The following is a 57,671-nucleotide window of genomic DNA, read 5'->3' on the forward strand; positions in this document are numbered from 1 at the left end:
TCATCGGGGCCCTCGTCGGTGCCGTGCTCCTGCTGCACGCCGAACTCGCCCTCACCCTGGGCCTGGCGCTGGTGTTGCTCGCGGTGACCTCCGTGGTCGCCCATCGCCTCTCGGGAGCCGACGCCGTCTGGACCAGGCCGCAGTCGTGAACCCGGCGTCGGCCCCTCACCCGAATCGCGGATGAGGGGCCGACGCCTTCCACCGTCCGCGAGGCCGCGCACCCCGGCCGACGGTGCCCCCGCCACTCGCTGGCCGCTCCTGGCCCGGCGGGCACCACCACGTCACCCTCGTGACCGCCGCCCACGCCTTCCTGACCGAGCAGCGCCTGGCCCCAATAGCGCCCGGGCAGGACTCACCCTCTACCAGATCCTCGACGCGCTCCAGGACATCTTGAGGTGCTGGACCGGCGACTGCACCACCTGCCACCAGCCCCTCCCCAGCAGAACACACACGACACCAAGATCAAGACAGACCCAACGGAGTCCTACCAGGCGCACCCTCCGACAGCGAGGCGCGGTTGCGGACAACCGAGCCCGCGGGCCTCAGCCGCCTGCCCCGTGCTCCGGCCCCAGCCACCCCCGCCCCGCCGCCCGCAGCGCGATCTGGAATCGGGTCTTCGCGCCCAGCGCGTTGCCCGCGTCGGTGACGTGCTTCTGCACGGTGCGGCGGCTCACCTTCAGTACCCGGGCGATGGAGTCGTCCTTCAGGCCGGTGGCCATCAGCCGGAGGATCTCACGTGTCCGCTCGTCGACCCGGGGCACGTCCGGACCGTCTGGGCCACTCGGGCCGCTCGGGCCCTCGGAACCATCCGCGCCACCGGGGCCGTTCCCCCCGCCCGGCACCGGCCAGTCGTCCCGGCTCTCCAACGACACCGGCGTAGCCCCCGCCCACACGCTCTCGAACAGCGCCGCCAGCGCCTCCACCAGCGCGGGGGAGTGGACCACCAGCGACCCCGCCTCCGGCCGGTCGCTGCGCACCGGCAGCAGCGCCGCCGTCCGGTCGAAGACCACCAGCTTCACCGGCAGCCGGGAGGCCAGGCGTAGTTCCCCGCCCTCCGCCGTACCCCGCAGTGCCGTCTCCAGCGAGACCGCGTCGGTGAACCCGTCCGTCTCGTACACCGAACGCAGCCGTACCCCCGCCTCCACGCCCAGTTCGCCCGAGGACACCTCGGCGCCCGTCACGTACGGCGGCTTCGCCAGGTGCAGCACCTCCACCGAACTCTGCTTCAGGAGCTGGGTGTAGCGCGCGGACACCTCCTCCTCGTGCTCCAGCACCTCCATCAGGTGCGCCGCTCGAGGGCCCGACATCACCTCGTACGCCTCCTGGAGCCGCTCCAATATCCCCTCGGCTGCGGCCAGTTCGGCCCGGCGGCGGGCCAGCATCGCGCCGAGCGACGAGCGCGGCGGACTCGCGGCCCAGCGAACTGGCCGCCCGTCGAGCCGTATCACGAGCAGGGCGCCCTCCAGCCGCCGCAGCGCCTCCTCGGCCTCGCGCGGCGAGATCCCGGCGGCCTCCGCGACCGTGGCCGCGTCCGCCGACGGCGCGCCCACCAGGTGCTCAAACACCCGCCCGCTGATCGCGTCCAGACCGGCTGCCGCCCATGGGCTGTCCGGGATGACGTTCATACGGCCTGACACTCCTGTGCGCGGGGCCGGGGCGAGGCCGGTCCGAACCGATGCTGAAGCTCAACGGGCTCTGATGGCAGGTCCGTTGGGGCGACTCAGCACATGTGGGCAATTGCGTGAACACGCGCGCCGGCGGTCTTGTTCCGGCCGCCGCGTCCCGCGAGATTGATCACACAACCTGCACGCCACCCGCACGCCCCACCAGTCCCGAAGACGCGGCTGGACCTCCCCCTTTCTTCCTCCCGCGAGGGACCTCCCTGAAGGGCGTCGCATGTCACCACGCCATCTCAGAGCGCCGGTCGCGGTGCTCGCGGCCCTGCTCATCGCCGTCACGGCGGCCCCTGCCGCCCACGCGGCCGAGTCCGCCCAGCCCGGCTCGCAGGCCGCCGCCTCCTCGTCCGCGACCCACAGCATCACCCTCGCCGACGGCTCGATCGTCCGTTGGAGCGACGACGGCACCGGCACACTTACCGCCAAGGACGGCACCACCCGCCCCTTCCCCGTGCCCGGCAGCACCGGCAGCAGCGGGCTCGGCGAGCAACTCACTCCGTCCGCCGGACTGCTGCAACGAAGAGCCGACGCGGCGAAGTCGACGCCGTATCAGGTCGAGTCGGGCGTCGGTTCGGCCTCCTCGGCCGTCCGCCCCCAGACCATGAACACCGGCGCCGTCGAGCTGCCCGAGCAGATCCGCTCCGCCATCGACGACCTCGCCCCTCCGGCGGCGGCCGGCAAACGCTCCACCGCGCCCGGAACCACACCCGTCGCCGGCGCCCTGCCCAGCAACGCGGGCCTGACCACGTCCTTCCAGTCGTACCTCAACGCCGGCGGAGTCAACGCCGTAGGCGCCTTCCAGGACACCGCGACCTACCTGAACGCCCTGCCTGGCGCCGGGCAGATCGTCACCAACGTCTCCCTCGGCGACCTCACCGACCAGTCCATGGCCGACGCGGGCGACGCGTACGTCAAGCAGTACGGGCCTACCACGGTCGTCAAAGACGGCCGGCGCTACCTCGATTACCCGTCCCTGCCGCTGATCCCCACCTACACCAGCGACAACGAGGGCCACCTCGACCCGGCCGGAACCATCGAGGGGCAGGACCCCAACCTCGGCGAGGTCCTCCTCGACTTCTCGATGATGGCCCCGCTGCCGCACGACCGGCAGCGCCCGGAGGCGACCGGCAGCGGCGCCACCGACCTGCTCGGCATCGCCCCCGGCGCCGACTACCGCCTCGTCATCCCCGAGGAGCCGTCCACCACTGGCATCGCCGCCGCGCTGCGCGCCGCCGCCGCCCAGAAGCCCCGGCCCGACGTGATCACCGCGAGCCTGGGCTTCGGCACCGACGGCTCCATCGGCTTCCCGTCGCGCTGGCTGGAGGACGACGCGGAGATACGCGAGACCCTGCGCGAGATCGTGGACTCGGGCATCGTCGTGGTCGTCTCCTCCAACGACGGCACCCGGCTCGGCCTGCCCGTCTCCGTCGGGCCCGACGGCGGCAGCACCGCCACCGAGCGCACCACCAGCGCCAAGTCCGAGACCGGCATCGACGACGTCGCAGCCACCACCGTCCCCTCGAAGGTCCGCGACACGGGCGTGATAGCCGCCGGTGGCAGCACCACCGACGACACCCTGACCTCCGGCGACGTCCGTACCTCGGCCTACCCCACCACCCGCTACAACGGCACGGCCGGCTACTCCTCCGGCTTCGGCAGCCGTATCGACCTCGCCGCCCCCGGCGACAACCTGCCCTCGCTCATCCACATCCCCGGCGGCACCGGCGTCGTCCTCAGTGGCGGCACCTCCGCCTCCGCCCCCATGATCGCCGCAGCTGCCGCGAACGTCCTGTCGGCCGCCGAGGCCACCGGGCAGAAGCTCACTCCGCGCCAGGTCCGCGACCTGCTCATCGACACCGGGCGCCCGCTCGCCCAGCCCCCGCAGACCGACCAGGAACTGACCATGGGCCCGCAGCTCGACGTCACCGCCGCCGTCGAGAGGGTCCTGGCCGAGAAGCACGACATCACCCCCGCCGCGGCCCGGCTCTCGGTCGCGGAACGGCAGTTGATGTCCGTCACACCCACCACCAATTTCGTGGAGGCCACCGACCCGGACGCCATCGACCTGGGCGGACCGCGCGACGACGACGGCAACGGCATCGGCCAGAACGCCGTCTCCCCGATCACCCTCGGCCTCGACCTCACCGGCTCCCGCGAGGGCCTCACCTACCGGCTGCGCGTCGACGGCGGCGAGACCATCCCCGCCACCGGCCCCAGCCTGCGCCTCCTGCCCCGAGAACTGTTCGCCGCCGCCGGGCTGCCGCTCGCCTCAAGCGAGTCCCGCAGCCTCAAGGTCACCTTCGAGGCACTCGACCACGGCCGCGTCGTCGCCTCGGCGGGCCGCACACTGACCTTCACCGCTACAGACGGCACCTACAGTCAGCCTCAGGCGCCCACCGCGCCCGGCACCACCCCGCTCGGCAAGTCCGTCACGGTCCACTACGACCTGACCGGCCTGCGCGACACGACCGACCCCGAGTTGGCGCTCTCGTCCGTCGGGCACTGGACGCCGTTCACCACCGCCGACAAGTGGCGCGCCACCTGGCGCACCCCGCTCACCGAGACCAAGGGCACCGTCACCATCCCCGCCACCGCCTTCGAATCGGGCGGCGCGGGCCTCTACGGCGTCGGCATCACCCTGCACGGCGGACAGGTGTACGGCGACTTCCGCGCCCTCACCGTCGGCACCGACGCGGACCAGCGCCCCGAGGCGCCCCTGATCGGCCACGGCACCGCCACCGCGCACTCGTCTCAACTCACGTACAAGGACGGCACACTGACGGTGTCCTGGGACGCCCGCGGGGTGCGGGGCGCGGACGGCGCCGCCATCGAGTTCCTCACCCCCGCGCCCACCCTGTACGGCGCCCTCAACACCACCACCAACCAGAACGGCAGCGGACGCGACGACAACGGCGTCGACCACGCCTCCACCCTGTTCCGCGCCCTGCCGTCCGCGAAGGGCCGCACCACGCTCGACCTCAAGGCCCTCGGCCTGCCGACCGGCCTCCAGTACCCCGTACGGATCATCGCCACCCGGGACGGCAAGCCCGTGGGCCAAGCCTCCCCGACCTCCTTCCTGGAGTACCTCGACGGCGACCTCGTCTCCGGCGTCCTGGAGAACTTCGAGGTCACCGGCGACACGGCGCTGCTCGCCACCGACGTCTTCTCCGAGGACAGCGAGCTCACCGGCGGCGGCGTCACCAGCTACTCGCTGGCCGACGGCAGCCTCGGCTCCGCCGTCGCCACGGATACCGGCACCGGCACGCCGATGATGCGCATGGTGGTCGGCGCCGACCCCACGACCGGCAACACCCTCATCGCACACAGGCCGTACGCGGGAGGCGTCCTTCCGGAGGTCGATCTGCGTGACACGGAGACCGGTGCCGACGTCAGGACCACCACGCTGGACCCGGAGGCGGGCACCAAGTCCGTCTACTACCAGGGCGGCGCCGTCGATCCCGACCGGCACCGTGCCGTGATCGTCACGTACAACGCGGTCTCCGGCATCGATCAGCTGTGGACCGTCGACATGAAGAGCGGCGAGGTCTCCGAGCCCCTGCCCGTCAACCAGTCGAGCCCCGGCCGCGCCTTCAGCAATGTCTCGGTCGACGCGTCCACCGGCACCTTCTTCGTCGCCACCACCGGTACCCAGGGCCCCTGCCTCAACGCTCGCGTCCCCTATGCCGCCGTCAGCTTCGACCCCGAGGCCCGCACGGTGTCCCCGATGGGCACCATGCCGCAGTGCACCGCGGGTCTGCTGCCCGACGGCAAGGGCGACAAGGTCTATGTCGCCGCCGGCTCCGCCACGCCCGACTACAACAGCGGCTCCTTCCCGACCGGCACCTGGCGCGCCGCCGACCAGCACACCCTGGCCACCGGCACCGCTGCCGACCTCGGCACCCGCGGCGTGGTCTGGCCCGCGCTCGACACGCGCAACAACGTGGCCGTCGTCGCCCATCTCTACGAGGAGGCCACCACGGGCGACAACAACGCCCTCAGCGAGATCACCGTCGTCGAACCCGACACCGGAAAGGTCCTCGCCCGGCACCCCCTCGCCAATCTCGTCAACTCCATGGGAGGCCTCACCAACTTCGAGTCGACCTCCCGCCGAGGGCTCCACCTCGACCCCGAGACCCGCACGGTGTACCTCGTCAATCCGTGGGCGAACGGGTTGCAGCGGATGAGGTACTGACAGCACAGCAGGGCACCGCACGAGCACGGACGGCGCCGCACCCCTTGTGGGGGTGCGGCGCCGCCTTGCGCCCGGGCGCGGGATCGGCGCCCGGGCGCGGATCAGGGGCAGAGGATCAGCCGTCCGCTCTCAGCCTGACGTTCTCCGTGATCACCCGGTCGGCCCGCGCCACGACTCCGCGGGTGACCGTGTCGTACCCGGTCGCGCCGACGGTCAGGGTGTGCCGGCCCGGGTCGGCCAGGAAGAGCGTGTAGAACCCGTCACCGACGGCCGGGTCGTCCGGGGTGGTCGCGGTGAGGGCTCCGGTGTCCGGCGCGGAGGCGTCCGCGACGGTGGCACCCACCACGCCCTTGCCGGTGCCCGCATCGCGCACCGTGCCGACGGCGAGTCCGCCGGGGACCGGCAGCATCGTCCGGGCCTGGACGTTCACGTCGTCGATGGCCCAGTAGTAGCCCCAGTTCGCGACGAAGTGGAAGCGCAGCTTCACGGAGGACTCGCCGGCGTACTTCCGCAGCGGGACCCGCACGGTCAGCTTCTGCTCACCTCCGCTGACCTTCGGTCCGGCCCAGACGTTCTCCCAGGTGTCGCCATTGTCCGTGCTGGCGTCCACGGTCATGTGCTGGTTGTTGATGTTGGCCAGGTAGGCGGTCTCGAAGGTGAGCTCGGCGGACTGAGCGTCCGACAGGTCGTAGGCGGCGGTGGTCAGATAGCTGTCCTGGTGCGGACCGAAGGGTCCGTTGTCGCTCTCGACCACGGCGAAGGCGCCGCTGCCGCCCGTGTAGTTGCCGCGCTGGATCGGGTCGTCGAACTGCCAGCCGTTGCTGGTGCCCTCGGCGTTCGTCACCGTCCATCCCGTCGGGGCGGCGGTGGTGGAGTCGAAGGGCTCGGTGTGGTCGGTGACCTGCTGGGTGTAGCCGACGGCGGTGGCGGCGTCCGGGTCGGCGGTCAGGGAGACGTCGGCGGTCACGGCGCGGCCGCCCACCGTCACCTCGCGGTTCACGGCCTCGTAGCCGGGCAGCGCGGCGGTGATGTCCAGGGAGTAGTCCGCGTTCTTCGGCAGCAGGATGTCGTACTCACCGGTCGCCGGGTCGGTCCATGCCGGGGCCTCGGGCGAACCCTCGACCGAGAGCCGCGCGTAGAGCGGCCAGCCGTGTCCCGAACCGTCCTTGACCGTCCCCCGGACGTGGACGCGGGGGAGCGGCTGGAGGGTGAAGTCGTGGGTCAGGGTCTGGTCCTCGGCGATCTCCACGGTGATCGGTTCGGTGGTCGTGTAGCCGAACATCTTGACCGTGAGCCCGTCGACCGTGCCGGCCGGCAGGTTGAGGGAGTAGGTGCCGTCCGCGAGGGTCGTCGCGACGTCGGCACCGGATCCGACGGTGGCCCCGGCGACGGGCTTCCCGGTCTTCGCGTCGGTCACGACGCCGGACAGGGTGCCGCTGGGCCCGCTGCGGAAGGCGGCCAGACCGGACGGGGTGCCGAGACCGGTGGGACCGTCGTAACCGGCGCCCGCGGTGCACAGATAGGCGGCCTCGCAGGTGCCGTTGGAACCGGTGGTGATGTCGTTCAGGCCCGCGCCCTGGGACCCGTAGGGATAGGCGTTGGGGTACGTGGCGGGGCGCGGGCTGCCGGCCAGGGCGTAGATGGCGGCGATCAGTGGAGTCGAGGCGCTGGTGCCGCCGTAGCGCATCCAGCCGTTGCCCGTCGAGCCGAAGGTGTGGTAGACGGCGAGGTTGTCGGCGACCGCCGAGACGTCGGCCACGCTGCGTCCCGCGCAGCCGGTGTCCTTCTGGAAGTCGGGCTTGGGCTGGTGGGCGGCACATCCGGAGCCCGGCGCGTAGGAGTCCCGCTGCCACACGGTCTCGGACCAGCCACGGGGGCTGTCCGGGTCGGCGACCAGATTCGTGCCGCCCACCGAGGTCACCGTGGAGAGTGTGGAGGGGAAGGCCACCCCGTAGCCGTAGTCACCGCTGGCCGCGACGACAGCGACGCCGGGGTGGTCGTAGTGGCTGCCCCAGGTGGCCGCGTCGGTCGCGAAGTCACCGCCTCTGCCGTAGGAGTTGGAGACGTACTTGGCGCCCATCGAGACGGCCAGGTCCACGCCTGCCCCGAGGTTCTCGAGGCCGGCGTTGTCCGTCTCCACGAGCAGGATCTTCGCGTTCGGCGCCGCGGCGGACACCATGTCGAGGTCGAGGGCTATCTCGCCCGCCCAGCCCTCGCTGGTCGTCGGGTAGTTGGTGCCGCCACGCTGGTCGACCTTCTTGAAGCAGCCGTTCTCCGTGGTGCACGGCGGCAGCCCGTACTGGCTGCGGTAGACGGCCAGGTCCGCCTCGGCGTTGGGGTTGTCATAGGCGTCGACGATGGCGATGGTCTGCCCGGAACCGCCGTCCGAGGGCAGGCTGTAGGCGCTCTGGATGTCCTGCGGGCCGAGCCCGTCCGGTGTCTGCGCCGCGCTCAGCCGCATCACGGGCGTTTCGTCGGTGGCGCGCATCGCGTAGCAGCGGGCATGGCCCTTGGCGGGGGTGCCGCAGACGGGTTCGAGGTCGGCCGCCGGTTCGTCGGCCGCGGGTTCGGCGGTGGTGCCGGGCTCCGTGTCCAGCTGCGTCGGAGCGGTGGTGGCTGTGGCCGTGGTGGTGGGACCGGGGCCGGCCGGGGTCTCGGCCTGGGCGGCGGGCTGGACGCCGAGGAGCACCAGGGCCGTGAGGCCCAGGAGCGCAGCGCCGCGGCTGAGTGCGCGGGGAACGTGGGGTGTGCCCCCGGCGCGCTTGACTATTCTCACGCATCACCTGTCATGACGGGCCTTCAATTCGGGCGGACGAAAAAGAAAATGGATCGTCCACGCATTTGCGTGGACGATCCATTAGCCGTCGGATCCCGATCGGGTGTCAATAATTCCTTTGTTAAGCCTGCATTTCGCGCCGACTCCTCCAACGTCCCTGGTGGCGGCGGCGCTTCTCACTTGTGCAGCCTCACGAATGTCCTGCGGATCTCCCTTGCCGGGGCCGTCCGGTGCGCCGCAGAATGAGAGCGGCGCGGATGTGTCCGGTGTCGGGATGCAATTCCGCCCGGCCGGGCCCAGATATGTTCACGCTTTTCTTTCCCGGTGTTCTGGAAGGCTTTTCGGTGGCGTATTCCGGTTTGGTTTCCGGAGGGTTGAGCCCAAACGGAGTCCTACTAGCCCCGAGCTCTCAGTGGTTGCCGGGAACTTGGCTGCAGTCGCAGTGTGCCGGTGGGGGTGAAGGGAAGCAGTTCGTGGTGCCGTTCCGGCAGGGCGATCACCAGCGCGCTGTCCGGCAGGGCGCGGCGGACACCCGTCAGCATCCGCACCGCCGTATGGTCGTCGAGGCCGGCCGTCGGTTCGTCGAGCAGGAGAACCGAGGGTGCCCGGAGCACCGCTCTCGCGATCACCAGGCGGCGTCGCTGGCCCTGTGAGAGCGCACTGCCCAGCGGGCCCGTCGGGGTGTGGAGGGGAACCTGCTCCAAGGCCGCGGCCGCCAGCGCGGCCCGGAGCGTGTCGTCGTCCGCGCTGGGGGCGGCCTGCCGGAGGTTCTCGGCGACGGTCGCGTCCGCGATCCAGTCTTCCGCCTCGACGAGGGTGAGCGTGTCCGCGATCGCACGGGCGGGCAGGGACTCGACGGGTACGCCGTCGAGCAGCACCGACCCGGGGGCGGCGGGGGTGATTCGTCCCGCCAGAGTCTCCAGCAGGGTGCTTTTGCCGCTGCCGTTGGGCCCGGTGACCAGGATGACGCTGTGTGGCTCGATCACCGCGGACCAGCGGGCGCGGTGGTCGCCGACGCCCACGGGCACCCGGCGGACCACCAGGGCCATTTTCGGCCCAGCGAGCGGCGGCGTCGTAGGGGATGCGGTCCCCGGCCTCTCCGGGAGCGCGCGGTTCGCCAGATTCGTCAGCCGCCCAGCGGCGTCGGCGGCCAGGCCGTGGTCGCGGAGTACCTGGGGAAGCGTCTCTATGAGCTCGTAGGCAGCCGCGATCAGCAGCACCTCGCCGATGGCATCGGCGGCTGGCTGGGCGAACATTGGACCGGACAGCGCCAGGAGCAGCACCGCCGTCTGGCCGGCCACAGCCAGCAGCCGCAGCAGCAGCCGGGCCCGGCGCATCGCCGACGCGGCCGCGGTCTCGGCCCGTCGGGCTCTGCCGACTGCCTGCGCGACCTGGTCGCGGACCAGGTCGACCGCGTCCAGGCAGCGCAGTTCGGGCAGCGCGGAGCGGGCGCTGAGCAGCGCGGTGCGTGCGGCGGCGCGGGCCTCTGCGGCCGCCTGCTGGTGGCTGCGGGCCCGCCGCTCGGCGGCCACCGCTGAGGCCGCCGAGATCGCGAGCAACAGCAGTTCGGCCGTGCCTGCCGGCGGACTCGCCATCAGGAGCAGAGCGACGATGACGGAGGCGGTGAGGCCGATCCCGGCCAGCGGCGGGACGACCTGGCCGGCGATACCGCCTACGGCGCTGACGTCGCTGGTGAGCCGGGTCATCAGGGCGCCGTCACGTTGGTTCCGCAGTTCGCGTGCCGGCATGGTGGTCGCGGCGCGGACCAGCCGTGAGCGCAACGAGACCGTCGCGCCGAGCAGGGCGCCATGGCTGACCAGGCGCTCCCAGTAGCGCAGACCGGTGCGGCCCAGGGCGAGAGCGCGGACCGTCCCCGAGGGGTACATCCACGACCAGGCGGTGTTCGCCTGTGCAGTGACCACCGCGCAGGAGGTCAGGAACCAACCCGACACCCCCAGCAGACCGGCGGCGCAGAGCTCGGCGGTCGCGGCGAGCACCGCTGCGAACAGCAGGTCGCGGCGTGCCCGTTGGTCCGCCGCCATCCACAGCAGCCTGAATGCAGTCACAGTCTCTCCCTGATCCGGGACACCCGGCCTTGAATCAACTGCACGACGTCGTCGGCGATTTCGATCAGTGCCGGGCTGTGTGTCGTGAGCAGCACGGTGCGGCTGCGCGCGAGTGTCCGAATGGCGCCGATGACGCGGGCCTCGCCGTCGGGGTCGAGATGGGCGGTGGGTTCGTCCAGGCACAGCAGCGGCGTGTCGCGGAGCAGTGCCCGGACCAGTACCAGTTGCTGCGTCTGCCCGGAGGACAGCCCCCAGCCGCGTTCCCCGACCCGGGTCGCCAGGCCCTGGGGGAGTGCTGCCAGCAGATCCTCGAAGCCAAGTGCCGTGACCGCGGCGGTCAGTTGCCTGTCGTCGGCGTCGCGCCGGGCCAGCAGCAGGTTGTCGCGCAGTGTGCCCGGGAGGAGGTAGGAGGGCTGGCCGCCCCACGCCGTCATGGCAGGCGAGGCGGCGCGGGTCGCGGAACCGGTGGTGTGCAGGCACCACCCGCGGTCCGGGTCGCGCAGGCCTGCTGCCACGGAGAGAAGGGTGGTCTTGCCGGCGCCACTGGGCCCGCTGATGGCCACGATCGAACCTGGCCGCACGGTCATGCAGACGTCGTACAGAGCCGCGTCGTCGCGACCCGGGTACTGGACCCCCACCTTCTCCAGGATCACACCGGCCGGGCTCGGCCGGCTCGCACGGCACATGGCGGACATTCGCGCCCGGGGACGGCCCGCCGGTGTGACGGGAGCCGTGTCGATGATCTCCGAGATCAGCTCGGCCGCCGCGGCGGCCTCGGCACGGGCGTGATAGCCGCGGGCGAGTTCCCGGGCGGGGGCGAAATACACCGGGGTCAGGACGAGCACGAACAGCGCGGTGCCCAGACTCATGGTGGACGGGACCACCGGCAGGTCGAGATAGCCGAGCAGGGCGAGCCCGCAATACGTGGCGACCACAGCCATGGCCACAGTGATGAGGAGCTCGATCCAGGCGGTCGAAAGGAAGGCCACCCGCAGCACGGTGCGGGTGCGCTCGGCAAGTTCCCTGTCGGCTGCCTCGGTTGCGCGCACAGCTTCCTCACCGGCCCCGAGGCCGACGAGCGTGGGCAGTCCGCGCAGCTGATCCAACAGATGGGTGCTCAGCCTCCGGGTGGCGGTGAGCTGGGCGTGCACTGCGGCACGGGTACCCATGCCGATCACCTTCAGATTGAACGGCAGCAGCGGGGTCGCCAGCACCAGCATCAGCGCGACGGCCCAACTGCCCACCAGCACCGCGGCCAGCACGACGCCGCTTCCCAGCAGCATCGCCCGCCGCGCGGGGACGTACGTCGTCAGCCACTTGGTCAGTCGGCCCACCTCGCTGTCGAGCGCCTCGGCAAGAGCGGCATCGGACGCCTTCTCGAAGGGCCTGCCCGGCGTCGGGAGTGCGGCCAGGAGCAGGCGGGCGCGCAGGTGGTCCTGGACGGCGGCGGCCCCGTCGTCGGCGACCCGATCGGCGGCCGCGAGCAGGACCGCGCGCAGCAGCAGCCCGGCGGCGACGAGAGCCGCACCGGAGAGCACCGGAGCCAGGGCCACACCTCCGTACGGGGAGCGCAGTGCGGCCTGGGCCGCCCGTCCCAGCCCCATGGCCCACAGGACATGGCCCACGACCGCCAGTCCCCGCAGAGTGCCGGCTTGCCGGAACGCTGGTTCGCCGACCGCCGCCCATGCGGTGAGGAGCCCGGCGGTCCGCTGCTGCCCTTCGTCGTCCCGGCCGAGACGGGCGAGCTGGTCGGGGATGTCGTTCACTTTTCGGCTGCCCAGAGGTCGAATTCGCCGGCGGCCGCGGAACGGCGGTCGGTCCGGATCCACACGGCGAGTGCGGTCACGCAGCACACCGCGACCCCAGCCGGGCCGATCCACACCCGCACGCCACCGAAGACGTCCTGCGAGAGGGCGGCTACCGCGAGGGCCAGGAGCGTCAGGAGCACGCGCCGGGTGACAACGGCCGCCCACGGACCGTCACCCGCGGTCCGCGAAACCGCCGCGGGCCGCTTGGCGGCAGCCGTCGTGTCGGACGGGTCGGCCGCGCCGGTGTGGGCCGGTGTCTGGGCGAACTTCCCGCGGAACACCCACCACGCGTAGATGTTGTAGGCCAGGACGACCGGCATGCACCCGCCCACCCCGATCAGCAGGAACAGCTGCGACCCGTGCGGGCTGGCCGCGGCGTGCACGGTCAGGTCGGGAGGGACGACGACAGGCGCCGTGGCAGCGACGAGCGCGAGAAGGCCCGCGGCCTCCGCACCGGCAACGGCGGCGAATGGACGCCAGTCCGGTCGGCGGCCGAAGCCGTACCAGGCAATCGCCCCGCAGACCACGGCCACCGCCACTGCGAGGCCGAACAGGGCCGCGCGGAGCGGCGGGTCGAAACGCAGGTGCTGCGGGTCGGCGAGCGGGAGCCCGAATCCCAGGACGACGGAGGCCGTCGCGACCCCCAGGAGCAGCGGTCGGCCCAGTCGGCCCGCCCGGTCGTGGGCTGTACCCGCGGTCTTGTCCTGCAGCCATGCGGCACCTGCCAGCAGGTGGACGGCCGCGAGTCCCAGGGCGCACAGCACGCTGTAGGGCGTCAGCCAGTCCCAGGTGCCCCCGGTGAACGCCCCGTCGCGGTGGGCCAGTCCGGACAGGACGCCCCCGGCCACGAGCCCCTGGCACAAAGTGGCCACCAGTGATGAGATCCCGAACACGAGGCCCCAACCGCGCCGGTAGCCGGGGGCGGCGCTTTGCAGCTCGATGGCCGTGCCGCGCAGCACGATGGCGAGCAGCATGACTATGAGCGGCAGGTAGACGCCGGGCAGCACGGTGGCGTAGACCCCGGGCAGGCCCGCCCACAGTGCCACGCCCGCCAGGATGATCCAGCTCTCGTTGGCGTCCCAGGCGGTTGCGATCAGCTCGTTGTACTCCTTGCGCCGCTGGTCGCTGCGGTCGAACAGGCTCAGGATGCCGATGCCGAGGTCGTAGCCGTCGAGCAGCAGATAGGCACCGAGTGCGAGCAGGACCAAAGCGTATGACGCGTACTCAAGCATGGCTGGCCTCCGGGGGGTGAACGGTGGCGCCGTTGTCGGTCACCAGGTGCTCGGGGCCGGTCCGCACCGTGCGGACGATGTAGCGGATCCACAACCCGAGCAGCAGCGCGTAGACGGCGACGAACCCGGTGAGGCTGGTGATCGCCGCGCCGAGGGAGAGGTGGGAGACGGCGTCACTGGTGCGGATCAGCCCGTAGACGACCCAGGGCTGCCGACCGGTCTCCGCGGTGATCCAGCCGCCGCTGATGGCCACGACACCGGCGGGGGCCATCCAGACCATCAGCCGGAGAAACCTCCGGGCTGTGTACAACCTGCCGCGCAGCCGCAACACCAGTCCGGCGAAGGCCATGCCGAACATCACCAGAGCGGTGAAGTACATCGCCCGGAAGCCGTAGAAGGCGGACCACATGTTGGGGCGCTCGTCCTCGGGCGTCTGCAGCAGCCCGGGGACGTTCGCCTTTCCGGACAGGTCCTTGCCGATGACGGCGCCCAGGTGCGGTATCTCGACGTGGAACTCGTTCTTACCCTTGTCCGTGTCGGGCACGACGAGCAGGTTGTAGCCGTTGTTGTCGGTCTTCCAGTTGCCCTCGAAGGCCTGCAGCTTGGCCGGCTGGTGTGCACCCATGAATACGGCGGTGGCGTCCCCCACGTACAGCTGCACGGGCATCAGGACGGCCAGCACGCCCAGGGCGATGGACAGGGTGCGGCGCGCGAAGGGCAGTGCACGCTGCTTGACCAGGTACCAGGCGGCGATCCCGCCGATGAACCAACTGGCGCTGATCAGCACCGCGAGCAGGATGTGCGGGTACCGGTAGGAGAACGCCGGGTTGAGCAGCACGTGCCACCAGTCGTTCGCCCGGAACTGGCCGTCGACCTCGGTGAACCCCACGGGGTCCTGCATCCAGCTGTTGGCGGACAGGATCCAGGTCGTGGACAGCAGGGTGCCGACGACGAGCATCCAGCAGGCGAACGCCATGGTCCGGGGACGCACCCGGCCCTCGCCGTACAGCATGATGCCGATGAACCCGGCCTCCAGGAAGAAGGCCGTAATGACCTCCATTCCGATCGTGACACCGAGGATCGGACCGACTGCATGGGCGTATCTTCCCCAGTTGAGACCGAACTCGAATGTCATGACGGTTCCGGCGACCACGCCCAGACCGAATCCGACCGCGAATATCTTCTTCCAGAAGCGGAATATCTGCAGGTACAGCGGATTCCCGGTTCTGAGGTAGACCGTGTACATCACGGCCAAGAAGACGGAGAGTCCGACGGTCAGTGCGGGAAAGCTCATATGAAAGATGGCGGTGATGGCGAACTGCCATCGAGAGATCTCCACTACTGCGGGCGAGGCCACGGTGTCTCCTCTCGGTAGATTTCGGTGGGTCCGGCAGCCATGGCGGAAGAGCCCGTGGATGGGCCCCTGGCCTGGCCGCGCGGGGGCCTCTCATCGCTGACGGCCTCGAGGATGAGGTCCGCGACAGCCTCCGGCTGTGACGTCACGACGGTGTGTGAGACCCCTTGGGCGTGGACGACGGCCGCGCTCTTCCGCTTGTAGCGTGCGGCGATGGTCGGGACGCCGGCCGGGCGGAGCTTGACGGAGCTTGTTGGCTACGCCTCGCTCTCATCTCGTAGGACGTCGGGCCGAGACGTCGGCCACGAGTTCCGGGACGGTCTCGGAATCCCCGACTCCCGAGGCCACCGTAGGGCCGGCCGGTTGCATCCCTTGTCTCTGGGCGCATCACTCTTGTCCGCGCAGCGCAATGTGCGGGATGCAGTGTGCGGCCGCAGTTCACTTCCGGACCGAAAGCAGTGCTGGGCAAGAGAGGTCCACGAGGGCGCTTACGTCCTCCCAGGCGGCTGATGGGCCTGGTCCCGGAACACCGTCGTGCACTGCGCTCAGGGGCCACAGGCGGTGCACTCAGGGTCAACCGGCTTCCGCCGGTCGCCCCTACGGCGGTCGTCCGGCCTGCCACTCGCCGGGTGACCTGCCGTAGGCGTGCCAGGCATTCCACCCAGTCGAGTGCGTCTCAGTCCCGCCTGCCTGTGAGCTCGGCGAGGGCACGGTCCATGTCGATGTGAAGGCTCTCCGTTCCCGGGGGCACGAGCGAGTCCGTCCGCCGCAGGAACGCGGCGACCGCTGACCCCGCGATGTCGACCAGCGCCGCGCCGGCGGCGGACCTCAGGACGATGCGCACAGAGTCCGGATGGCAACGGTGCCGAGGGATCACCAGCACGTCTCCGGTACCGGTGGGACGGCGCAGGCCCTCCATGAGCAGCGATCGGGCGAACACCCAGTCCACGGGTCTGGCCCCGGGTGCGCCGATGGAAAGCCGGACGGCGTAGGGGTCGGTCATGTCGTAGTGCAGTTCCGCGGGCAGCGGGACCGGCAGCTCGTCCGGGACGCTGACGTGCACTGTCGCCATGCACATGGCCCAGGGGAGAGGTTGGATCATTTCACCCCTCAACAATGGTTGCAGGAGCGTTCCTTTGAACGCCTCTAGAACCCCGCTGTCGCTGCATTTTGTCGAGGAACGCATGGAATGTGTGCCCGAGAAAGAACTGGGCACCGGTTTCAGGCATCGACGAGCTTCGTTGCTGACGGGGTGTACGGCCTCAAGTCTTGGGTGTTGCGCCATTCACGGGGAGACATCCCGTAGGCGGCCCGGAACACCCGACTGAAATGCGCGGCACTGGTGAAACCGCATCGGTGTGCCACCGCGGCGATCGTGGGGCCATTCGGGCGCGCGAGTTCGCGCCGGCACTCCTCCAGGCGGCGCCGCTGGATCCACCGGCCGACGGTGGCGTCTTCGCTCTCGAACAGCTGGTGCAGATAGCGCAGGGATATGTGGTGGGCCCGGGCGATCGCCTGCGGGGTCAGGTCCGGGTCCGCGAGGTGACGGTCGATGAACGCCTGGATCCGCAGCAGCAGCGTCCGGTTCCCGCCGGTTGTGTCCGCACTCGTCCGGCCGAGCCGCTCGTCGGTCAGCGCGCCGAGCAGGTCCACGACGTTACGGGCCATCAGCTCGCTGGTGCGTGGCGGGTAGGTTCCCGCGTTGTCCACGAGCCCGGCAAGGAAGGGCGACAGCAGCCCACCCAGGGGCGTGTCGGGGCCGAGCGGGGAGGCTGTGATGTGGACCACGTCGGACTCGCTCAGGCCCAGAACGTCTCTCGGCACGCGGAGGGCCTTCGTCCGAAACGACTGGGAAAGGTTCAGCCGGACGGGGCGCGCCAGGTCGTAGATGAAGACGTCCCCCGGCCCGAGGAGCGCTTCACGGCCGTCCTGCTCCAGCAGGGCGGCTCCTCTGTCCAACTGTTTGACGACCACGTACTCGTCTGCGTTGCTCTGCGCGACGAGTCGGCGAGTTCGCAGGGCGGAAAGGCAGTCGCCCTCCACGGTGACGGCCTGGAGTCGGCCGAGCGGTGTCGTACGGATCGTGCCCGAGCACACCTCGTCGGGGACGGTCATGTCCACGGCGCCGAACGTCCGGGCCAGTGCTTCGCGCCAGTGCGCCCGTCTGTGGTGGACGGGCAACGATTCGGTGGTGTAGAGGGTGCCCGGGAGCTGTCCGGGCTCCGGTCTCGAGGAATCCGGCGACATGATCTCGGCCCTTCAGTCGGTGTGCTTTCTGAACACCGTGCCAGCGGGCCTCGGGCGACACATCGCGTGAATCCGCTAGATCAGGGGTGCAGGTCTGAGATAGGGATCGGTTGTTCTTGCTGCCAGGGCGGATGCCAGAACGGCGGCACAGCCACCGCGGCAACAACAGGAGCGACCACGGAACGCCTCCGAGGGGGAAGCTGCGCTGGAAGAACAGGTCCCGCGACAGGGACTTCTGAGTACTTGCGCAGCCCCACGAACCGCTCGGCACCGGTGTTGAACGTCGTGGTCGTGTACTGCTGGAAGCCTCATCGCGCCGTCTTCCTGCCTGATGCTGATCCGGCGGGCCGAGGACAGGTCAGGGGTTGGTCGCGATCTGCTGCGCGCGCTTGAGTGCTTCCTCCGGTGTCTGCTCGCCCGTGAGCGCGGACTGGATCGCGGTGTATATCCCGGTCGCCGCTTTGGGCCACTTCACGCCGAGTTCGCTGGTACGGGCCCGGGCCGCTTCAACGCTCTTGACGAAGGCAGCCATCGATGGGACCTGCTCGGCGTACTGGGAGGCCACCGTGGAGCGGGAGGGCACGGTGAAGTGCTGCTTGGCCAGGGTGAGCATGTTGGTGGAGTCGTTCAGGCAGGCGAGCACCTGGGCGGCCTTTTCCTGCCGGGCCTTGGAAGCGCTCTGCGGGACGGTCCACACCTCGCCGCCGAGCGGTGTGACAGGGGTCTGCCCTGTCTGGGGGACGGGGATGGGGGCCACCCCCCAGTGCAGGTTCTTGTCCTTGTTCAGGGCGGGGATCCGCCAGGGGCCGTTGATCATCATGGCTGCCTTGCCGGCGACGAACTGTTCGTGGATGTCGGCCTGCGTCCAGTTCAGCACCGACTTCGACATGGATCCGCTCTTCACCAGGTCGACCCACAGCTGGAGTGCCTGCGCGGCCTGCGGGGTGTCCAACTGCTTCTCGTTCCCGCCGTTGGACCACAGGAAGGGCAGGAACTGCCAGGTGCCCTCAAAAGTGGGGTTCGCGTCGACGGCCATGCCGTAGCGCCCCTGGCGGGTCAGCTTGGCCGCCGCCGCCTTCAGCTCGTCCCAGGTCCTCGGCACGGCGACACCGGCCTCGGAGAGCATGTCCTTGTTGTAGAAGAGGGCGATCGTGCTGACGTTCGGTGCCAGTCCGTACACCTTCCCCGTGTAGGTGCCCGCCGACAGGATGCCTTTGGCGAAGCCGCTGGAGTCGATGCCGTGCTGGGCCAGCGGGGCCAGCGCGCCGGTCTGTGCGATCTGTTGCAGGTCGGGGTTGTCCAGCATCAACAGGTCGGGAAGGGTCCGCGACGACGCTCGCCGAAGGACCGTGGGCATGAGTGTCGCTCCCGGAACGCTTTTGTGCTCGACCGTTACGCCGGCGCTCTTGCCACAAGCAGTGAGCAGCTCGCCCCACTGGGCGTGTTCAGGTTCGTCGGTGTAGTAGTCGAGTGCGGTGATGGAGGTGACCTTGCCTTCGGCGCGTCCGGCGCCGGTTTCGCCACCGCACCCGGTGGCAGCCAGTACCAGGGCGACGGCTCCGGTCCTCAAGAGGGCGGCGATCCGCCGGGCGGGCGGTCTGGCTGGTGAGATCATGGTGATGCCCTTGCCGAGTGACGTCTGTGGTCGGAGCGTCGGTGTGGGAAGGTGAAGCCGGAATCCAAGACCTTCCGTGGCGACTTGATCATGGTAAGGCTGCGGGCGAAAGGGCCAGGCGTTCGGGAGGGCGCCAACGGGGCCGCCATACCGGCGTCTTCCAATTCAGAACGGATGCAATCGGACCTGGTAGCCACTGGTGTTGAAGCATTCGGAGAGCCGGCCGTCATCTGCTCAGAAGGTGCGCCGAAGCCGGTCACCATCGCCGCGGCCAGTGTGCTGTTCGGCGGCTTCCCGGATCATCGCCACCACGGCACCGGGCTGCGACAGCACGACGGCGTGAGAACCGTCCAGCAAGTATTCGTTGGCCGCCATGCGCTGTGCCATGAAGCGCTGAGCGGTGGGGTTGAGCACCTGGTCGGCGGTCGCGATGGCGTACCAGGACGGCTTGGACGCCCATGCCGGCGGGCCCGATCTACCGGTCAGCGCTCTCCGGGCGATCGGGCGTTGCGAGACGGACAGCACATTGCCGGTGCGGGGCGGCAGGTCGGCGGCGTACACCTGCGGGAAGCGTTCGTTACGGATGTACAGCTCGGTTTCCGGGCCGCCGGTTAACTGGGCGGGGAGGGCGGCGGTGCAGGTCGCATCGGCGAACGGCATCGGGGCAAAGCGGTTTGTGATGTCCAGGACGCATTCGCAGGAGTCGAGGCCGAACGCCGCGACGTAGCACAACGCCATGACGTTGTCGGCGTCGGTGGCGGCATGTGTGATCACCGCGCCACCGTAGCCGTGGCCGACCAGCACGACGGGGGCATCGATGTCGCGCACCACGCTCCTGATGTAGGCGGCGTCCTGCGCCAGGCCGCGTAGCGGGTTCGCCGGGGCGTGCACAGTCAATCCGGCGGCGTGAAGAAGGCTGATGACCCTGGCCCAGGATGAGGCATCGGTGAACGCCCCATGCACAAGCACGATGGTCGGCGGTACGGGGGCGGGTTCGTGCATGTCGGTGACCTCTGACTTTTCGTGGTTGCCCCAGCCAAGCGCGTTCGGATGTGGCGGGGCATCGCGTGAACGTACCAATAGGCGCGAACGACCCATAGCCCGCTCAGTTGTCGGGCAAGGCCATGACCAGGTTCGCAAGCTGAACCCTGGAGTTGACGGACAGTTTGCGGAAGGCGGAGGTCAGGTGAGTGTTGACCGTGTGTGGAGAGACGATGAGCAGGTCGGCGGCCGACCGGTTGGTGTGGCCCGCGGCGATGAGGCGTGCGACCTTCTTCTCCGAGGCCGTGAGGGCGCCCCATCCCTGGACGGGGCGTTGCATGGCCGCCGTCCTGCGGCTGCCGGCACCCGCACCATCCAGATCGTGCTGTACGCGTGCCGCTGCGGCGTGGGCGCCTGACTCGGCGAACGTGCCCTGGGCGCGAGTCAGGGCGGCAACCGCCTCAGGTTTTCGGCCTGCTGACAGGAGCGCCCGTCCGAAATCGGCGTAGGCGGCGGCCCGCACCAGCGGACGAGGGCTTGCCTTGAGCAGTGCCACGGAGCGCTCCAGCATGGCGAGATCGTTGTTCACGAGCCCGAGGGCCTGCGCCGCGATGCCCGTGGCGGTGGGCACGGCCGGATTGCGTTCGGCGTGGGCTTCGGCCTGTGCGGCCAGGTCCCCGGCGAGTTCATGGTCCGCGCCTTGCAGGGCCATGCGTATCGCGGAGTCGACCCAGTCGCGCAACAGCCGCCAGCGCATGAAGCGGCCTGCCTTCTGCACCTGCCGGATCTTGTCGATGGCAAGCCCGACGTCCCCGTCGGCCTCGGCGTGGACCGCTTCCAGGAAGCGCACAGCGGCCGTGTTGCCCGGGTTCGGTTTGGTAGCCAGTCTTTCCTGTGCTGCGGCCAGATGTTGCCTTGCCGCTTCCCGGTCGCCGCGCAGAAGGGCGATCCGGGAGCGGATCACGCGAGCGTTCACCTGCTGGACGGGTACCTGTACGTCGTCCTCCAGGCGCTCCATCGTCACGAAGTCGGCATCGGCGTCGTCGAGTCGGCCGAGCCCTAGATCGTGCTGGCCCTGTGCCCACAGCATCATCGCCTGACGCGTCGGCCCGGCATTGTCTGCCGCCTGCAGGAGCAGTCGTTCGCCGGACTCGAAATCGTCCACGTGCAAATGCGCCACGATCTCTTCGGGAAGGAAAGCAGAGTCGACGGCGCTGAGCGCGGCGAAGCGCTCCAGTGCGACGGCGTTCTCACCCGCGTTGAGCGCGATCTCGCCGAGCCCGGACAAGGCCAGGACGTGCGCCTCGCGGTCACCGATCTCGGTGGCGGCACGCAGCGCGGTCTCGCCTGCCTCACGCGCCGCGACAAGATCATGGTCCCGGGACAGGGCCAGCGCGCGCAGGGCGGCCAGCCTCGCCGCGACCTCCGGGGCAGCGCCCCCGATTGCGAGGGCCGATTCGGCCCGGCGGCGCAACTCGTCGGCGAGATCCATGTTCCACAGCGTCCCGCCGAGAGCAGCGTGCAGCCGGCTGAACACGTTCAGTGGTGGTCGGCGGGCCAGCAGCAGGTCACCGGTAGACAGCGCCTCTCGATTCCTGCCGGCCCGTGTCAAGCAGACGATCGCCTGCTCACCCACTGCGAACCTCAACGGCCGCGCGGACGGCACCATGTCCAGGGCGCGCGTCATCAGGTCGGCCGCGAGTCCAGGTGTGACCGGCAGTACGTCGTCAGCGGCTCGCTGCAGCAGCGCCACCGCTTCCTCGTCTCCGGGCAGGGCTCCTTTGAGGATGTGCGGCACCGCGTCTATCGGCTGGTGGCCCGCGGAGACAAGGTGGTTGGCAGCCTCTCGGTGCAGAACCTTCCGGGCTGACGGCGGGATGTCGACGTAGACCGCCTGGCGCAGCAGATCATGCCGGAAGACCAGATGGTCGCCGTTGTCGTCCAGGAGTCCGGCGCGCACCGCCTCCTCGAGCGCCGCGATCAACGTGGTGGACGGTTGGCCGTAGAGCACGGCGGCGTCGTGGAAGCCGAAGGTCCGTCCAAACACCGCTCCCATCTGAAGGAAGCGCAGAGTGCCGGGTTGCAGGGACCCGAGTCTGCCGCGCACACCCACCACGAGCCCTGGGGGCACAAGCTCGTCCGAGGCCTCGCCGGGCCGCAGTCCCGCGAGCATCTCGACTGCCAGGAACGGGTTCCCGCCGGCTCCGTCGAGCAAGTCCCGGACCCGCTCGTCTACGGCGGCACCCAATGTGTCGCCGGCCAGTTGACCGATGGCCGCGCCGGACAGGGGCCCCAGTGGCACAGTAACCGTCGGGAGGCTGCCCGTTGCGGCTGCGACGACTTCTTCCGCTGGACCAGCGGGCTCCAGCCGCCCGGTCAGCAACCACAGAACCGGCGAAGCCCGCAAGCGTGCCGGAAGCTGTTTCAGGGCGAACCGGCTCAGCGGGTCGGCCCACTGCACATCGTCCAGGGCGATCAGCACCGGCCCACTGCCGGCTCTGGCTTCGATCGCCTCCGCCAGGCGCTCCACCAGCCAGATCCGCTGATCGTGATTGCGCGCAAGATCGACGAAGGCGTCACCGGACAGCAGCGGCTGATCGCCGTGCAGGACGCAGGCCGCCAACGACGAGAGCGGCACGATGTGATGCAGCTCATCGGCCTTGCCGAGGCCGACTGAGAAGGCCGCTGCCCTGGCCCGGGTGACGGCCTCGGCGAGCAGCGTGGTCTTGCCGATGCCCGCTTCCCCCTGGAGCAGGGCCAGCCCGCCGCTTCCGGTGCGGGCCACCGAGTCGATCAGTGCCTGCAGCCCTTCGAGCTCGACCTCTCGGCCGCGCAGACCGCTACGGGACAGCGATCTGTCTGCTCCCGCCACTCACGCGCCTCCCTGTCCGCACTCGTCCTGTCCGCATGGGTCGGCTGAAGCCGGGCTCAGCCCATGCCGACTGGTGGCTCCGCCCCTCGGCCTCGTCTGCCTCTGCCGGACGGTCTCATCGCCGGAAGAGCCGGCGAGCATGTCGGACAGCAGATCGATCGGGGGCTCAAGTCCTGCGTCGGCGTGGCAACGCACGCGGGTGTGTGTGAAGACCAGCAGGTCGCGGCTCTCCGCTGGCACGCCATGCGCGGCCACCTCGCGGCAGATCAAGCCCGCTGTCTGTGAGTGTTTCGTCATGACGGGTATGCGGTTGCGTTCTTTGTGTCTGAAGAGCCGGCTGAAGGAGGCCGGATGCGTGAAGCTCCAACGCCGGGCCACGCCGGAGAGCGTCCTCTCACTGCTGCCGCCCTGGGCGAGATCCCTGGCACACTCCTGCAGCCGACGACGCTGAATCAGGCGGCTGACCGTGATCCCTTCCCCTTCGAAGAGCTTGTGGAGCGAGCGGACGGACATATGGTGAGCAGCCGCGACGGTGTCCGGGCCGAGCCCCGGATCCCCGAGGTGTCCGTCCAGGTAGGTGCGGACTTCCCACGCTGAAGAGGTGCTCACAAAATGGGCGCCCGATCAGCTCGAGGCGTCTGGTGCGTGCGATCGCAAGGCGCCGGAAGACCCTCGTAGCGGAGCTACTAGGGTGTTTCGGCAACGCGGCGAGCGTGCGTGCCAGACGTCTCGAGCCGGGCGCCCATTTTGTGAGCACCTCTAAGTGTATCGGGCACCGAATGTGCCCTCCACGTCACCCTCGCGCCCGCCAGGACTCCGTTCGGCGGGCGAGGGCAGCAAGCGTCAAAGCCGGATCCAGATCGACGGAAAGACCGCGGGCCTCACCGCATACCGTGACCGCGACGACCAGCGCGTCTTCTTCCATACCGAAGTCGACGACGCCTTCGCCGGGCAGGGCCTGGCCTCGATACTCGTACAGCAGGCGCTGACCGACGTACGCGACTCAGGGAAGCGCATCGTGCCGGTCTGCCCCTACGTGGCCAAGTTCCTCAAGAAGCAAGAGGAGTTCGCCGACATCACCGACCCGGTCACTGACGAGATCGTGCAGTGGCTGGAGATCGTGCAGCAGCACTGACCGTCCGAGCCGGGGCCGCGCGAGCGTGACGAGGCTCGGCGGGTACGGACAGCGCTGGGGCGCACCGCGCGGGCCATGCGGACCAGCCCCAAGGCGCCTGGGACTTCGGAGCCGGGCCTCGGCTTCAGCGCCGCCACCGCGGCGGGCGGCCTCGACGGCAACGGACGGAGGACAACAGTCGTCTGCGGAGGATCCGGCCCCTCCCCATGTGCGCATTCTTGGCGTGCGCGCGCGATACGGAAGGGAGGGCTCAGCCGCGGTGCCGGTGCAGGGCGACGTGCACGGTGTCGAGGGCCTGGATGAGGGCGGCGCGGGCGGCGTCCGTGCCGCGCAGGGGATCGAGCACCATGAAGCCGTGGATCGTGCCGTGGTAGCGCATGGACACCACCGGTACCCCGGCCGCCCGGAGCTTCGCAGCGTAGGCCTCGCCTTCGTCGCGCAGGACGTCGGCCTCGCCGGTGACCACCAGTGCCGGGGGGAGCCCGGTCAGTTGTTCCAGCGAGGCCCGTAGCGGTGACGCGGTGGCCTCGCACCGCCGCCGCCCCTCGGGCAGGTACTGGTCCCAGAACCAGCGCATGGTCTCGCGGCCGAGGAAATAGCCCTGGGCGAACTCCCGGTAGGAGGGGGTGTCGAAGTCGGCGTCGGTGACGGGGCAGAACAGCACCTGCTGCACCAGTTGCACCTCTCCCCGCTCCTTGGCGAGCAGGGTGAGTGCCGCCACCAGGTTGCCGCCGGCCGAGTCGCCCACGGCGGCCATCCGGCTTCCGTCCAGGCCGATTTCACCGCCTCGCTCGTAGATCCACTTCGCGACCGCGTAGCACTGCTCGACGGCCACCGGGTACCGCGCCTCCGGGGCACGCTCGTACTCCACGAAGACCACGGCCGCGTCCGTGCCGAGGGCGAACTCGCGTACCAGGCGCTCGTGCGTGGTCGCGTCGCCCAGGACCCAGCCGAGTCCGTGCAGGAACAGCACGACGGGGATCTCGCCGACGCTGTCGGCGGGCTTGACCACCTGCACCCGTACGTGCCCGGTCGGCCCGCCCGGGAGCGCGAACCACTCCGCCGACGTGACCCCGTCGTCGTGAACGCGGTCTTCGCCCTGCAGTTGGGCCAGGGCCAGTCGCGCCCGCTCCAGGTCCGGGCTCGGGTCCTCCGCTGCGGGCGGACAGGCGTGCCTGGCCACGAACACCTGGGAGGGACGGTCCAGGATCGGCTGCTGATCCGACGACGGGACAGTGTCCGTCACACGGCCTCCTGCTGAGAAGGCCATCACGGCCTGAGATGAGTGGGGGTTCTTCCGGTGCACCGCGTACCGCGGCCCGTCAGCGGTCCCGTCGGTACCGCGGCCGTTGGACCGGGGCACCGCTGCCTCGGGCGCATGACCGGCCTCTGACCGTTCCGAGCGGGCACCTTACCCGCTGAACAGCGCGCCGTCAGCCCGCGGTCGGGTACAGCCACAGTGATCGCCGGGTACGCCACAGCGATCAGCCGTAGCCGTTCAAGCAGGGCCGGGCGCGGGCGGCTACTCGTGTTCGGTGGCGGGGAGAGCGACCACCGGCGGGACGTCCGGCTGCGGTGCGTCGGCGCCTTCGACGGAGGTGCGCAGGCTGCGCCATTCGCGAGGCGACAGGCCGTAGGCGGTACGGAAGACCCGGCTGAAATGAGCGGGGCTGACGAAGCCCCATCGCTGGGCAACAGCCGACACGGTGGGGCTCGTCCTGCCGCGGCGGGCCAGTTCGCGTGAGCACTCCTCAAGGCGGCGCTGCTGGATCAGCCGCCCGACCGTGATTCCCTCGCCCTCGAAGATCCGGTGCAGGTAGCGGACGGAGATGTGGTGCGCCTTCGCGATGGCCTCCGGTGACAGAGCCGGATCACCCAGGTTCCGGTCGATGTGGTTGCGGATGCGCAGCACGAGGTGGCTTCGGGCCGTATCCGCATCCGCGGGTACCTGCCGGACCCCCTCGGCCACCAGGGTGGTGAAGAGGTCGATGACGCTGCTGGCCAGCTTGCCTCCGACGGCGGGGGAGTACGAGTGCGCCGAGGTGGCCAGCGTGCTCAGGAAGGGTCGCAGCACCGCTCCCAAGCCGTCCGCGGGGCCGATGACGGTGCCGGAGACCTCAAGGATGTCGGCGTCCGAAACACCCAGCACGCGGTGGGGCAGTTGGAAGACGTGGGCGGAGAACCGCTCCGGGTAGTCGAAGGAGTACGGCCGCGCCGTGTCGTACATCACGAGGTCGCCCTCGCCCACCTCGGCTCGTCGGCCGTCCTGGATCAGGGTCGCCGTGCCCGACACCTGGATGCCGACCGCAACGAGCGCCTCGGACGAGCGCGCGATGAGCTCCGGCGTACGGCTGACCCGTTTCGCGTCGGCCTCCATAGTGGACACCCGGAGGCACCCGAGGCGGTCGGTCGTGATCCGGCCGGAGAACGGACCGTCGCCCCGCGGGGCGACCGTCATCGGCACCAGCGCTTTTCCCACCGCGTCACGCCAGTACGCGACCTTGTCCCGGTCGGGAACCGAAGCGGTCGTCAACACCACACTCAACTGGTTCTCCCCTCCACCCGTGTAGTGCCGGCGGAGCCCTCGGGGCCCGTATACAGCACGGGCCGGGGCAGACAGCCGACACCTCCTGGGAACTGATGGCCAGTGCTCATCACGGCGCGGACGTCCCGTCGCGTGGGCAATGGCACTCTGCTACCGGCTCCGGGCCGCTCGGCGCGGCCGGATCCCCCTCCATGAGCAGCCAAGCAGCCGGCCGTTGCGGGCTCCAGGCAGAACACAGGCAGAAAGAAGGGCGAGGCGGGCGCAGCCCGGTGCCGTGCAGTACCGGAACATTGGGGTGCACTGTGAGAAAAGAAAGAGGCTGCCGGTCAGGGCTGAGAAGCTGTTGTCTTTCCGATCTTGAGCGGTGTCTGGCGAACGGGAGTCTCGATCGGCTGATAGCAGCTGGCTCCGGCCATGAGAACAGGGCCTCTTGGTAGCTCGGTAGCGTCACCCAACCGTTCGGGAACGCCGCCGACAAGCCGATGCGTGAGCGTCGGTACCCGTCGGACATGACGGACGAGGAGTAGGCCCTCGTCCGCCCGCTGCTGCCGGTGCCGGGGGGGCACGGCCGACGGGCCCCGAGTTCTCCGGCGGCAGGCCCGGGAAGTGGGGTGACGAGCGACAGCGTGTGCCGGCTCCCCTTCCCGGCGGCGAGTGGGGAGAGGCTGGTCTGCGCGCGTTCATCGATGACCCCCCCGTTCCGCGGCGAACGGTCCCACCGGATCAAGGGAGCGCTCTCTTGGCTGCTCCCGTCCCACTGGAGCTGTGCCTGCGGAACCAGGCGGTTCTCATGCAAATTGGGGTTCTCTCAGGGGGCTTCGCGGGACGGAGGGTCCGCAGCCTCCGCTTTGGCCCGTATCTCCTCCGCGCGTGGGCTGTCGATCGCACCCATCAGGTCGGCCGCTTGCATCCAACTCGCCCGCGCCTGTGCGCTGTCTCCCTGTTCCAATTGAGCTGTCGCCAGGTGGTCGAGCACCTCTGCCTGGTTGTAACCGTCGAAGGCTTCTCCGTAGAGCTGCAGCGACTTCTGGTACTCAGTGATCGCGGCATCGAGATCGCCCAGGCGTTGCCTGGCATAGCCGATGCTGTCCCAAGCGGCTGCCTCTATACGTAGGTTCCCGCAATTCTGCAAGAGCGGGATCGCCTCTTCGCACATGGCGATCGCCTCCCGGTACCGGCCGAGCAGGGCAAGGTACCAGCCCACGGCGTTGAGCTCGCGGGCCGCGGCTGCGTCGTCCCCCAGCGTGCGGTAGATCTCCAATGACTTCCGGGCGTGATGCAGGGCCTCGGTGTGGCGCTTCTGGCGTCCACGCACCCAGCCGATACTGCGCTCGGTGGCGGCTCGCTGTGCCGGGTCCAGCCGGTGCAGTTGCCGGAGCATCAGGTCTACCTGCTCATCTGCTTCGTCGACCTGACCCGTCTCGGCCAGCGCACGGGCGAGACTTGCGGAGTTCCTCGCGATGGCGGCCGGGTCGTCGAGCATGAGAGCGGCGTCGAGGCCGATACGCTTGGCCTCGATCTCCTCGGTCCAGAGGCCCATGACCGAGTAGTAACTCACCCAGTCGTGAGTGAGGTTCATGCGAAAGCGCAGCAGCCGTGGATCGTCCATGGAGCGCAGAGCGGCCGCGACGGCCGGCTCCTCCTGGCGGAACCACTCCAGTGCCTCCTCGCGGCCGTCAATCGCGACAAGTACCACTCCCGGAGCCGTGGGATGGGTCGGCTCGGACGTGATCCGCGCGAGAAATTGATTGGCCGTGTGGGCGTTGTGGCGCAGGTAGTCCACCAGACGTGCCTCGGCGCCGAAGCGGTCGTCCTGCTCATGCTCGATGAGTTCGGTGCCGTAGGCCCGCACCAGGTCGTGCAGCACATACCGGCCGTCGGCGTCACGCGACAGCAGGCTGGCCGAGGTCAGCTCCCGCAGACACCGCCGGGCCACTGCCATCCTGACACCGGCGAGCGAAGCGGCGGCCTCGGCCGACACGGCCGACCCGGGATGGACTGCCAGATACCGGAAGAACCGCGCCGACTCCGGCGTGAGAGCCCGATACGACCACGAGAACACGGCACGGACATCGACCCGCCGATCACCGGCCGACAGGGCGTCCAGCCGCGGCCGGGTCTCCCGCAGCTCACGCACGCCAAGACGCAACGGAACCTGAGGTGCCGCGCTCAACTGCGCGCCCACGATGGCTACCGCCAGCGGCAGGTAACCGCACAACTCCACCAGCTCGGCAGCGGCCTCCGGATCCGCCCGGCACCGCTCGTCACCGATCCGTGCCGCCAGCGCGTTAAGCGCCTCCTCCGGCGTCCACACATCCAGACTGACCAGGGAGGCCCCCTCGGCCACCGCCAGACCGGACAGCTGACTGCGCGAGGTGATGATGGTCAGGCACCCGGTAGAGGCCGGCAGCAGCGGTCTGACCTGTTCCGCGTCCCGCGCGTTGTCCAGCACGACGATCAGCTGCTTCGACGCCGTCTGCTCCCGAAACAGCGCACTGCGCTTCTCCACTCCGCGTGGTATGTCCCTGCTGGACACCCCGAGCGCGCCGAGAAACCCCCCGAGGGCCTCCCCCGAATCCAGTGGATGCCCCGAGTCGTCGAACCCGCGGAGGTTCACATACAGCTGCCCATCCGGGAAACGCTCCGCCACCTGATGCGCCCAGTGCACCGCCAGCGTCGTCTTGCCCACACCCGCCATACCCCCGATTGCGGAGATGACGACATGCCCTCCCTGTGCGGCCACCCCACGTGTAAGCCCATGGACGGCCGCCAACGCCTCCTCGCGGCCGCGGAACGTCGCAAGGTCGGGCGGCAGCTGCTGTGGAACCTGCCTCGCGCGCCGCGTCGACGCCTCGACGAACCGCCGCCGCTTGTCCTCGTCCAGTTCCAGGGCGTCCATCAGCTCGCTCAGTGTCGCCTGACGCGGAAGGCTGCGCCCCCGCTCCATGTCGCTGATGGCCCGGACACTCACCCCGGAAGCCTCGGCAAGGCTCTCCAGTGTCAACAGCGAATGCTGCCGCGCCTCACGCAACAGTCGACCGAACAACCCCTTGTCCATCCCCCACCCCGCCCAGGCCACACCCCGACCCGCTGCTGCAGAACGCCGTGAACGCACCAGCTCCAGAATGATCATTAAAGCAATTGGTGTGCACGTAAGGGACAGTGGCCCTTCGGCGTCGTCCGGGCTCGGCGAACAGCACCCGTGCGAGCTCCAGCCGCGCCTCGTAGATCACATGATCCTGCGTCGTCGCCGACCAGTACGTGCCGGAATAGTGTTTCTGCCCCTTGTACCAGCGGAACGTCCGCCATGAAGCAGCCGAGCACAGCAGGTCGACCGGGGCCGGGGACCACGGTCGCTCCTTGACCACTTCGGCATCGTTTTGGCGAACACTGACCGTCACGACGGAACCGTCCATGACGTACCCCCAACCCGGGAGATGGCCCGTACCGCCACAGGTGCCCGCTCCTGGAGCGGAGGGTGGGCAAGTCTCGGCAGCCGCCACCCGAAAGAGTGAGTACCTTGAACAGCGAGTCTCAGTGCTGCTGACGTTAAGTCAGCTCTGAGATTGTGAAGCGAAATCTGAGACCCTACAGTGCGGACCACCCGGCGCACCACGGAAATCGCCATGCCCTGCCCTGTCTGGTCAGGCGCCGTCTCATTCGGCTTGGTCACCTCTCTGAACTAGGACTGGCGCGAGCAGTTTCCGAGCCGCGCGATGCGCCGCAGGCATGCACAGCACATGAGAGGCGGCGGGTGAAGGCACCTTGCCTGTCGGTGCACCACCGGTGCCCTGTCCACGCCTCCGAGGACGACGGACGGCTTCGACGGCCTTGTCGTAGCAGCGTGCCGAGACACGTCCCGTTTCCCGGCACTTCCAGGCAATATGCGGTGCGCTCGAGGACAACAGGCGGTGGGTCGTTCGCCCTAGCGTGATGACATCTCGTGCCGCGCATGCCGCGAAGGCCCGGACCTCGTCTGCCGATGGGCCGGCGCCGTCCGTTCGGCGTCCTCCTCTCACCGAGGCGGAGTGTGGCCCTGCGCGCGCCGTCACTTCGGACGAAGGAATGAGCTTTTGTCGTACATCACCGTGGGTCAGGAGAACTCCACCACCATCGACCTCTATTACGAGGATCACGGAACCGGGCAGCCGGTCGTCCTCATTCATGGCTTCCCGCTCGACGGCCACTCCTGGGAGCGGCAGAGCGCCGTGCTGCTCGACGCGGGCTACCGCGTGATCACCTACGACCGCCGCGGCTTCGGGCAGTCAAGCCAGCCGACGACCGGCTACGACTACGACACTTTCGCGGCGGACCTGAACTCCGTGATGGAGACTCTCGACCTGCAGGACGCCGTCCTGGTCGGGTTCTCGATGGGCACCGGTGAGGTCGCCCGGTACGTGTCCACCTACGGCTCCGCCCGGGTCTCCAAGGTCGCTTTCCTGGCCTCGCTGGAGCCCTGCCTGCTCAAGACCGACGACAACCCGGACGGGGTCGCACCGAAGGAGTTCTTCGACGGCGTGGTCGCGGCCGTCAAGGCGGACCGCTACGCGTACTACACCGACTTCTTCAAGGACTTCTACAACCTCGACGAGAACCTCGGTACCAGGATCAGCGAGGAGGCGGTCCGCAACAGCTGGAACGTCGCAGCGGGCGGCGGCTTCTTCGCCGCCGCCGCCGCGCCGTCGACCTGGTACACCGACTTCCGGTCCGACATCCCGGCCATCGACGTGCCGGCCCTGATCCTGCACGGCACGGCCGACCGCATCCTGCCCGCCGAGGGAACCGCGCGACCGTTCCACAAGGCGCTCCCGTCCGCCGACTACGTGGAGGTCCAGGGTGCCCCGCACGGCCTGCTGTGGACACACGCGGAGGAGGTCAACGCGGCGCTCCTCGCCTTCCTGGAGAAGTGACCTCGTACGACGGTGTGTTCCGGGGCAAGGCCTCGTGTGCTGACGGACGCGGTGGCGCGGCGGCACCGGCCTACGGTCGGCGCGCGGCCGCTCCCGTATCGGACATGCGAGCCGACACCGGAGGAGAAGTACGGGCATGAGCGAGCAGACGGACGTGGTCGTGGTCGGCCTGGGGCCGGGCGGGGAGTACCTCGCGGGCACGTTGGTCGAGGCCGGGCTGGACGTGGTCGCGGTGGAAGCGGGACTCGTCGGGGGCGAGCACCCGTACTGGGGGCGGGTCGCCGGGCGGATCCGGGAGGAGGCCACCGACGACTGAAACGACCAGGTGGCTGCCGACCGGCTGACCGGCAAGGGAGGGCGGCTGGTCCGCGGCGTCGGGCGGCTTACCGGGCCGCGCCGGGTGACCGTCGACGGCCGCACCGTCCAGGTCCGGCGAGGTGCGGTCCTGGCCACCGGCGGCCGACCGCGGATCTCCCAGGTCCCGGGACTGGACGGCACCCCGTACTGGACCAACCGGGAGACCATGGAGGCGAAGGAGCTGCCCACATCGTTGACCGTGCTGGGCGAGGGCAGCATCGGCGGAGGTCTGCGTCCCGGTGTGGGCGCAGTCCGCCGGAATGACGCCCTGGCATCCGCACCACATCGTCGAGCGGTACGAGCTGTTCACACTGATCGAGCTCGGCGAGTCCGTCGCCTCCGCCACGGCCGCCGTCTGGGCGGGCCTGGCCGTCAACGCCGACCGGGTCTCCCACCGCGCCGACATCACCCCGCAAGCCGCGGGCGCCATGGTCGCCATATCGGCGGCCGTCTTCCTGGCCACCGTGTGGCTGCTGCACCTGCGACCCCACCACCGGCGAACCGCACAGGGGTGCCCTTCCTCCTTACGGCCGTCCTGATCCTCCTGGCCGCCCTCTCCCCGGCGCGGGCCCTGGCCACCAGGATCCTGCTGGCGCTGCTGGCGGCTGTGGTCACCGCGCGGGGTGGCGGGCGGGGTGTGGTCGGTTGAGCAATGTCGGCGTTTCAGCGGATGTGTCGGGTCGGCCAGGCGTTCCAGGGCAGTTGCTGCTGCCGCCCTGAGGCTGTGGCCTGGAGAAACGCGCCGTATTCTTCCGTCTGTTGGGGGAGGACAGGGGGGGATTGTGGGCGGGGAGAAGTCGTTCGGGGTTGTTCTGCGTGGTCTGCGGCAGCGGGGCCTTTTGACGATGGAGGAGTTGGCTGAGTCCTCGGGTGTGAGTGTCCGGGCGATCGGCGATATGGAGCGGGGGCGTAGTCGGGTTCCGCAGCGGCGTACGGTGATGGCGCTGGCGGAGGGGCTGGGGCTTGCGGATGCGGAGCTGGAGGCGTTGCTGGCTGCGGCGCGGGCGGCGCGGGCGGCGCGGGCGGCGCGTCCGGCGCGTGCGGTGGCGGTGGCGGGGACGATTGTGCCGCCGCGATCGGTGGGGGACTTCACGGGGCGTGGCGCGGAGTTGGCGTGGCTGAGGGAGGCGGCGAAGCGGGCACGTGCCGACGTGTCGGTGTCGGTTGTCTCGGGTCCTCCGGGGTGCGGGAAGACGACGCTGGCGCTGAAGGCGGCAGCGGATCTGGCGGAGGAGTTCCCCGACGGGTGCTTCGTGGTGGACCTGCAAGGGGTGGAAGGCCCCGTGGACACCGACGAGGCGCTGCTGAAGTTGCTGAAGGCCCTTGGGGTGTCGGACCGGCGGCTGTCGCAGGAGGATTCGCAGGGTCGTGCGGGGCTGCTGCGGGCGCTGCTGGGTGAGCGCCGGTGCCTGGTGGTCCTGGACAATGCCCGCGACGAGGGGCAGGTGCGTCCGTTGCTGCCTGCGGGCGGGCGGAGTCTGGTGCTGGTCACCAGTCGGCGGCCGTTGACCGGGCTGGAGGATGTCGACCGGCTGGCGCTGTCGGAGATGGCGCAGGCCGAGGCGGTGGAGCTGCTGCGCCGGATCCTGGGTGCTGAGCGGGCGGATGCGGAAGCTGAGGCAGTGGCGCGGGTGGCGGAGCTGTGCGGGCGTCTGCCGTTGGCTTTGCGGGTGGCGGGGAACTGGCTGACGGTCCGTTCTGGATGGAGCGTTGACCACCTGGTGCGTCGCCTGGCCGACGAGGAGCGCCGTCTGGGCGCGCTTGCTGCCGGTGATGTGCGGGTGGAGGCGGCGTTCGAGCTGTCCTACCGGCAGCTGACCGGCCAGGCCGCGCGGATGCTGCGGCTGCTGAGCCTGGTTCCGGGGCCGGACATGACCGCCGCCTACGGCGCCGCTTTGACCGCGACCGGCGTCTTCGATGCCGAGGACGTGATGGAGGAGCTGGTCGAGGCCGGCCTGCTCCAGGCCACCTTCACCGGCCGGCACCAGCTGCACGACCTGCTGCGGCTGTTCGCCCGTGCCCGGCTGTCCCGCGAGGAGGAGGCCGGCGAGCGGGAAGCGGCCGAGGACCGGTTGCGCACGTGGCTGCTGGAGACGGCTGTGGTCGCCGGCCGCTGGTACAAGCCCAGGTACGGGGCGCCGCCGTCCTCCTGGCAGGGTCCGGTCCCGTTGGAGAGTGCCGAACAGGCCCGGGCATGGCTGGAGAGCGAAGCTCCCGCCTGGCTCGCCGCGCTGCGCAGCGCCGCCCACAGGGGTGAGCACACCCGGGTCGTGGAGACCGCCGATGCCATGGAATGGTTCTGCGACCTGTGGGTCTTCTGGGGGCACTGGCCCGAGGTCTTCCGCTTGTCCAGCGAGGCCGCTGCCGCACTGGACGATCCGTACCTGCAGGCCTTCAACCTCAACATGTACTCCTGGACCCTGAACGCCTGCGAGCGCCGCCACCGGGAGGCCATCGAACGGGCCGACGAAGCGCTGGAATACGCCCGCCGCGCCCAGAACGCTTCCCAGCAAGCCTCGGCACTGGCGCATGCGGCATGGGGCCACACGGAGCTTGGCGAGGTCCAGGAGGCCGCCGACAAGTCGCTCGCCTCCATCGACCTATACGAAGAGGCCGACGACCGCGAGGGCTGGCTGGGTGCCATGTTCACCTATGGATCCTCCCTGCGCCTGCGCGGCCGTGCCGAGGAAGCCCTGATCCAGCACAAGCGCATCATCGCCTTCCTCGATGCCCCCGACTGCCCGGTGAGCGGGCACCTCGCCGACATCTACCGAGCCAACACGACCCGCGCACTTGGTCGCGACCACGCCGTCCTGCGGCGGTGGCGCGAGGCCGCCGACTACTATCGCAACGCTGTTGTCCAGTCCAACCGCATCGGCATTCCCCACATAGAGGGCAGCACGCTTTTGCATCTGGGAGAGGCCCTGATCGAACTGGGAGAAACCAAGGAAGCCCGCTCCTGCCTCCGTCAGGCCCTCGCCTTCGGCGACGCGGCCGACAGCAAAGACCTGAAGACCGCACAAAAGCTCCTGGACTCGCTCCCCGCCGAGTGAGCAACACCCGCCACTGTGATGTGCCCTGGGTTCGGGAGCCGGCGGGGCTGCCGCCGGCCCTGCTGATCACGGCGGAGGCCGACGTGACGTGGGACGAGGGAGAGCAGTATCGAACAGCTGCGCTGGGTCGCGGCCTGTTTCCCGGACCGGTCCATGACTTCGTGTCACTCACGGCCTTACGCGACTGTACGCCGACGCGGGCGGCCGTCCGGGAAGCGGTGCTTTCCTGCGCAGAGCGGACCGGCCGCCGCGCTGAAGCGGTGCCGGGGCGGTCAGATGTGCGCCGATGCCGGCTGGGCGCGCCCCGGCTACGGCTTGGGGTGCCGCCGCTGACGGAACATGAGCGCGATGGCTGTCACCGACAGAAGGATCAGTACCGTCGCGTATCCGTCGGCGGTCCTGTGCAGGCCGAACCGGGTGGAGATCACTCCGGCCGCGATCGCCGGCAGGCTGAAGGCCAGATAGCCGACGACGTACAGGGTGGAGAACACGCCGGCCCGCTCCTCAGCGTCGGCCAGCGGGACGACCGTGCGGAACGAGCCCAGCAGCGCGGCACCCCAGCCGAAGCCGGCGATCGCGGTGCCGAGGAGGTAGGCGGCCGGGATATCGGCCGAGACGCCGATCAGGGTCAGTGTCATGCCGGTGGCGAGCGCCAGCGATCCGATGGTCAGCGCCCGCTGCGGCCCCCGTGGCTGGAGGGCGAGCGAGCCGACGGCTCCCATTCCGGTGAGCAGTCCGATCACCACTCCGGCGATGACATGGTCGTGGACGTGCAGGACGTCGGCGGTCGGTGACGGGCCGAGGGACAGCGAGAAACCTCCGAGCGCCCAGAGCGCCACCAGGCTGGGCGCGATGGCCACGAAGTGCGGTCGGACCCGGCGGGGTACCGACACCCGCGGGCGCAGCGAGGCGAGCGCGCCCGAGCGGCGTGCCGCGGTCTCGGGCATCAGGGCGACACCGACGATGGAGGCCGCGAAGACCGCCCCCAGCAGCACGAAGATAAGTGTGGTCGGAGCCGGGGCGTACTGGACCAGCAGCCTCGACCCCAGTGCTCCCGAGGCCAGGCCCAGGAGCGAGGAGACGCTGTTGACCAACGCCCCCAAGTGGGGGCGGTGCTTGGGCTGGAGGTCGACCAGGCCCGCGCTGATGGCGCCGGTTGCGGCACCGGTGGCCAGACCCTGCAGGGCGCGAGCGAGCAGCAGCGATCCGACTCCGCCGGCGGTGACGAAGATCGCCATGGCGCCCGCTTCCAGGAGCAGCGACACGGCGAGTACCGGGCGGCGGCCGATGTGGTCGGAGAGTGCGCCGACCACCGTCAGGGCGAGCAGCAGGCCGATGGCGTAGAGGGAGAACACCACGGTGACGGCGGTCGCCGAGAAACCCCAGCGGGCCTGGTAGACGGGGTACAGCGGGGAGGGGGCGCTCGCGGCGGCCAGCAGGACCAGCTGGATGGTCCCGAGCAGCCAGAAAGCGGCGGCATGGGGCAGGGAGATGCGGCTGCGGCCGGGGATCGAGCGGGGACTGGGCGTTGCTGATGTCTTATCAGGTCTCACTGTGCTTGGGGCCTCTGGGGCGGTGCCGTTCCGTGGCGGATACGGTGACCTCCGAGGGAGTCGCGGCAGTGTCCGGGGCCTTTGCTGGAAGATCGTCACGCCAGCCGCAAACTGTTTATTTTTCAACTTCATTCCAGCGGTGTCGCCAGCCCGCCCCGGCACGAGGTTTTCGCGGAGCGGTCGTGCAGGTGGTGCGGCGAGGTGGAGACGTCTCGCCGCACCACGGTTGACACAGGCCCGGTTGCTTTTGGTGCCGCCGCGTCACCCGAGATGGGCGGGTCGGGTCAGCCGTTCCAGCCCGTGAGGAAGTCCAGGAGTTCGGTGTTGACGACATCGGGGCGTTCCTCCTGGCAGAGGTGTCCGCACTGGGGAATCGGTACACCTCGGACGTTCCGCGCCAGCCCCTTCCAGACGCCCAGGACGTCGTAGGCCTGTCCGACGGTGCTGAAGTCCTCGCCCCACACGGTCAGCACCGGGCAGTCGATGAGCTGGTCGGCGTCCTCGCGGTCCTGGGCGACGTCCTGGGGCGCCGCACGGTAGTCCATGCACGATCCCCGCACCGCACCCGGCTGTTGGTAGGCGCGTACGTAGACGGCGATCTCCTCAGGGGTGAGCATGTCGGGGTTGTACGACCAGCTCCGGTAGAAGTGCGTGAGTCAGATCTCCTCACGGCCGGCTATCAGCGCCTCAGGAAGGTCGGGCACGCCCAGAAAGGTGAAGAACCAGTAGCCCTGCCGGGCAAGGTTCACGTTGTAGGTGTCGGCGATGACCCGGGTCGGAATGTTGTCCATGGCCACGAACCTGTCGATCCGGCCACGGTGGTCCTTGGCGAACCGGGTGCCGACGCGGGCCCCGCGGTCGTGGCCGATCAAGGCGATGCGTTCATGGCCGAGATGGTCCATCAACGCGATCACATCGTTGGCCATGGTCCGCTTGTCGTAGCCGGAGGCGGGCTTGTCCGTGTCACCGTAGCCGCGAAGATCCGGCGCGATCACGGTGAACCGCTCGGCCAGTACGGGTATCTGCTTCCGCCACCCGTACCAGGTCTCGGGGAAGCCGTGCAGCATGTAGACCGGCGGCCCTTCGCCGGCGCTGACCCAGTGTTGCCTGATCCCGTTCAGTTCGGCGGTGTGGTGGCTGATACCTGGCAGTTCTGTCATGAGTTCTCGCTGGTGGAGTCGAAGGCCGTGGACGGGCCACCGGAAGTGATCCGGGCGGCGAGGAGGTTGGGGTCCTCGTTGGTGAAGTAGGCGCCGTTCGCGATGTACGCCGTGGTGCCCCGCACGGCCAGAGAGGTCGGGTTCTCCAGCCCATCGGCAGCCGTCACTACCGTGCTGTGGGTGCCGTCCGGCCTCACCAGGGCGACCTCGTTGTCCGCGTTGATTGCGGCCAGCAGGGTGTCGCCGGCACCGGTGAAGGCGAAGTCGTCGATGTTCACGAGGCCGGTGGCCCGGGTCTCGACGGGACCGGCGGCGCCCTGACGGGTGATCGGGATGCGCAGCACAGTGCCCTTGTCCAGGTTGGACACCCAGGTCGCACCGTTGTGGATCTTGATGCCGTTGGCTCCCAGGAACCCGGCGGCTTCCAGCTCGGGTGCGGTGGCCCACTTGCTGGGCGTGCCGCCGCTGGTGGGCACCCGCCAGACCGTGCCCAGGACCGAGTCGGCCACGTACAGCAGGCCGCTCCGACTGTCGAGGGCCAGGCCGTTGGGCAGGCTGTCGGCCGGGAGCGCTGCGATGCGCTCCGCCGTGCCACCGGGGCGCAGGCGCCACAGGCCGGTCAGGTCACTGCTGCCGGTGGCGTACAGGAAGTACAGCGTCCCGTCCTGGGCCCGGACGATGCCGCCTAGGAACGGCGAGGCCAGGGCAGGGGTGCTGGCGTCGGCCGGGGGCGGCGGCAGGGCCGCGAGGACGTGCACCCGACCGTCGGGAGTGATGCGGGCGACCTGGCGGCTGAAGGCGAAGGTGACATCGGCGCTGCCGTCGGGTTCCAGGGTGATGTTCTCGGGCCGCTGCCCGTCGGCCATGTTCAGATGCGACACGAAGCGCACGTCCGACACAGGGGCGGTGGTGGCGGCCGCCGGGCCCGCGGCGGTCGTGGCGAGGGCCGCCGCCACGACCGCGGCCAGGAGGCCGGTCCGCTTGCCCTTCATGGTTCCTGCCATTGCTTCTTCCTCTCTCGGTTCTTCTTGGCATCTCCGCGGGATCCTGTGTTTCGCCGCGGTCCTGCGTGGTCAGCCGACGAATCGCTGCCGCAGTTCGCCGATGCCGGCTATGGCACTGACCAGTTCGTCGCCGGGGGCGAGCCAGCGCTGCGGTGAGCGGCCGAGGCCGACACCGGCCGGAGTGCCGGTGAAGATGACGTCTCCTGGCAGCAGCGGGAGCGCCTCGGACAGCCGGGCGATGAGGGTCGGGACGGAGAAGATGAGGTGCCGGGTGCGGCAGCGCTGCACCTCCTCACCGTTGATGGCGCAGGTCAGCTCCAGGTCGTCGGGGTTGTCGAACTCGTCCGGAGTGCGGCGGCGAAGGCCGCGACCTCCTCGTGGCGGACCTGGACCCACTCCAGCGCGTGGTGTCGTCTGACGGCGTCGACAACCGGGTTGAGGTTGTCGCCGACCACGCCGTACATCCGCCGTACACCGGCGCGGGCCAGGAGGCCGACGTACTGCTCGGCAACTGTCTGCTTGGCCATGGTGCTCCTTGGTGGAAGGACTGGTCGGGGTATCGAGCTGCGGCATGGTTCGTCAGCGCACGGAGGGGAGCCCGACCGAGCACCGGTCATCGGTCACCGACCGCCGGCGCCGGTCCCGGCCGCCGGGCGCGCATGGCCTGTCGTTCACCGAAAGCACTTGCGCGCCAAGGCCGTTGCGCAGGGCGAGGAATTCCGCCGCGATCGACAAGCTGCATCGAAACTAACCGCGGTGACGAGAGATGTGTGGCCATGGAAGGCGACGATGCGCTGTCAGGACACGACCGGTGCGCTCTCCGCGCATGCCGGGTGGGCTCGCTCATCTCAGATGGAGATGACTGACATCCCGATCCATCGCCGTCGACAAGGAAGTCCCCGGAGTGGATCGGTGCTTTTGCCTTCGACGAAAGAAGGTGCTCGTGTCCGCCACACCCGAACTCCCGCTGTCTGCGCCCGCCACCTCCACGGCCGCCCCGGGCGTGCCAGGCCGGCTGGTCGCGCTCATGGCTGTCGCCTCCGGCATGACGGTCGCCAATCTCTACTACGCACAACCCCTGCTGTCCTCGCTGAGCGACGTGTTCCAGACCAGCACAACCACCGCCGGAGCCCTGATCACCCTGACCCAGATCGGCTACGTGATCGGCATGCTCTTCCTGGTCCCGCTCGGCGACCGGCTGGAGAAGCGCAATCTGATCACCGCCCTGCTCACGGTCACCACGCTCGCCCTTGTCGCGGCCGGACTGGCCACCAGCTTCCCCATGCTGCTGACCGCCTCGCTGATCAGCGGCGCCACCTCGGTCGTCGCGCAGATCCTGGTGCCCTTCGCCGCGAGCCTCGCCCCCGACCACGCCCGCGGCCGCATCGTCGGCCGGGTGATGAGCGGACTGCTGACCGGGATCCTGCTGTCCCGCACCCTGAGCAGTCTGGTCTCCGACCTCGCCGGCTGGCGTGCCGTCTTCCTCGGCTCGGCCGCACTGATGGCCATACTCGCGGTGGCACTGCGCGCTGCCCTGCCCAAGCACGCTCCGACCACGTCCATTCCGTACCACCACGTCCTGCGCTCCACCGTCGGGCTGGTGCGCACGCACCCCGCGCTGCTGCGCCGCGGCCTGTACCAAGCCGCCATGTTCGGCGCCTTCAGTGCCTTCTGGACCACGGTCTCGTTCCTTCTGACCGGCCCCGGCTTCCACTACTCCACGGTCGGGATCGGCGTCTTCGCCCTCGTCGGTGCGGCGGGAGCGGCCGTCGCGCCGTTCGCGGGCCACTGGGCCGACCGCGGACTCGTCCGTCCCATGACGGCGGCCGCCTTCGTGGTCGCTGCCCTGGCCTTCGCGCTCGCGGGTCTGGGCCGGCACAGCATCGTGCTGATCGCCCTGGCCGCCATCCTGATCGACATGGCCGTACAGACAACGCTCATCCTCGGCCAGCACACCGTCTACCAGCTCGACGCCACCGCCCGTGCCCGGCTGAACAGTGCCTTCATCGCTATGTTCTTCGTCGGCGGCGCGGCGGGATCGCAGCTCGGATCCCTCGTCTTCCACACCGCCGGCTGGACCGGCCTCACCGTCCTGGGCGCGGCCCTTCCTCTGCTGGCGCTCGTCTACTGGACTTCGGAACACCGCCGCCACCAGGGTGAGTCGGGCAAGGCAGGCCGGTAACGCGAGGTCCTCCCCGGCAAGTCACGTGAGGTCACAGCGGAATCCGTGGTCCCCGGACCACTCGCCCGGGGACAACGAACGACCAGGAGCGAATGATGGATCTGCGGCAGATGGAGGTCGTGGTGGCGGTGGCCGACGCGGGCGGTTTCACCGCGGCGGCAAGACGGCTGCATGTGGTCCAGTCCGCTGTGTCCAGCACGGTTCGTGCCCTGGAACGGGAACTGGGCACCCCGCTGTTCGCCCGCACGACTCACCGCGTCACCCTGACCCCGGCCGGCGAGGCGTTCGTGCCCGCCGCCCGTGCGGCGATCCAGGCGGCGGATGCCGCGCGGGAAGCGGTCGACGCGGTGAAAGGCGAGCTGCGCGGCCGGGTGACGGTGGGCATCATGCAGGGGGTCTGGGCGGGACTCCACCACGCCCTGGCCGGGCTGCGGACGCGGCATCCGGGCGTGGTGGTGCACCTGCGGCAGGCTGCGGTGGCCGACATCCGCCAGGCGCTGCGCGACGGCACTGTGGATCTCGCCGTTGTGGCGTTCGACCGGCAGCAGCAACGCGGCCTCACCACCCGGCTGCTGTCCCGCGAGGAGATGGTGCTGGTGGCGGCGCCTGCTCGGGTCGTCTCCGAGGCCGCCACGACCGGACCGGTGGCACTCACGGACGTGGCCCGGTTGCCCTGCGTGGACTTCACCCCCGGCTGGGCCATCCGCTACGCGGTCGACCGGGCCTTCCGGGCAGCGGGCGTCGAGCGCACCACGACCTTCGAGGTGAACGACATCGTCGCGGCGGCCGAACTGGTCCGGGGCGACCTGGGGGTCTGCATCATGCCCCGATCGATCGCCGACCGCTTCCCCGACCTGGTCCAGTACCGATTCGACCAGCACAAACCGAACTGGCGGATCATGGTGGCACGCCCGCCGGGAGACCCCTCGCCCGCGGTCGCCGCGCTGCTGCAGCACATCAGGTGATGGGTGGGACCGTGCGCCGCGCCCCTGCTGAGGCTTGTCGAGCAGCCGACATCCGAACGTGGTGCTTTCGCGGGCAACGCTTCGTACGTTCCTCGGCAAGCTCTGCTCACCGGCGGTTCTAGCGTGATGCGCACAGACGTTGCCCCCTAACAACTTGCCGAACGGGGAAAGACATGACTCAGCCGTTTCCCAGCGCCGCCGAAACCTCGGTCACCCATGAGGTGGTTGCGCACATCGCCGTCGCGGACGAACCGCCGGTGTCACTGCCCGCCGAGTTGCGCTACGACAGGTCGGACCCCTATGCCGTGTGCCTCTCCATCGGGACGACATCGACCGGCACGGTCGACTGGGTGTTCGCGCGCAGCCTCCTGTCGGAGGGAATGAGCCGACCGGTGGGTGTCGGAGACGTCCTGGTGATACCCCGGCACGACAGCCATCGGCACTCGGTAGGGATCGTTTTCAGGTCCCCGGCCGGGGCCGCCGTGCTGGACATCGTCGCTTCAGCGGTCACCGCCTTCCTGGAGCGGACCCACACGCTCGTGCCACCGGGCGCGGAGGGACGGCACATCGACCTGGATCGCGTCGTGACCGAACTCATGGCGGGCAGCGAGTGACGGTCCGGCTTCGAGGGGGCCGACACGTCGGCCCGCTCGCGCACGGAGGATGTCTCCCGGGCGCGACCTTCGGGCACCTGCCCCGGAGCGGAGGAATCAGCCGCCGTGCCAGTGCAGGGCGACGTGCACGGTGTCGAGGGCCTGGATGAGGGCGGCGCGGGCGGCGTCCGTGTCGCGCAGCGGATCGAGCACCATGAAGCCATGGATCGTCCCGTGGTAACGCATGGAGACCACCCGACGCCGGCCGCACGGAGCTTGGCCGCGTAGGCCTCGCCCTCGTCGCGTACCACGTCGGCCTCGCTGGTGACCACCAGCGCCGGGGGCAGTCCGTGAGCTGCTCGAGGGAGGCCTGCAGCGGTGATGCGGTGACCTTGCTGCGCTGCCGTACGTCGGGGAGGTACTGGTCCCAGAACCAGCGCATGGTCTCGCGGCCGAGGAAGTAACCCTGGGCGAAATCCCGATACGAGGGGGTGCCGAAGTCGGCGTCGGTGACCGGGCAGAGCAGCACCTGCTGCAGCAGCCGCACCCCTACTCGCTCCTTGGCGAGCAGGGTCAGCGCCGCCACCAGGTTGCCACCGGCCGAGTCGCCCACGGCGGCCATCCGGCTGCCGTCCAGACCGATCTCATTACCTTGCTCGCAAAGCCACTTCGCGACTGCGTAGCACTGCTCGACGGCGACCGGGTACCGCGCCTCGGGGGCACGCTCGTACTCGACGAAGACCGCGGCCGCGTCCGTACCGAGGGCGAACGCGCGTACCAGGCGCTCATGGGCGCCGGCGTCGCCCAGGACCCAGCCCAGTCCGTGCAGGAACAGCACGACGGGGATCTCGCCGACGCTTTCGGCGGGCCTGACCACCTTCACCCGGACATGACCGGTCGGCCCGCCCGGCAGTGAGAACCACTCCGTGCAGGTGCCCTCCTTGTCGAGGCCTACCGCTCTACCGCCGTGCCCGCTTTAAGACCGACCGGCAAATGGGGGGCGGCGTCGCGGGGCTGGGCACGCACATCTGCCGCGTTGTCTTCAATCACCATGGCTCCGCCATGCCTCAATCCTCCGCCTTGCAGCTGCACGCACCCAGCCCCGCTCCTTCTCCCACCCCGCATTTGCCGGTCGGTCTAAGTCAGGGACTGATATTCGATGGCCGGGCAGCGGTCCATGACCATGTCGAGGCCCGCCGCGCGGGTCCGCTCGTACGCCGCCTCGTCGATCACGTCGAGCTGGAACCAGACCGCCTTCGCGCCCTTCGCCACGGCTTGATCGGCGACGGCGCCGGCGAGCTCGCTGTTCACGAAGACGTCCACGACGTCGACGGGGAACGGAATGGCATCGAGAGACGGATAACCCTTCTCTCCGTGGACCGTCTCGGCCTTCGGGTGCACGGGGACGATCCGCTTGCCGTAGCGCTGAAGGACCGCTGCGACCCCGTACGCGGCGCGCCGCTGATTCGAGGACAGGCCGACGACGGCCCAGGTGTCGCCGTGCTCGGTGAGGATCCTGCGAACGGTCTCCGTGTCGCCGTACATGCTCAGCCTTCCGTGGGTCCGACTCTCGTTTGAGCAGAACGTGTCGATGCCGTGGGTGATTCCCTCCCGCGCCACGCCCCCTGAGGAAGTCGCACCCTGCACCAACGAGCTCTCGGGCGCAGGCATCAGGACGCCGGGGGTCAATTACCGGCCAGGTCATCGATCCGGTCGTGCCGGCATGCCACGATCGGCGGGGTACGGAACCGACCGACAGGAAGGACGCCATGACCGCCTACGCCATAGCTCACCTGCAGGAGTCCGCTCCGCACCCGGAGATCGCCGAGTACATCGAGCGCATCACCGCCACCTTCGAGCCGTTCGGAGGCCGGTTCCTCGTACACGCCACGCAGCACGAGGTGAGGGAGGGCAGCTGGCCCGGGCACGTCGTGGTGATCGGCTTCCCCGGGATCGCCGAGGCGCGGGCGTGGTGGGAGTCACCCGCGTATCAGGAGATCGCACCGCTGCGGTCGCGGCACATCGAGGGCGACATCATCCTGGTCGAGGGCGTTCCCGAGGGCTACGACGCGACTACCACCGCAAAGGCGATGCGGGAGGCCATGGCTGCCGAGTAGCCCGTGCTCCGGAGCCGACGGCGTATCAGCGGCCCAGCAGATCGTCCCGCCCCTGAACGGTGTACTGCACCAACAGGCCCTCCACGTCTGTCGGCGTCAGCCGCTGGTACGCGCTCTGCCCCGGTGGCCGCCACCACACCGGATCCGGGCCGGGGGTCCCCTCTGCCCGAGCGAGGCCGACAGCCTGGGGGAGGAAGGCGGCGCGCCGCAGTCCCACGCGGTGGATCTTGTTCGTCGCGGTGACCGGCAACTGCCGCACCACCCGCACGAAGCGGGGAGCCATCTTCGTGCCCAGGTCGTCCTGCGCCTGCAGGAACGCCGCGAACCCCGCGGGATCGAAGGCGGCTCCCTCGCGCAGTGACAGCGCGGCCATCACCTGGTCCCCGGCCACCGGATCCGGCACCGCGTACACGGCCACGGCGGTGGCGTCCGCGTACCGGGCGAGGATGTTCTCGATCATCGCCGCCGCCAGGTTCTCGCTGTCGACGCGCAGCCGGTCGTCGGTCCGGCCGGCGAAGTAGAGGAAGCCGTCGGCGTCGCGGTAGAAGAGGTCGCCCGTCCAGTACCAGCCCGCCCGCAACCGCTCGGCGTCCGCCGCCGCGTTGCGCCAGTAGCCCTCGAACGGGCTGCGGCCGCGGTTCACCAGCTCCCCTATCGCCAGGCCCCCGTTGAGCAGCCGCCCCCGCTCGTCGAACTCGGCCGGCGGACACTCCTCACCTGTCTCCGGGTCGACCACGGCGAGGTCGCCGCCGGGCGCCGCCCGCCCGATCGCGCCCGGCGGCGTCCCCGGTGTCCGCTGAATCGCGGCGCCGCCCTCCGACGAGCCGTACCCCTCCACGAGCCGCACGCCGAACCGCTCCTCGAAGCGTGCCGCGTCCACCGCACCCGCCTCCGTGCCGAAGCCCAGACGCAGCGGGTTGGCGCGGTCGTCGGGGGACGGCGGCGTCGCCAGGATGTACTGCACCGCCCGGCCCACGTACGTGAAGTACGTGGCACCGTAGCGCCGGACGTCCGCCAGGAACCCGGACGCCGAGAAGCGCCGCCGCAGCGCGACCCCCGCGCGGGCCGCGAGCGCGGGAGCCCAGTCCGCGATGACCGCGTTGCCGTGGAACATCGGCATGCAGACGTAGTGCACGTCCTGCGGCCGGAGGGCGAAGTGGTCCGCCAGCGACTGCCCGGCCGCCGCCAGTCGTCCCTGAGAGCAGATCGCCGCCTTCGGCGCGCCCGTGGAGCCCGAGGTGAAGTACAGCAGCATCCGCGCGTCCGGCCCCGGCTCCACATCGCGAACCCGCACCTCGCCCGGCTTCGCCCCCTCGTAGGCCGCGAGCAGCTCCCCGTACGCCTCCGTGTCGGTCACCAGGATCCGTATGCCGGGCAGATCGAGGCCGTCCAGCAGTGGCAGGTGGACACGCTCGGTGATCAGCACCCGGCAGTCCGTGTGCAGGATGTCGCGGGCCAGCTCGGGGCCGCGCCGGGTCGGGTTGATGCCCGCCACCGCGGCGCCCGCCAGCGCCGCGGCGCTCAGCCACAGCGGATACTCGGGGATGTTGTCGAGGAGTACGCCGACGTGGGGCTCCGCCGGGCGCGGCAGCAGGTCGGCGAGCAGCGCGGCCCGCGCAGCCGCGCCCGCGGCCACCTGGTGGTGGCTGAGCACCTCGTCCTCGAACCACAGGCCGGGACGGGCGTCCCCCCAGCAGGCCTGGACGAGCTCCGCGACGGTACCGGCCTTGGACCCTTGGGACCTCATGGGAGCGCACCATAATTGACGGTTCGTCAGATGGGGAGGGGTGCGCGCATGCTCCGGGTCGGTCACGCCGCGTCCTGGGGCCTCCGGCTTTCCCTTTTGTTGCGATCGGTGTCTCAGAGGGCGAAACCGGTTTCCTTCGCCCGTCCTTTCGCGCAGGATATGGACCGCACTCTCGGGCCGACCGCCCGGACCGCACGTGCGGCCCGGTCACTCGGCCCCCCCGCACACCCGCCCCGGGCGCCGCTCGGAGCATGACAGGAGAGTTCCTCCGTGAAACCCGCTCCCTACCTTGCCGCGGACGACCGCTACTCCGGCATGCAGTTCCAGCGCTGCGGCCGCAGCGGGGTGCTGCTGCCCAAGCTCTCGCTCGGCCTCTGGCACAACTTCGGTGACACCACGCCGCTGGAGACCCAGCGCGCCGTGCTGCGGCGCGCCTTCGACCGCGGCGTCACCCACTTCGACCTCGCCAACAACTACGGCCCGCCGTACGGCAGCGCGGAGGCCAACTTCGGTACGATCTTCGCGCAGGACTTCCGCCCGTACCGCGACGAGCTGTTCATCGCCACCAAGGCGGGCTACGACATGTGGCCCGGTCCTTACGGGGAGTGGGGTTCGCGCAAGTACCTGCTCGCGAGCCTCGACCAGTCGCTGGGGCGCATGGGCCTCGACTACGTCGACGTCTTCTACTCGCACCGCCCGGACCCCGACACCCCCATCGAGGAGACCGTGGGCGCCCTCGACGCCGCGGTGCGCCAGGGCAAGGCGCTCTACGCGGGCCTGTCGAACTACAGCCCGGAGCAGATGGTGCGGGCCGCGGCGCTGCTGAAGGAGCTGGGTACGCCGCTGCTGATCAACCAGCACCCGTACAGCATGCTGGACCGCGGAATCGAGCGGAACGGCCTGATCGCCGCCTCCGCCGAGGCCGGCGCCGGCGTCATCGCCTTCTCGCCGCTCGCCCAGGGCCAGCTGACCGACCGCTATCTCGAGGGTGTACCCGCGGACTCGCGGATGGCCATCGGCCACTTCCTCAAGCGCGACGCCCTCACCGAGGAGAAGCTCGCGCTGCTGCACGGGCTCAACAAGTTCGCGGGCGAGCGCGGGCAGACGCTCGCGCAGCTGGCGCTGGCCTGGGTGCTGCGTGATCCGCGCGTCACGTCCGTGCTCATCGGGGCGAGCAGCGTCGCGCAGCTGGACCAGAACCTGGGCGTGCTGGACGTACCGCCCTTCGAGGAAGACGAAATCGCCCAGCTGGACGAGCTGCTGGGATAGCCGCGGGCCGGTTGGGTTCCCTGCCGAAGGGGCGGGCAGCGCGCGTGCTGCCCGCCCCTTTGTTTGGTGACCGTACTCGTCGGTACCTCCCCGGCTGCACCACGCCCGAGCTGCACTATCGTGAGCGTCCGACGGGGGCGGACCTCAGGGGCGAGGAGAGGCACGTGGAGAGGACAGCCGGGAAAACGGGGGGTATGTCCGGCGGTGAGGCCTCGACTGTGAGGGATGTCGCCAAGCGCGCCGGTGTGTCGCCGTCGACGGTGTCCCGGGTCCTGGGCGGTACGTACCCGGTGGCCACGGCGACCCGCGCCAAGGTCCTCAAGGCCATGCGCGAGCTGGACTACGTGGTCAACGCCCATGCCCGTGCCCTGGGCGGCTCCACGAACAAGACGGTCGCCTTCGTCGTCGACGACGTGACCGGCCCCTTCTACGCCCACATCGCGCGCGGCGTGGAGGAGCAGGCCTCCGCCGAGGGCCGGCTGTGCATGCTCTGCACCACGCACGGCGACCCCCAACGCGTCCTCGCCGTCGTGGAGTTGATGCGCGAGCAGCGGGCCGACTGTGTGATCGTCGTCGGCGGCGCCTGGGAGGACAAGGCCTACCAGGACCGGATGACTCATTTCGCGCACGCCCTGGACCGGGCGGGCTCGCGGCTCGGGCTGGTGGGCCGTCCCCCGCTGGGCGACGGGGTCCCCGCGACGGTCGTCGAGTACGACAACGAGGGCGGCGCCTTCGCCATGACCACGCATCTGCTGAGCCAGGGCCACCGGCGGATCGCCTATCTGGGCCGGGTGCCCCTCCTGTCCACCAGCAGGGAGCGCCTGCAGGGATTCGCCAGTGCCCACGAGATGCTGGGCCTCAGCCCCGACCCCCGGCTGATCAAGGACGGCGTCTTCTCACGCAGCTACGGCTACCAGGCCACCCGGGAACTCCTCGCCTCCAAGGCGGACTTCAGCGCGATCTTCGCCGCCACGGACATGATCGCCGCGGGCGTGCTGCAGGCGCTGCGCGAGGCCGGTGTGCGGGTGCCCGACGACGTCTCGGTGGCCGGATACGACGACATCCCGGTGGCGCTCGACATGTATCCGCAACTCACCACGGTGAACGTGCCGCACGAGGAGCTGGGCCGTACCGCCGTGCGCCTCGCACTGCACCGCGACGAACTGCCCGCGAGCCAGCACCAGGTGCTGGGCACCCACATCGTCGTCAGAGGATCGACCCGGCGCCGCGGGAAGTGAAGCGGCCCGGCGCGACGGCCCCCTCCGGCCGTGCGGCTCCGGTGATTTCGCCGCTGCCGACGGCGGCGGCGAAATTTTCGGTGCGCCACAGAGTGGTGCCTGTTGCCTGAGGTGCCCCCATGATGGACACCGGTTTCCCCCCACGCTTGGATCTCTGGAGCATCACCATGCCGCACCGCCGGCCCGAAGTCCTCGTCTACACCCGCACCACCGCCTACCGGCACGACTCCATCCCTGACGGCATCCGTGCCTTCCAGGAGCTCGGAACAGAGAACGGTTTCGACGTCCGGGCGACGGAGGAGCCGGAGGCGTTCGACGGCGGACTCGACCGGTACGCGGCTGTGGTGTTCCTCTCCACCAGCGGTGACGTCCTCACACCGCGGGGGAGGGAGGAGCTGAAGGGATACTGCGCCTCCGGCGGCGGCTTCATGGGTGTGCACGCGGCCGCCTGCACCGAGTACGACTGGCCGTTCTACGGCGAGCTGCTCGGCGCACGCTTCGCCCGCCACCCCGAGCTGCAGCCAGGCGTCCTCACCATCGAGGACAAGGAGCACCCGGCCACTCGCCACCTGGACGCCACCTGGGCGTTCACGGACGAGTGGTACGACTTCAGGGCCAGTCCGCGCGGTGCCGTGCGCGTCCTGGCCTCCGCCGACGAGTCCTCGTACGAGGGCGGGGGGATGGGTGACGACCATCCGCTCGTCTGGTGTCACGAGTACGGCGGCGCCCGGGTGTTCTACACCGCGCTCGGCCACACCGCCGAGGCCTACGACGATCCGGACTTCCGCGCGCATCTGCTCGGCGGACTCCGCCACGTGGCGCACATGACCTGATCGCCCGCGGCCGCAACGCGCGGCAAGGACCGGGCCGCCCCCGTGTGACTTTGCGCAGTCACGCCGGGGTGGCCCCCACGGCACGCCCGTCTCCGAACGTCCGACCCCCACCAGACAGGAGAGACACGTGAGCCGCACGAACACGCACAAAGCGCAGTCAGACAGCGGTATCAGCCGCCGCGGGGTGCTGAAGGCCGCCGGCGGGCTCGCGCTCGCCGGAGCGGCGGGCGCCACTGCCACCGCCCTCACCGGCGGCACCGCGGGCGCCGCCCCGGCCACCTTCACCCACCCCGGCATGCTGCACATCTGGGGCGACCTCAACCGGGCGAAGGTACGGGTGGCCGCAGGGACCGATCCCTGGCTCTCCGGCTGGAACCGGCTGACCGCCAACTCCCATTCCCAGTCGACCTGGACGCCCAGGCCGCAGGCCACCGTCATCCGCGGCGGCACCGGCGAGAACTACGGGATCCTCTACAACGACATCCACGCGGCCTACCAGAACGCGTTACGTTGGTGGGTCACCGGATCCACCGCGCACGGCGACTGTGCCCGGAACATCCTCAACGCCTGGTCGGCCACGCTGACCACGGTCACCGGGAATGCCGACCGGTTCCTCGCCGCCGGGATCTACGGTTACCAGTTCGCCAACGTGGCCGAGCTGATGCGCGGCTACTCCGGGTTCGACCTGGATCGCTTCAAGCGGATGATGCTCAACGTCTTCTATCCGCTCAACAACCAGTTCCTCACCGGGCACAACGACGCCTGTATCACCAACTACTGGGCGAACTGGGACCTGTGCAACATGAACTCGGTCCTGGCGATCGGGATCCTGTGCGACGACGGCGCCAAGTACGACCAGGCCGTCAACTACTTCAAGAACGGCGCGGGCAACGGCGCCGTCAAGAAGGCCATCCCCTTCGTCTACGACAGCGAGGGGCTCGCCCAGTGGCAGGAGTCGGGCCGCGATCAGGGCCACACCGTCATGGGTATCGGGCAGATGGGCGCGTTCTGCGAGATGGCCTGGAACCAGGGCGAGGACCTGTACGGCTACGACAGCAACCGCTTCATGAAGGCGGCCCAGTACGTCGCCAAGTACAACCTCGGCGAAGACGTGCCGTTCACCAAGTACACCTGGGGCAGCGGCCAGAACTGCGCGTACAACGAGCACACCGTGATCTCCTCCGCGAGCCGCGGGCAGCTCCGGCCGGTGTGGGAGATCCTCCACTTCCACTACACGAGGCGCCGCGGCCTGTCCGTCCCGTACATCTCCGCCATGGCGGCGAAGGTCCGCCCCGAGGGCGGCGGCGGGGACTACGGTTCGACCAGCGGCGGCTTCGACCAGACCGGCTTCGGCACGCTGGCGTACGCGAAGTGACGCCACGGCCCTTGCTCTGACCTGCCGGGCAGGGGCAGGACGAGGCACGCGCGCGTGGCGGCCCCCTCCGTCACGCGCGCGTGCCGTCACGCTCCGTACCGCTGGATCAGCGGTGGTCGTACACCGCATACGCTGGCCCGATGCAGGACGAGTACCGCACGGTGGCCCGCGAGGGCGTGCACGAGATCGAGATCAACCGCTCGCGCTTCCTGTGCGCGCTCGCTCCCGCGGCCACCGAGCAGGAGGCCCAGGAGTTCATCGCCCGCGTCCGCAAGGACCACGCGGACGCCACCCACAACTGCTACGCGTACGTCATCGGCGCCGAAGCGGCCGTGCAGAAGGCGAGCGACGACGGCGAGCCCGGCGGCACCGCGGGCGTCCCCATGCTCCAGATGCTGATGCGCCGCGACATGCGCTACGTCGTCGCCGTCGTCACCCGCTACTACGGCGGGGTCAAGCTCGGCGCGGGCGGACTCATCCGGGCGTACGGCGGAGCGGTCGGCGAGGCGCTCGACACGCTCGGCACCGTCACCCGCAGGCGGTTCCGGCTCGCCACCGTCACCGTCGACCACCAGCGCGCCGGAAAGGTCCAGAACGATCTGCGGTCGACGGGACGCGAGGTCCGCGACGTCCGCTACGGCGAAGCGGTCACCATCGAGATCGGGCTCCCGGACGCCGACGTCGAGGCCTTCCGCGCCTGGCTCGCCGATGTGACGGCGGGCACGGCCGGGTTCGAGCTGGGCGGGGAGGCGTACGGGGACGCCTGAGCCCGCCCGGCTGCGTGGCATCCATCACGACTGCCACCGGGCTGAGCCATCCGCCCGTGGTCACTCGGGGCTCGGTGGCAAACTAAGGTCGGTGATGGACGCGGTGCCGGGCGATGCCGGTGTGGCCGCTGCTGACAGTGGTGCCCATGCCGGACTCGTAGGGTTCTGGGGGCGGAGGAACGGAAAACATGCAGGTCGGAGTGGTGCTGTGAGGATCCTGCACACCTCCGACTGGCATCTCGGCCGGGCGTTCCACCGCGTCAGCATGCTCGATGCCCAGGCCGGGTTCATCAGTCACCTCGTCGACACCGTCCGTGAGCGCGACGTGGACGCCGTCGTCGTCTCGGGAGACGTGTACGACCGGGCGGTGCCGCCGCTTGCCGCCGTCGAGCTGTTCGACGACGCACTGCACCGGCTCGCGGAGCTCGGCGTGCCCACCGTGATGATCTCGGGCAACCACGACTCCGCGCGCCGCCTCGGTGTCGGTGCCGGACTCATCGGCCGCGCCGGCATCCATCTGCGTACTGAACCGTCCGCCGCCGGAACTCCCGTCGTCCTCGCCGACGACCACGGGGACGTGGCGTTCTACGGACTGCCGTACCTCGAACCGGCCCTGGTCAAAGACGAGTTCGGGGTGGAGAAGCCCGGCCACGAGGCGGTGCTGGCGGCGGCCATGGACCGGGTGCGCGCCGACCTCGCCACGCGTGCGGACTCCACCCGGTCCGTCGTCCTCGCGCACGCCTTCGTCACCGGCGGCGAAGCCAGCGACAGCGAACGCGACATCACCGTCGGCGGTGTCGCCTCCGTGCCGTCCGGGGTCTTCGACGGCGTCGACTATGTGGCGCTCGGGCATCTGCACGGCAGCCAGACCATCACCGAGCGCGTCCGCTACTCGGGGTCCCCCCTGCCGTACTCCTTCTCGGAGGCCGACCACCGCAAGAGCATGTGGCTCGTCGATCTCGGACCGGGCGGCGAGCTGGGGGCCGAGCGCGTCGACTGCCCGGTGCCGCGGGCGCTGGCCCGGATCAGGGGGCGGCTCGACGAGCTGCTCGACGATCCGCGGCTCGCGCGCCACGCGGACGCGTGGGTCGAGGCCACCCTCACCGACCCGGTGCGCCCCGCCGAGCCCATGGCGCGGCTCACCGAACGTTTTCCCCACACCCTCAGCCTGGTCTTCGAGCCAGACCGGGCACCCGAGGACCCGGACGTGTCGTACGGGCAGCGCCTCAAGGGGCGCAGCGACCAGCAGATCGCGGAGGACTTCGTGGCCCATGTGCGCGGCGCGGGACCGGACGAGCGGGAGCGCGAGGTGCTGCGGGACGCGTTCGACGCCGTGCGCGCCGACGACGCGGTCCTGCAGGAGGGCCGGCGCGGGGGCACGGACCTGCGTGCGGGCGCGGGCTCGCGCGAGGTGGCTCGGTGAGGCTGCATCGGCTGCGCATGACGGCCTTCGGGCCCTTCGGCACCACCCAGGAGGTCGACTTCGACGACCTGTCGGCGGCCGGGCTGTTCCTGCTGCACGGCCCGACCGGCGCCGGTAAGACGTCCGTTCTGGACGCCGTGTGCTACGGGCTGTACGGCTCGGTACCGGGCGCTCGGCAGGCCGCCGCAGGCCAGGGCACGAACCTGCGCAGCGACCATGCGGCACCCGCCGCCCGCACCGAGGTGTGCCTCGAACTCACCGTCGCCGGGCGTCGCCTCGAGGTCACCCGGCAGCCCCCGTGGGAGCGCCCGAAGAAGCGCGGCACGGGCACCACGACGGAGAAGGCGCAGAGCTGGCTGCGCGAGTACGACACCGCGGCCGGCTCCTGGAAGGACCTCAGCCGCTCCCACCAGGAGATCGGTGAGGAGATCGGCCAGCTCCTCGGCATGAGCAAGGAGCAGTTCTGCCAGGTCGTGCTGTTGCCCCAGGGCGACTTCGCACGCTTCCTGAGGGCCGACGCGGAGGCGCGCGGCAAGCTGCTCGGGCGGCTCTTCGACACCGTCAGGTTCGCCGCCGTCGAGCAGCGCTTGGCCGAGCGGCGGCGCGGCGCCGAGACCGAAGTGCGCGACGGGGACACGCAGTTGCTCGCCGACGCGCACCGTATGCAGCAGGCCGCAGGGGACGCCGTGGAGCTGCCCTTGCCGGAACTGGCGCCCGGTGACCCGGGTCTCGCCGAGGCCGTACTGGCCTGGGCGGCCGTCGCACGCGCCGGCGCCCGTGAGCGGCTCACCATCGCGCATGCCGCCCTGTCCGCCGCCGAGTCGGCGGGGACCGCGGCGCAGGCGCAGCTCAGCGACGCCCGCGAACTGGCCCGGCTGCAGCGCCGGTTCGCCGAGGCGCGAGAGCGGGCCGAGCGGCTCGAGGCGCGTGCCGAGGACCACCGCAGGTACCGGGACCGTATGGAGCGCGGCCGCAAGGCCGAGGCGGTGGCTCCCGCGCTGGACCTGCGTGTGGCCGCCGAGCACGAGCACCGCCGGGCCGCTGCGGAAGAGGCACGCGTGCGTGCCGTACTGCCCGAGCGGTTCGCGGACGCCGGCGCGTCCGGGCTCGCGGCCGCCGCCCGCAAGGCCGCCGAGGAGCTCGGCGGCCTCGAATCGGCCCGCCGAGCCGAGCAGCGGCTGGCCGAACTGGCCACCGAGCGCGCCGAACTGGACCGCCAGGAGCGTGCCGACGACGACATCCGCCAGGACGCGGCGAGCTGGCTCGACGCATGGGACGAGACACGCGCCGCCCTGCAGGGACGCATCGACGCAGCCCAGGAAGCAGCCACGCGCGCCGAGCACTTCGCCGGGCGGCTCGAGCCGGCTCGCGACAGGCTGGCCGCCGCCCGCCGCCGTGATCAGCTGACGGCCGACGCCGCCCAGGCGCACGAGCGGTCCATGACCGCCCGCGAGCATGCCACTGCGGCCCGCGAGCACTGGCTGACGCTCAAGGAACAGCGCCTGCAGAACATCGCCGCCGAGCTCGCCGCGAACCTCATCGGCGGCGAGCCCTGTGCCGTCTGTGGCGCCACCGAACACCCCGCGCCCGCCCCGAAGGCGGCAGGCCACGTCGACCAGCAGGCCGAGGACGCCGCACTGGCCGCACACCGCCGCGCCGACGAGGCACGCTCCGACGCCGAGCAGCGGCTGGGTGTCGTACGCGCACAGCTCGACGCCGCCACGGATGCCGCGGGCGATGCCACCACCGGCCGACTCGGCGAAGAGTACGAGGACGTGCAGCGGCGGCACGCCGAGGCGCGCGGCCTCGCATCCGGGCTGCACCCGGCCCGTGAGGCACTGGACCGGGCCGAGCGTGAGCACGAGCGCAGGCTCGCCGCCCGGCAGGAGGCCGGGCAGCGGGCCGCGTCGCGCGCTTCCCGGCGTGACCTCCTCGATCGGGAAAGGGGCTCGCTGGAGGAGGAGTTGGCGCAGGCGCGAGGTGCTGCGGGCAGCGTCGCGGCCAGGGCCGCCCAGCTGGAACGGCAGGCGGCCCTGCTGACCGAGGCCGCCGATGCCGTCAGGATCGCCGAGGAGACAGCGAAGCGGCGCAAGGACGCCGACGCGCGACTCGCCGACGCGGCCTTCCGCGCCGGGTTCGACACGCCGGAGGCCGCCGCTGCCGCCCTGCTCGACGACGCACAGCACCGCGACCTGCAGCACCGCATCGACGCCTGGCAGCACGAGGAGGCGGCCGTACGGTCCGTCCTCGCGGAACCCGACACGGCCGCGGCAGCACAGCGGCCGCACGCGGACGTCCTGGCCGCCGAGCAGGCCGCCGACGCCGCCGACCGGCGGGTGCGCGACGCGACGTCCGCACGGGACGCGGCCGAGCGGCGGTGCGCCGAACTGGGCAGGCTGTCCACGAGATGCGCGACATCGGTCCGGCGGCTGGCGCCGCTGCGCGACGAGTACGACCGTGTGGCCCGCCTCGCCGGGCTCGCGGCGGGCACCTCAGCGGACAACGAGCGCAAGATGCGCCTGGAGTCCTACGTGCTCGCCGCCCGCCTCGAACAGGTCGCGGCCGCCGCGACCGCCCGGCTGCAGCGCATGTCGTCCGGGCGGTACACCCTGGTGCACTCCGACGGCCGTACGGGACGCGGCCGTTCGGGCCTCGGCCTGCACGTCGTCGACGCCTGGACGGGCCGCGAGCGGGACACCGCCACGCTCTCCGGCGGCGAGACCTTCTTCGCGTCGCTCGCGCTCGCGCTGGGCCTCGCCGACGTCGTGACCGACGAGGCGGGCGGGGTCCGTCTGGACACGCTCTTCATCGACGAGGGCTTCGGCAGCCTCGACGACCAGACGCTCGACGAGGTACTGGACGTCCTCGACTCCCTCCGGGAGCGCGACCGCAGCGTCGGCATCGTGAGCCATGTCGCGGACCTGCGCCGCCGTGTCCACGCGCAGCTTGAGGTCGTCAAGGGCCGGTCCGGGTCGGTGCTGCGGCAGCGCGCGGTGGATGGCTGACCGGGTCAGCCGGAGAGGGCGCGGCGGGGCAGAGGAGAGGAGTAGACGACGCTCGTGGTGACGGACCCCAGGGCTCCGATCTTGCCCGAGACCTCCTCGAGATGCCTCATCGAGCGTGCCGTGACCTTGATCATGAAGCAGTCCTCGCCCGTGACGTGGTGTGCCTCGAGGATCTCGGGCGTGGCGTCGACCAGGTCGTGGAACGGCTTGTAGTTGCCGTTCGGATAGCGCAGCCGGACGAAGGCGAGGATGGGCAGGCCGAGCCGCTCCGGGTCGACCACGGCCGAGTACCCCTGGATGACACCCGCCTCCTCCAGTCTGCGCACCCGCTCGGTGACGGCGCTCGCGGACATGGAGACGGCGCGTGCGAGCTCCGCGTAGCTGGCCCGGCCGTCGCGTTGCAGGGCCTCGAGGATGCGCCAGTCGGTGGCGTCCGGGGAATAACCGGTCATGGCCGAGAGATACCAGGGAAATCCCCGGCTGATCAAGGCGGATGCCGGGGATCGTGCCTTCAGCCTGACGATCATGAACCGTAGATTCTCTGGACACGAGGCCTCTCGCCCCCGAACCCAGACCTTTCGGAGACCGATATGACCGCGACCCGCCCCACCTCCGGCGTAGGCATCGCCGCCAACCCCGTTCTGCGGGTGCCCCCGGCGTCGCCCGCCGCTGCCGCCGCGTACTTCGGCGCGAGCCTCGCCTTCCATGCCGACGTGTCCGACGTGGCCGACGCGCTCTCCGGAGACGGCGACCCCGGCTTCGTCGTCGTCGACTCCCGGTCCACCGAGGCCTGGGACCAGGGCCATGTGCCCGGCGCGGTCCACCTGCCGACCGCACTCGTACCGCAGCAGGCCGAGCAGCTGCTCGACAGGTCCGTGCCCGTCGTCACCTACTGCTGGGGCCCCGGCTGCAACGGCGCGACGCGCGCCGCACTGGCCCTCGCCGAACTCGGCTTCCAGGTCAAGGAGATGCTCGGCGGCTTCGAGTACTGGGTCCGAGAGGGCTTCGCCTACGAGACCTGGCAGGGCCCCGCCCAGCGCCCCGCCGACCCGCTGACGGCGCCGGTGGAGGGGGACGACTGCGGGTGCTGAGGGGCGGGCCCGTACACGCGGAGACCCGGGCGCGTCCGTCTGACGGAAGCGCCCGGGTCTCCGCAAGGCACGGTTCGGCTCAGAGGTTCGACAGCTCGTCCACGAGGTCGTCGAGCCCCAGGGAACCCTGTGACAGGGCCGCCATGTGCCATGCCTTCGCGTCGAAGGCGTCGCCGTGCCGCTCGCGCGCGTTCTCGCGGCCGAGCAGCCAGGCGCGCTCGCCGAGTTTGTAGCCGATGGCCTGGCCCGGGATGGACAGGTACCGGGTCAGTTCGCTCTCGACGAAGTCCGCGGGACGGCTGCTGTGCGCGGCGAAGAACTCCTGCGCGAGCTCCGGGGTCCACCGCTCACCGGGGTGGAACGGCGAGTCCGCCGGAATCTCCAGCTCCAGGTGCATGCCGATGTCGACGATGACGCGCGCGGCGCGCATCATCTGCGCGTCGAGGTAGCCGAGCCGCCGCTCCGCGTCGGTGAGGAAGCCGAGCTCGTCCATGAGCCGCTCCGCGTACAGCGCCCAGCCCTCGACGTTG

43 protein-coding genes and 4 pseudogenes (1 of these 47 running past the window's edge) are annotated in these 57,671 nt (G+C 70.3%); 20 read left to right on the top strand and 27 right to left on the bottom strand.

Going from position 1 to position 57,671, the window contains the following annotated elements; genetic code table 11:
* Positions 1-250 precede the first annotated feature (250 nt).
* Positions 251-394 (top strand): annotated as a pseudogene (locus ACWD4J_RS26195) (IS701 family transposase); the annotation flags it as partial.
* Between the two features lie 148 nt (positions 395-542).
* Here the strand turns inward: ACWD4J_RS26195 and ACWD4J_RS26200 are convergent.
* Complete coding sequence (locus ACWD4J_RS26200) at positions 543-1,625, bottom strand: helix-turn-helix transcriptional regulator (protein WP_451397867.1); 1,083 nt, start codon at positions 1,623-1,625, stop codon at positions 543-545.
* A gap of 271 nt (positions 1,626-1,896) precedes the next feature.
* Between ACWD4J_RS26200 and ACWD4J_RS26205 the strand changes: the two genes are divergently transcribed.
* Complete coding sequence (locus tag ACWD4J_RS26205; protein ID WP_451397868.1) at positions 1,897-5,868, top strand: S8 family serine peptidase; 3,972 nt, start codon at positions 1,897-1,899, stop codon at positions 5,866-5,868.
* 115 nt (positions 5,869-5,983) lie between these two features.
* On the opposite strand, the gene ACWD4J_RS26210 is transcribed toward ACWD4J_RS26205, so the two are convergent.
* From ACWD4J_RS26210 to ACWD4J_RS26260, 11 genes are all read right to left on the bottom strand, one after another.
* Positions 5,984-8,644 carry a carboxypeptidase regulatory-like domain-containing protein gene (locus tag ACWD4J_RS26210; protein WP_451397869.1) on the bottom strand — a complete coding sequence of 887 codons (2,661 nt, stop codon included), beginning with the start codon at positions 8,642-8,644 and terminating at the stop codon, positions 5,984-5,986.
* 395 nt (positions 8,645-9,039) lie between these two features.
* Positions 9,040-10,710 carry an ATP-binding cassette domain-containing protein gene (locus ACWD4J_RS26215; protein WP_451397870.1) on the bottom strand — a complete coding sequence of 557 codons (1,671 nt, stop codon included), beginning with the start codon at positions 10,708-10,710 and terminating at the stop codon, positions 9,040-9,042.
* Complete coding sequence (locus ACWD4J_RS26220; protein ID WP_451397871.1) at positions 10,707-12,476, bottom strand: ABC transporter ATP-binding protein/permease; 1,770 nt, start codon at positions 12,474-12,476, stop codon at positions 10,707-10,709. The genes ACWD4J_RS26215 and ACWD4J_RS26220 overlap by 4 nt, the downstream gene beginning before the upstream one ends.
* Complete coding sequence (locus ACWD4J_RS26225) at positions 12,473-13,750, bottom strand: cytochrome d ubiquinol oxidase subunit II (protein ID WP_451397872.1); 1,278 nt, start codon at positions 13,748-13,750, stop codon at positions 12,473-12,475. Before ACWD4J_RS26225 ends, ACWD4J_RS26220 begins: the two co-directional genes overlap by 4 nt.
* Entirely contained in the window at positions 13,743-15,107 is a 1,365-nt protein-coding gene (locus ACWD4J_RS26230) for a cytochrome ubiquinol oxidase subunit I (protein WP_451397873.1), read from the bottom strand. Before ACWD4J_RS26230 ends, ACWD4J_RS26225 begins: the two co-directional genes overlap by 8 nt.
* 673 nt (positions 15,108-15,780) lie before the next feature.
* On the bottom strand, positions 15,781-16,206 hold the full coding sequence (locus ACWD4J_RS26235) for an SsgA family sporulation/cell division regulator (protein ID WP_451397874.1): 426 nt from the start codon (positions 16,204-16,206) through the stop codon (positions 15,781-15,783).
* A 119-nt stretch (positions 16,207-16,325) separates the two neighbouring features.
* Positions 16,326-17,351, bottom strand: a complete 1,026-nt coding sequence (locus ACWD4J_RS26240) for an AraC-like ligand-binding domain-containing protein (RefSeq protein ID WP_451397875.1) — start codon at positions 17,349-17,351, stop codon at positions 16,326-16,328.
* A 358-nt stretch (positions 17,352-17,709) separates the two neighbouring features.
* Entirely contained in the window at positions 17,710-18,966 is a 1,257-nt protein-coding gene (locus tag ACWD4J_RS26245) for a sugar ABC transporter substrate-binding protein (protein WP_451397876.1), read from the bottom strand.
* Between the two features lie 234 nt (positions 18,967-19,200).
* The gene (locus ACWD4J_RS26250) at positions 19,201-19,968 is read right to left on the bottom strand and encodes an alpha/beta fold hydrolase (protein ID WP_451397877.1); all 768 of its coding nucleotides are present in this window, start codon (positions 19,966-19,968) and stop codon (positions 19,201-19,203) included.
* Between the two features lie 103 nt (positions 19,969-20,071).
* Positions 20,072-22,819 carry a helix-turn-helix transcriptional regulator gene (locus ACWD4J_RS26255; protein WP_451397878.1) on the bottom strand — a complete coding sequence of 916 codons (2,748 nt, stop codon included), beginning with the start codon at positions 22,817-22,819 and terminating at the stop codon, positions 20,072-20,074.
* Positions 22,820-23,428, bottom strand: a complete 609-nt coding sequence (locus tag ACWD4J_RS26260) for a helix-turn-helix domain-containing protein (RefSeq protein ID WP_451397879.1) — start codon at positions 23,426-23,428, stop codon at positions 22,820-22,822.
* A 244-nt stretch (positions 23,429-23,672) separates the two neighbouring features.
* Here ACWD4J_RS26260 and ACWD4J_RS26265 point away from each other — a divergent pair, with 244 nt between their 5' ends.
* Positions 23,673-23,954, top strand: coding sequence for a GNAT family N-acetyltransferase (locus ACWD4J_RS26265; RefSeq protein ID WP_451397960.1), 282 nt, complete (start codon positions 23,673-23,675; stop codon positions 23,952-23,954).
* Positions 23,955-24,204: 250 nt separating this feature from the next.
* Here the strand turns inward: ACWD4J_RS26265 and ACWD4J_RS26270 are convergent, their stop codons facing one another.
* The 3 genes from ACWD4J_RS26270 to ACWD4J_RS26280 form a co-directional block, all read right to left on the bottom strand.
* Positions 24,205-25,200 (bottom strand): alpha/beta hydrolase, encoded by a 996-nt coding sequence (locus ACWD4J_RS26270; protein WP_451397880.1) that lies wholly within the window; start codon positions 25,198-25,200, stop codon positions 24,205-24,207.
* Positions 25,201-25,476: 276 nt separating this feature from the next.
* Positions 25,477-26,499: an AraC-like ligand-binding domain-containing protein gene (locus ACWD4J_RS26275; RefSeq protein WP_451397881.1), complete on the bottom strand. Its 1,023-nt coding sequence runs from the start codon at positions 26,497-26,499 to the stop codon at positions 25,477-25,479.
* 808 nt (positions 26,500-27,307) lie between these two features.
* Complete coding sequence (locus ACWD4J_RS26280) at positions 27,308-29,632, bottom strand: ATP-binding protein (protein WP_451397882.1); 2,325 nt, start codon at positions 29,630-29,632, stop codon at positions 27,308-27,310.
* Positions 29,633-30,572: 940 nt separating this feature from the next.
* On the opposite strand from ACWD4J_RS26280, the gene ACWD4J_RS26285 reads away from it, so the two are divergent.
* The 5 genes from ACWD4J_RS26285 to ACWD4J_RS26305 all read left to right on the top strand — a co-directional run bounded on the left by ACWD4J_RS26285 (position 30,573) and on the right by ACWD4J_RS26305 (position 34,819).
* On the top strand, positions 30,573-31,409 hold the full coding sequence (locus ACWD4J_RS26285) for an alpha/beta fold hydrolase (RefSeq protein WP_451397883.1): 837 nt from the start codon (positions 30,573-30,575) through the stop codon (positions 31,407-31,409).
* A 136-nt stretch (positions 31,410-31,545) separates the two neighbouring features.
* The gene (locus ACWD4J_RS26290) at positions 31,546-31,725 is read left to right on the top strand and encodes a hypothetical protein (protein WP_451397884.1); all 180 of its coding nucleotides are present in this window, start codon (positions 31,546-31,548) and stop codon (positions 31,723-31,725) included.
* Positions 31,726-32,026: 301 nt separating this feature from the next.
* Positions 32,027-32,305 (top strand): low temperature requirement protein A, encoded by a 279-nt coding sequence (locus tag ACWD4J_RS26295; protein WP_451397885.1) that lies wholly within the window; start codon positions 32,027-32,029, stop codon positions 32,303-32,305.
* Positions 32,278-32,415, top strand: coding sequence for a hypothetical protein (locus ACWD4J_RS26300; protein WP_451397886.1), 138 nt, complete (start codon positions 32,278-32,280; stop codon positions 32,413-32,415). The genes ACWD4J_RS26295 and ACWD4J_RS26300 overlap by 28 nt, the downstream gene beginning before the upstream one ends.
* Positions 32,416-32,548: 133 nt before the next feature.
* Positions 32,549-34,819: an NB-ARC domain-containing protein gene (locus ACWD4J_RS26305; RefSeq protein ID WP_451397887.1), complete on the top strand. Its 2,271-nt coding sequence runs from the start codon at positions 32,549-32,551 to the stop codon at positions 34,817-34,819.
* A gap of 308 nt (positions 34,820-35,127) precedes the next feature.
* Here ACWD4J_RS26305 and ACWD4J_RS26310 read toward each other — a convergent pair whose 3' ends face one another.
* The 6 genes and pseudogenes from ACWD4J_RS26310 to ACWD4J_RS26335 all read right to left on the bottom strand — a co-directional run.
* Positions 35,128-36,372 (bottom strand): MFS transporter, encoded by a 1,245-nt coding sequence (locus tag ACWD4J_RS26310; protein WP_451397888.1) that lies wholly within the window; start codon positions 36,370-36,372, stop codon positions 35,128-35,130.
* A gap of 284 nt (positions 36,373-36,656) precedes the next feature.
* Entirely contained in the window at positions 36,657-36,989 is a 333-nt protein-coding gene (locus ACWD4J_RS26315; protein WP_451397889.1) for an alpha/beta fold hydrolase, read from the bottom strand.
* A 39-nt stretch (positions 36,990-37,028) separates the two neighbouring features.
* Complete coding sequence (locus tag ACWD4J_RS26320; protein WP_451397890.1) at positions 37,029-37,532, bottom strand: alpha/beta fold hydrolase; 504 nt, start codon at positions 37,530-37,532, stop codon at positions 37,029-37,031.
* The gene (locus ACWD4J_RS26325; RefSeq protein WP_451397891.1) at positions 37,529-38,536 is read right to left on the bottom strand and encodes a hypothetical protein; all 1,008 of its coding nucleotides are present in this window, start codon (positions 38,534-38,536) and stop codon (positions 37,529-37,531) included. The genes ACWD4J_RS26320 and ACWD4J_RS26325 overlap by 4 nt, the downstream gene beginning before the upstream one ends.
* Before the next feature lie 69 nt (positions 38,537-38,605).
* Positions 38,606-38,887: pseudogene (locus tag ACWD4J_RS26330) on the bottom strand (fumarylacetoacetate hydrolase family protein); the annotation flags it as partial.
* Positions 38,869-39,063 (bottom strand): annotated as a pseudogene (locus ACWD4J_RS26335) (thiamine pyrophosphate-binding protein); the annotation flags it as partial. The pseudogenes ACWD4J_RS26335 and ACWD4J_RS26330, both read right to left, overlap by 19 nt.
* A 476-nt stretch (positions 39,064-39,539) precedes the next feature.
* Between ACWD4J_RS26335 and ACWD4J_RS26340 the strand changes: the two are divergent.
* The 3 genes from ACWD4J_RS26340 to ACWD4J_RS26350 all read left to right on the top strand — a co-directional run bounded on the left by ACWD4J_RS26340 (position 39,540) and on the right by ACWD4J_RS26350 (position 42,297).
* The gene (locus tag ACWD4J_RS26340) at positions 39,540-40,718 is read left to right on the top strand and encodes an MFS transporter (RefSeq protein WP_451397961.1); all 1,179 of its coding nucleotides are present in this window, start codon (positions 39,540-39,542) and stop codon (positions 40,716-40,718) included.
* A gap of 95 nt (positions 40,719-40,813) precedes the next feature.
* A complete protein-coding gene (locus ACWD4J_RS26345) occupies positions 40,814-41,683 on the top strand; it encodes a LysR family transcriptional regulator (RefSeq protein WP_451397892.1) in 870 nt (289 codons plus the stop codon).
* 173 nt (positions 41,684-41,856) lie between these two features.
* A complete protein-coding gene (locus ACWD4J_RS26350; RefSeq protein ID WP_451397893.1) occupies positions 41,857-42,297 on the top strand; it encodes an SsgA family sporulation/cell division regulator in 441 nt (146 codons plus the stop codon).
* A gap of 96 nt (positions 42,298-42,393) precedes the next feature.
* Here the strand turns inward: ACWD4J_RS26350 and ACWD4J_RS26355 are convergent, their stop codons facing one another.
* The 3 genes and pseudogenes from ACWD4J_RS26355 to ACWD4J_RS26365 form a co-directional block, all read right to left on the bottom strand.
* Positions 42,394-42,522 carry a hypothetical protein gene (locus tag ACWD4J_RS26355; RefSeq protein WP_451397894.1) on the bottom strand — a complete coding sequence of 43 codons (129 nt, stop codon included), beginning with the start codon at positions 42,520-42,522 and terminating at the stop codon, positions 42,394-42,396.
* 71 nt (positions 42,523-42,593) lie between these two features.
* Positions 42,594-43,159, bottom strand: a pseudogene (locus tag ACWD4J_RS26360) (alpha/beta hydrolase); the annotation flags it as partial.
* Positions 43,160-43,413: 254 nt separating this feature from the next.
* Positions 43,414-43,821, bottom strand: a complete 408-nt coding sequence (locus tag ACWD4J_RS26365) for a CoA-binding protein (protein ID WP_451397895.1) — start codon at positions 43,819-43,821, stop codon at positions 43,414-43,416.
* Between the two features lie 224 nt (positions 43,822-44,045).
* Between ACWD4J_RS26365 and ACWD4J_RS26370 the strand changes: the two genes are divergently transcribed.
* Complete coding sequence (locus tag ACWD4J_RS26370; RefSeq protein ID WP_451397896.1) at positions 44,046-44,393, top strand: DUF1330 domain-containing protein; 348 nt, start codon at positions 44,046-44,048, stop codon at positions 44,391-44,393.
* A 25-nt stretch (positions 44,394-44,418) separates the two neighbouring features.
* Here the strand turns inward: ACWD4J_RS26370 and ACWD4J_RS26375 are convergent, their stop codons facing one another.
* Positions 44,419-46,140, bottom strand: coding sequence for a long-chain-fatty-acid--CoA ligase (locus ACWD4J_RS26375; protein ID WP_451397897.1), 1,722 nt, complete (start codon positions 46,138-46,140; stop codon positions 44,419-44,421).
* A gap of 315 nt (positions 46,141-46,455) precedes the next feature.
* On the opposite strand from ACWD4J_RS26375, the gene ACWD4J_RS26380 reads away from it, so the two are divergent.
* The 7 genes from ACWD4J_RS26380 to ACWD4J_RS26410 all read left to right on the top strand — a co-directional run bounded on the left by ACWD4J_RS26380 (position 46,456) and on the right by ACWD4J_RS26410 (position 56,050).
* Positions 46,456-47,409: an aldo/keto reductase gene (locus ACWD4J_RS26380; protein ID WP_451397962.1), complete on the top strand. Its 954-nt coding sequence runs from the start codon at positions 46,456-46,458 to the stop codon at positions 47,407-47,409.
* A gap of 194 nt (positions 47,410-47,603) precedes the next feature.
* Complete coding sequence (locus tag ACWD4J_RS26385; RefSeq protein WP_451397963.1) at positions 47,604-48,647, top strand: LacI family DNA-binding transcriptional regulator; 1,044 nt, start codon at positions 47,604-47,606, stop codon at positions 48,645-48,647.
* A 167-nt stretch (positions 48,648-48,814) separates the two neighbouring features.
* Entirely contained in the window at positions 48,815-49,480 is a 666-nt protein-coding gene (locus ACWD4J_RS26390; RefSeq protein ID WP_451397964.1) for a ThuA domain-containing protein, read from the top strand.
* A gap of 127 nt (positions 49,481-49,607) precedes the next feature.
* Positions 49,608-50,855: an alginate lyase family protein gene (locus ACWD4J_RS26395; RefSeq protein ID WP_451397898.1), complete on the top strand. Its 1,248-nt coding sequence runs from the start codon at positions 49,608-49,610 to the stop codon at positions 50,853-50,855.
* 140 nt (positions 50,856-50,995) lie between these two features.
* Positions 50,996-51,622 (top strand): YigZ family protein, encoded by a 627-nt coding sequence (locus ACWD4J_RS26400; protein ID WP_451397899.1) that lies wholly within the window; start codon positions 50,996-50,998, stop codon positions 51,620-51,622.
* A 208-nt stretch (positions 51,623-51,830) separates the two neighbouring features.
* Positions 51,831-53,045: an exonuclease SbcCD subunit D gene (locus ACWD4J_RS26405; RefSeq protein WP_451397900.1), complete on the top strand. Its 1,215-nt coding sequence runs from the start codon at positions 51,831-51,833 to the stop codon at positions 53,043-53,045.
* Positions 53,042-56,050, top strand: coding sequence for an AAA family ATPase (locus ACWD4J_RS26410; protein ID WP_451397901.1), 3,009 nt, complete (start codon positions 53,042-53,044; stop codon positions 56,048-56,050). The genes ACWD4J_RS26405 and ACWD4J_RS26410 overlap by 4 nt, the downstream gene beginning before the upstream one ends.
* Positions 56,051-56,055: 5 nt before the next feature.
* Here the strand turns inward: ACWD4J_RS26410 and ACWD4J_RS26415 are convergent, their stop codons facing one another.
* The gene (locus tag ACWD4J_RS26415) at positions 56,056-56,502 is read right to left on the bottom strand and encodes an Lrp/AsnC family transcriptional regulator (protein ID WP_451397902.1); all 447 of its coding nucleotides are present in this window, start codon (positions 56,500-56,502) and stop codon (positions 56,056-56,058) included.
* 138 nt (positions 56,503-56,640) lie between these two features.
* Here ACWD4J_RS26415 and ACWD4J_RS26420 point away from each other — a divergent pair, with 138 nt between their 5' ends.
* A complete protein-coding gene (locus ACWD4J_RS26420) occupies positions 56,641-57,141 on the top strand; it encodes a rhodanese-like domain-containing protein (protein ID WP_451397903.1) in 501 nt (166 codons plus the stop codon).
* Positions 57,142-57,220: 79 nt separating this feature from the next.
* On the opposite strand, the gene ACWD4J_RS26425 is transcribed toward ACWD4J_RS26420, so the two are convergent.
* Positions 57,221-57,671 carry the end of a DUF885 domain-containing protein gene (locus ACWD4J_RS26425; RefSeq protein WP_451397904.1) on the bottom strand. It continues 1,250 nt past the right edge of the window, so 451 of the gene's 1,701 nt are visible here — the last part of the coding sequence; its start codon lies beyond the right edge, outside the window; the stop codon is at positions 57,221-57,223.

The organism is Streptomyces sp. NPDC002577, from assembly GCF_053594815.1.

Bases quoted from the DNA above. Each gene is read 5' to 3' on its own strand.
- ACWD4J_RS26200 (WP_451397867.1), bottom strand. From the start codon at position 1,625: ATGAACGTCATCCCGGACAGCCCATGGGCGGCAGCCGGTCTGGACGCG.
- ACWD4J_RS26205 (WP_451397868.1), top strand. From the start codon at position 1,897: ATGTCACCACGCCATCTCAGAGCGCCGGTCGCGGTGCTCGCGGCCCTG.
- ACWD4J_RS26225 (WP_451397872.1), bottom strand. From the start codon at position 13,750: ATGCTTGAGTACGCGTCATACGCTTTGGTCCTGCTCGCACTCGGTGCC.
- ACWD4J_RS26235 (WP_451397874.1), bottom strand. From the start codon at position 16,206: ATGATCCAACCTCTCCCCTGGGCCATGTGCATGGCGACAGTGCACGTC.
- ACWD4J_RS26240 (WP_451397875.1), bottom strand. From the start codon at position 17,351: ATGTCGCCGGATTCCTCGAGACCGGAGCCCGGACAGCTCCCGGGCACC.
- ACWD4J_RS26245 (WP_451397876.1), bottom strand. From the start codon at position 18,966: ATGATCTCACCAGCCAGACCGCCCGCCCGGCGGATCGCCGCCCTCTTG.
- ACWD4J_RS26250 (WP_451397877.1), bottom strand. From the start codon at position 19,968: ATGCACGAACCCGCCCCCGTACCGCCGACCATCGTGCTTGTGCATGGG.
- ACWD4J_RS26280 (WP_451397882.1), bottom strand. From the start codon at position 29,632: ATGATCATTCTGGAGCTGGTGCGTTCACGGCGTTCTGCAGCAGCGGGT.
- ACWD4J_RS26290 (WP_451397884.1), top strand. From the start codon at position 31,546: ATGAGCGAGCAGACGGACGTGGTCGTGGTCGGCCTGGGGCCGGGCGGG.
- ACWD4J_RS26295 (WP_451397885.1), top strand. From the start codon at position 32,027: ATGACGCCCTGGCATCCGCACCACATCGTCGAGCGGTACGAGCTGTTC.
- ACWD4J_RS26315 (WP_451397889.1), bottom strand. From the start codon at position 36,989: ATGCTCACCCCTGAGGAGATCGCCGTCTACGTACGCGCCTACCAACAG.
- ACWD4J_RS26320 (WP_451397890.1), bottom strand. From the start codon at position 37,532: ATGACAGAACTGCCAGGTATCAGCCACCACACCGCCGAACTGAACGGG.
- ACWD4J_RS26325 (WP_451397891.1), bottom strand. From the start codon at position 38,536: ATGGCAGGAACCATGAAGGGCAAGCGGACCGGCCTCCTGGCCGCGGTC.
- ACWD4J_RS26345 (WP_451397892.1), top strand. From the start codon at position 40,814: ATGGATCTGCGGCAGATGGAGGTCGTGGTGGCGGTGGCCGACGCGGGC.
- ACWD4J_RS26350 (WP_451397893.1), top strand. From the start codon at position 41,857: ATGACTCAGCCGTTTCCCAGCGCCGCCGAAACCTCGGTCACCCATGAG.
- ACWD4J_RS26355 (WP_451397894.1), bottom strand. From the start codon at position 42,522: ATGCGTTACCACGGGACGATCCATGGCTTCATGGTGCTCGATCCGCTG.
- ACWD4J_RS26365 (WP_451397895.1), bottom strand. From the start codon at position 43,821: ATGTACGGCGACACGGAGACCGTTCGCAGGATCCTCACCGAGCACGGC.
- ACWD4J_RS26370 (WP_451397896.1), top strand. From the start codon at position 44,046: ATGACCGCCTACGCCATAGCTCACCTGCAGGAGTCCGCTCCGCACCCG.
- ACWD4J_RS26375 (WP_451397897.1), bottom strand. From the start codon at position 46,140: ATGAGGTCCCAAGGGTCCAAGGCCGGTACCGTCGCGGAGCTCGTCCAG.
- ACWD4J_RS26380 (WP_451397962.1), top strand. From the start codon at position 46,456: ATGCAGTTCCAGCGCTGCGGCCGCAGCGGGGTGCTGCTGCCCAAGCTC.
- ACWD4J_RS26385 (WP_451397963.1), top strand. From the start codon at position 47,604: ATGTCCGGCGGTGAGGCCTCGACTGTGAGGGATGTCGCCAAGCGCGCC.
- ACWD4J_RS26390 (WP_451397964.1), top strand. From the start codon at position 48,815: ATGCCGCACCGCCGGCCCGAAGTCCTCGTCTACACCCGCACCACCGCC.
- ACWD4J_RS26400 (WP_451397899.1), top strand. From the start codon at position 50,996: ATGCAGGACGAGTACCGCACGGTGGCCCGCGAGGGCGTGCACGAGATC.
- ACWD4J_RS26415 (WP_451397902.1), bottom strand. From the start codon at position 56,502: ATGACCGGTTATTCCCCGGACGCCACCGACTGGCGCATCCTCGAGGCC.
- ACWD4J_RS26420 (WP_451397903.1), top strand. From the start codon at position 56,641: ATGACCGCGACCCGCCCCACCTCCGGCGTAGGCATCGCCGCCAACCCC.